Source organism: Prevotella sp. AM42-24 (genome assembly GCF_003461825.1).
GTDB lineage: Bacteria > Bacteroidota > Bacteroidia > Bacteroidales > Bacteroidaceae > Prevotella > Prevotella hominis.
Genome location: NZ_QTXV01000023.1, coordinates 1 through 48,826, shown reverse-complemented (window position 1 = coordinate 48,826; position 48,826 = coordinate 1). Strand labels below are relative to the sequence as shown.

Annotated in this window: 36 protein-coding genes, 2 tRNA genes and 2 pseudogenes; 17 read left to right on the top strand and 23 right to left on the bottom strand. The window is 45.8% G+C overall.

Annotated features, from left to right (window positions below):
* The first annotated feature begins 250 nt into the window (after positions 1-250).
* The 8 genes from DW917_RS08695 (at position 251) to DW917_RS08660 (ending at position 7,269) form a co-directional block, all read left to right on the top strand.
* Positions 251-577 (top strand): hypothetical protein, encoded by a 327-nt coding sequence (locus tag DW917_RS08695; protein WP_118117848.1) that lies wholly within the window; start codon positions 251-253, stop codon positions 575-577.
* Positions 578-1,150: 573 nt separating this feature from the next.
* The gene (locus DW917_RS08690; protein WP_118117846.1) at positions 1,151-1,687 is read left to right on the top strand and encodes a hypothetical protein; all 537 of its coding nucleotides are present in this window, start codon (positions 1,151-1,153) and stop codon (positions 1,685-1,687) included.
* Positions 1,688-1,717: 30 nt separating this feature from the next.
* Positions 1,718-2,047: a hypothetical protein gene (locus DW917_RS08685; protein WP_147344149.1), complete on the top strand. Its 330-nt coding sequence runs from the start codon at positions 1,718-1,720 to the stop codon at positions 2,045-2,047.
* Between the two features lie 24 nt (positions 2,048-2,071).
* Positions 2,072-4,243 (top strand): hypothetical protein, encoded by a 2,172-nt coding sequence (locus DW917_RS08680; RefSeq protein WP_147344148.1) that lies wholly within the window; start codon positions 2,072-2,074, stop codon positions 4,241-4,243.
* A 5-nt stretch (positions 4,244-4,248) separates the two neighbouring features.
* Complete coding sequence (locus DW917_RS08675; RefSeq protein ID WP_118117840.1) at positions 4,249-4,839, top strand: DUF4112 domain-containing protein; 591 nt, start codon at positions 4,249-4,251, stop codon at positions 4,837-4,839.
* Between the two features lie 3 nt (positions 4,840-4,842).
* Entirely contained in the window at positions 4,843-5,472 is a 630-nt protein-coding gene (locus DW917_RS08670) for a hypothetical protein (RefSeq protein ID WP_118117838.1), read from the top strand.
* 44 nt (positions 5,473-5,516) lie between these two features.
* Positions 5,517-5,990, top strand: coding sequence for a DIP1984 family protein (locus DW917_RS08665; RefSeq protein ID WP_118117836.1), 474 nt, complete (start codon positions 5,517-5,519; stop codon positions 5,988-5,990).
* Positions 5,991-6,285: 295 nt separating this feature from the next.
* On the top strand, positions 6,286-7,269 hold the full coding sequence (locus DW917_RS08660) for a YafY family protein (RefSeq protein ID WP_118117834.1): 984 nt from the start codon (positions 6,286-6,288) through the stop codon (positions 7,267-7,269).
* Between the two features lie 129 nt (positions 7,270-7,398).
* On the opposite strand, the gene DW917_RS08655 is transcribed toward DW917_RS08660, so the two are convergent.
* The 8 genes from DW917_RS08655 to DW917_RS08620 form a co-directional block, all read right to left on the bottom strand.
* Entirely contained in the window at positions 7,399-7,809 is a 411-nt protein-coding gene (locus DW917_RS08655) for an FMN-binding protein (protein WP_118117832.1), read from the bottom strand.
* A gap of 100 nt (positions 7,810-7,909) precedes the next feature.
* Positions 7,910-8,584 (bottom strand): nitroreductase family protein, encoded by a 675-nt coding sequence (locus DW917_RS08650; protein ID WP_233524682.1) that lies wholly within the window; start codon positions 8,582-8,584, stop codon positions 7,910-7,912.
* Between the two features lie 6 nt (positions 8,585-8,590).
* Positions 8,591-9,850, bottom strand: coding sequence for a DUF4374 domain-containing protein (locus DW917_RS08645; protein WP_118117830.1), 1,260 nt, complete (start codon positions 9,848-9,850; stop codon positions 8,591-8,593).
* Positions 9,851-9,889: 39 nt separating this feature from the next.
* The gene (locus DW917_RS08640; RefSeq protein ID WP_118117828.1) at positions 9,890-11,251 is read right to left on the bottom strand and encodes a DUF4374 domain-containing protein; all 1,362 of its coding nucleotides are present in this window, start codon (positions 11,249-11,251) and stop codon (positions 9,890-9,892) included.
* Between the two features lie 71 nt (positions 11,252-11,322).
* Positions 11,323-13,590, bottom strand: a complete 2,268-nt coding sequence (locus DW917_RS08635; protein WP_233524681.1) for a TonB-dependent receptor — start codon at positions 13,588-13,590, stop codon at positions 11,323-11,325.
* Between the two features lie 323 nt (positions 13,591-13,913).
* On the bottom strand, positions 13,914-15,008 hold the full coding sequence (locus DW917_RS08630) for an FMN-binding protein (RefSeq protein ID WP_118117859.1): 1,095 nt from the start codon (positions 15,006-15,008) through the stop codon (positions 13,914-13,916).
* 286 nt (positions 15,009-15,294) lie between these two features.
* Positions 15,295-17,640 carry a beta-glucosidase BglX gene (gene bglX / locus DW917_RS08625; RefSeq protein WP_118117857.1) on the bottom strand — a complete coding sequence of 782 codons (2,346 nt, stop codon included), beginning with the start codon at positions 17,638-17,640 and terminating at the stop codon, positions 15,295-15,297.
* 38 nt (positions 17,641-17,678) lie between these two features.
* Positions 17,679-19,940 carry a glycoside hydrolase family 3 C-terminal domain-containing protein gene (locus tag DW917_RS08620; RefSeq protein WP_118117824.1) on the bottom strand — a complete coding sequence of 754 codons (2,262 nt, stop codon included), beginning with the start codon at positions 19,938-19,940 and terminating at the stop codon, positions 17,679-17,681.
* Positions 19,941-20,260: 320 nt separating this feature from the next.
* Here DW917_RS08620 and DW917_RS08615 point away from each other — a divergent pair.
* Both DW917_RS08615 and DW917_RS08610 read left to right on the top strand, forming a co-directional pair.
* A pseudogene (locus DW917_RS08615) lies at positions 20,261-20,389 on the top strand (glycoside hydrolase family 97 C-terminal domain-containing protein); the annotation flags it as partial.
* Between the two features lie 67 nt (positions 20,390-20,456).
* Positions 20,457-22,184: an alpha-amylase family glycosyl hydrolase gene (locus tag DW917_RS08610; protein WP_118117854.1), complete on the top strand. Its 1,728-nt coding sequence runs from the start codon at positions 20,457-20,459 to the stop codon at positions 22,182-22,184.
* Positions 22,185-22,328: 144 nt separating this feature from the next.
* Here DW917_RS08610 and DW917_RS08605 read toward each other — a convergent pair whose 3' ends face one another.
* Together DW917_RS08605 and alaS are read right to left on the bottom strand one after the other, a co-directional pair.
* Complete coding sequence (locus tag DW917_RS08605) at positions 22,329-22,838, bottom strand: gamma carbonic anhydrase family protein (RefSeq protein ID WP_118117822.1); 510 nt, start codon at positions 22,836-22,838, stop codon at positions 22,329-22,331.
* 172 nt (positions 22,839-23,010) lie between these two features.
* Complete coding sequence (gene alaS, locus DW917_RS08600) at positions 23,011-25,674, bottom strand: alanine--tRNA ligase (protein WP_118117820.1); 2,664 nt, start codon at positions 25,672-25,674, stop codon at positions 23,011-23,013.
* Positions 25,675-25,854: 180 nt separating this feature from the next.
* On the opposite strand from alaS, the gene DW917_RS08595 reads away from it, so the two are divergent.
* Positions 25,855-26,202, top strand: coding sequence for a MerR family transcriptional regulator (locus tag DW917_RS08595; RefSeq protein WP_022110315.1), 348 nt, complete (start codon positions 25,855-25,857; stop codon positions 26,200-26,202).
* Between the two features lie 90 nt (positions 26,203-26,292).
* Here DW917_RS08595 and DW917_RS08590 read toward each other — a convergent pair whose 3' ends face one another.
* The 6 genes from DW917_RS08590 to DW917_RS08565 all read right to left on the bottom strand — a co-directional run bounded on the left by DW917_RS08590 (position 26,293) and on the right by DW917_RS08565 (position 33,597).
* Positions 26,293-27,282: a pectinesterase family protein gene (locus tag DW917_RS08590; RefSeq protein WP_022110314.1), complete on the bottom strand. Its 990-nt coding sequence runs from the start codon at positions 27,280-27,282 to the stop codon at positions 26,293-26,295.
* 24 nt (positions 27,283-27,306) lie between these two features.
* A complete protein-coding gene (locus tag DW917_RS08585; protein ID WP_118117818.1) occupies positions 27,307-29,595 on the bottom strand; it encodes a bifunctional (p)ppGpp synthetase/guanosine-3',5'-bis(diphosphate) 3'-pyrophosphohydrolase in 2,289 nt (762 codons plus the stop codon).
* Positions 29,596-29,666: 71 nt separating this feature from the next.
* Complete coding sequence (locus DW917_RS08580; protein ID WP_118117816.1) at positions 29,667-31,034, bottom strand: lytic transglycosylase domain-containing protein; 1,368 nt, start codon at positions 31,032-31,034, stop codon at positions 29,667-29,669.
* 133 nt (positions 31,035-31,167) lie between these two features.
* Positions 31,168-31,800 (bottom strand): DUF5683 domain-containing protein, encoded by a 633-nt coding sequence (locus tag DW917_RS08575; RefSeq protein WP_233524683.1) that lies wholly within the window; start codon positions 31,798-31,800, stop codon positions 31,168-31,170.
* A gap of 67 nt (positions 31,801-31,867) precedes the next feature.
* Entirely contained in the window at positions 31,868-32,785 is a 918-nt protein-coding gene (locus DW917_RS08570) for a ParB/RepB/Spo0J family partition protein (RefSeq protein ID WP_118117812.1), read from the bottom strand.
* Between the two features lie 47 nt (positions 32,786-32,832).
* Complete coding sequence (locus DW917_RS08565; protein WP_022110309.1) at positions 32,833-33,597, bottom strand: ParA family protein; 765 nt, start codon at positions 33,595-33,597, stop codon at positions 32,833-32,835.
* Positions 33,598-33,708: 111 nt separating this feature from the next.
* Here DW917_RS08565 and surE point away from each other — a divergent pair, with 111 nt between their 5' ends.
* Both surE and lpxB read left to right on the top strand, forming a co-directional pair.
* Positions 33,709-34,473: a 5'/3'-nucleotidase SurE gene (surE, locus tag DW917_RS08560; protein WP_118117810.1), complete on the top strand. Its 765-nt coding sequence runs from the start codon at positions 33,709-33,711 to the stop codon at positions 34,471-34,473.
* 40 nt (positions 34,474-34,513) lie between these two features.
* Positions 34,514-35,647 (top strand): annotated as a pseudogene (gene lpxB, locus DW917_RS08555) (lipid-A-disaccharide synthase); the annotation flags it as partial.
* A 562-nt stretch (positions 35,648-36,209) separates the two neighbouring features.
* Here lpxB and DW917_RS08550 read toward each other — a convergent pair.
* The 3 genes from DW917_RS08550 to rsfS all read right to left on the bottom strand — a co-directional run bounded on the left by DW917_RS08550 (position 36,210) and on the right by rsfS (position 39,658).
* Positions 36,210-37,085 (bottom strand): phosphatidate cytidylyltransferase, encoded by an 876-nt coding sequence (locus DW917_RS08550; RefSeq protein ID WP_118117806.1) that lies wholly within the window; start codon positions 37,083-37,085, stop codon positions 36,210-36,212.
* 11 nt (positions 37,086-37,096) lie between these two features.
* Positions 37,097-39,175, bottom strand: a complete 2,079-nt coding sequence (gene ftsH, locus DW917_RS08545) for an ATP-dependent zinc metalloprotease FtsH (RefSeq protein WP_187349099.1) — start codon at positions 39,173-39,175, stop codon at positions 37,097-37,099.
* Positions 39,176-39,298: 123 nt separating this feature from the next.
* Positions 39,299-39,658: a ribosome silencing factor gene (rsfS, locus tag DW917_RS08540; protein ID WP_022110304.1), complete on the bottom strand. Its 360-nt coding sequence runs from the start codon at positions 39,656-39,658 to the stop codon at positions 39,299-39,301.
* Between the two features lie 205 nt (positions 39,659-39,863).
* On the opposite strand from rsfS, the gene DW917_RS08535 reads away from it, so the two are divergent.
* A tRNA-Gln gene (locus tag DW917_RS08535) sits at positions 39,864-39,934 on the top strand.
* A gap of 37 nt (positions 39,935-39,971) precedes the next feature.
* Positions 39,972-40,042: transfer RNA gene (locus DW917_RS08530), tRNA-Gln, on the top strand.
* Between the two features lie 174 nt (positions 40,043-40,216).
* Here the strand turns inward: DW917_RS08530 and DW917_RS08525 are convergent.
* A complete protein-coding gene (locus tag DW917_RS08525; protein ID WP_118117804.1) occupies positions 40,217-41,944 on the bottom strand; it encodes an RluA family pseudouridine synthase in 1,728 nt (575 codons plus the stop codon).
* A 201-nt stretch (positions 41,945-42,145) separates the two neighbouring features.
* Between DW917_RS08525 and DW917_RS08520 the strand changes: the two genes are divergently transcribed.
* Complete coding sequence (locus DW917_RS08520; RefSeq protein ID WP_118117802.1) at positions 42,146-43,036, top strand: DMT family transporter; 891 nt, start codon at positions 42,146-42,148, stop codon at positions 43,034-43,036.
* Between the two features lie 28 nt (positions 43,037-43,064).
* Here DW917_RS08520 and DW917_RS08515 read toward each other — a convergent pair whose 3' ends face one another.
* Together DW917_RS08515 and ilvA are read right to left on the bottom strand one after the other, a co-directional pair.
* Positions 43,065-43,439, bottom strand: a complete 375-nt coding sequence (locus tag DW917_RS08515; protein ID WP_006848032.1) for a RidA family protein — start codon at positions 43,437-43,439, stop codon at positions 43,065-43,067.
* Between the two features lie 13 nt (positions 43,440-43,452).
* Complete coding sequence (ilvA, locus tag DW917_RS08510) at positions 43,453-44,652, bottom strand: threonine ammonia-lyase (RefSeq protein WP_118117800.1); 1,200 nt, start codon at positions 44,650-44,652, stop codon at positions 43,453-43,455.
* A gap of 254 nt (positions 44,653-44,906) precedes the next feature.
* Between ilvA and DW917_RS08505 the strand changes: the two genes are divergently transcribed.
* Positions 44,907-47,597, top strand: a complete 2,691-nt coding sequence (locus DW917_RS08505; protein ID WP_199545524.1) for a hypothetical protein — start codon at positions 44,907-44,909, stop codon at positions 47,595-47,597.
* A gap of 145 nt (positions 47,598-47,742) precedes the next feature.
* Here the strand turns inward: DW917_RS08505 and DW917_RS08500 are convergent, their stop codons facing one another.
* Complete coding sequence (locus DW917_RS08500) at positions 47,743-48,549, bottom strand: Cof-type HAD-IIB family hydrolase (RefSeq protein ID WP_118117850.1); 807 nt, start codon at positions 48,547-48,549, stop codon at positions 47,743-47,745.
* Positions 48,550-48,826 lie beyond the last annotated feature (277 nt).

The window sequence follows — 48,826 nt, the reverse complement described above, 5'->3', positions numbered from 1 at the left end:
TGTTATTTTTACCCTACTATTTTGGGGTGGGAAACTTTAGTCATAGAGAACATCCATGAGAATTCTGTAGGGTATGTTAAAGCAATGGAGTTGTTGACGAACTTTGTACGGAGTGATGGTAAACAAGTCTTTATCTTTGCTTCAAAGTTGAATAATAATAAATAACAGTCTTATGAAAAAAACTTTTATTAATCGGTCTTGTTCTTTTCACGTTCTGCTCTTGTGGTAAGATTATCCTCATATTATCTTTTTGAACAAGAATGACGCTTATTATGATCTGGGTGGTTCTTGCAAGGTAGATGAAGATGGAAATCTAGATGTAACTCTTACTGCTATGTTTACAGGTATATTGCCTGATAATTGGCAAGATTATACTGGAGAACCTGAAATATACCCAGATTTATATATTGATAGAGAGCATGAAGATTTCCTGTATAAATTAACTTTAGCTCCTAATGGTAAAATAATAAAGAAGGGGGAGACAGCCACTTGTGGTGGAGTACAAATTCCTGTAGAGGCTTTTATGGCTTGGTCTACGCTACGACTTTATATTCAAAAAATTGTGTATGGCGGATAGTCTTACGAAAGGAATCGAACCTGAGTATGGAAGTGGATTTAGTGAGCGGCTATAAACCCACATTGCAGTCACTCTCTATGTAACTCCTTGATTTCCAATATCAGGATTTTTTAAAGTCTGATTTGGGTGTAGCATGGGTGGTTTTCTTTTCCTGTGCGGTTTTGGATTAATGTAGAGCAAATCATAGGTGGCGGAGAGTTTACTCTCTGCCTGTAATCTTTAGATATAACCGTAATGGGGTTAATCTGCAGTTGGTAAATAGCAATCCAACAAGTACCCAACAAGTATTGAAACTGGTCGGAATATTAAAGGATGGAGAGTATTCTGTTAGAGAAATCGTGTCTTTTTTAATGTTGAAGGATTGGGTTTCATGAAATATCCTGATAATCCAAAGCACCCAAAGCAGAAGTATATGCTAACAGAAAAAGGACGAAAGATATTGGAAAAATAGAATGAATAGCAGTAATCTGTGTGTTTAATACTTTTTTCTTGATGTTCTGTCACCATTTGACATATCTATATAGTTATTTCGCAGCCGAAATCAAATGTATAACTATATAAGGTAATGTAACAATGGAAAAGAACATCAGAAAAAGAGTGTGTAGGTTGGCTGCGGTATTGAGTGCCGGGCTGGTAGTATTATTTGGCTATTGGTTCTTCTTGAACCCTCATGGCGATTGGCAAAAGAAGAAGGAGGCTGAGAAGAATGAATATATGGATAGGAGGATGCTTTGGCGGAAGTCGGAGAAAATGACTATGCAACAGATGTTGTCGGACATGACGCTAATGGCTAAGGGGGATTCGGTCCTGGTTTGTTGGCTAACAGGTCTCTCGCTTCCCGTTTATCGTGACTTCATTCATGGTACTGCGCAACCTACAAGGAATGCTTGGGCTGAGACGAGATATTGGTATATGTCTTCTCTCGCTAACGGCAGAGAATGGATGGAGGAACGTGCCAAAACGAGGATTCACAAGAGCCTGATCTTTGTGGAAACGAGTAGATTTCAGGTGCAGAAGGATTCCTTGAAGGATTATCGTAAAGAGAAACTTACTCCAACTGAGATTAGAAACAACAAGATGTATCTAAAAGATAATTGTCTGTATAGATGAAATCATAGCATAAATAAAGTATAACGAAAAATGAATAAAATTATAGGGCTTCTTGTAATGGCTTTCCTATTCCTGTCCTGGCAACCAATCGTTGCAATAGTGGCAGCAGTATTGTTTGTCAACATCAATGGTACGGAATTGTATGGATGGCAAGCTGGATTGGCGCATGGATTGTTCTTCCTGCCTAATCTGGTGAGGCATCTCTTTGACGGCGATGTCCTTTTCAAGGCTACCAATTGTACTACAGGTTATTATGTTGCCTGGTGGATAGCTACAGTTGGTTCGTGCATCGGTTGGCTCGTTGATGCAACCTTCTCTTTTATGAAGGCATCGGTATTTGTAGGTAGTGATAAAGAATAAATAAATATAAATACGATGAATAGTATGGCTGATAATCAAAAAGTATATCAGGCAATCAAGACGATTGCTGATGAACTCTGCAAGGAGAACAAGACGTATCTTCGTGCAGATTTGGCTTTTGAACTGAAGAAGTATGGTATAGCTTCCGATTCCTCGGAGGTGAGTAAGCTGGTATTTGACGCCTACAGATATTTCCATGATAATGGCAATATCGCCATTGCTTTTGTTTCCAATAATTCACGTACAACCCTTGTGGCTGAATACAAGTTGAATGACAGTCTGGAACAGGGCAACAAGGAGGAGGCTTTGAAGATAGCCGAGACGGAACTGGCGTTGTCTTCATCTGCTTTGGAGCAGTTGAAAGAGCAAGTGGAATTGAACCTTAACCTGGTTCTTGCTAAGGGAACGTCGAAAATGGCTGATATTGTCATGGGTACGAATGGCGTGAAAGATGTAAGAAGTAAGGCGGCTACCATGTTTGATAAATATACCAAGATGGTGGAGGCTTATCACTATGCTGAGGATAGCGTTCGTGGAAACATCGAAGATTTTACCTCCTTGCGTAGTGATATCGGGACAGTTTATCGTGACTATGCCCTGAAACTGATTGATATCTATGGCGATTCCATCAAGATGGTTTCACCTGATCTGTTCGACTTCAAGCGAATAGAGTGGCTGGATGTGGACGAGATGCTTAAGTATGTGGAGCTGGAATATAACAAGCTCACGGAAAAATGTGCAGCTCTGATTGGTGAGATTTCTGTTAGTTTCCGTACTTCCTTGCAGGGTTCTTTGCAGGCTTATAAGTCTTTGTCGAACGGCAACAAGTCCTTGGGCTTGGCGATGGCAGGATTGACTATGCTCGAACACTATATGGGAGCAAGTGAACGCGCTAATCGTTTGAAGTCTGATTTATCAGTTTTCCAGATGAGCGTGAAGCATGATGCCACTCGCATCAAGGCTGATATGGGACGATTGTTGGTAATCTGCAAAACGCTCAATGATGTGGTAATCCCGAAGGCGAATGTGTTCTTGCGTTATGGAGAAAAACTGTTGGCTTCTGACTTGAAGGCGACGCTTGATGCTTTGTATGCGGATGAGACTATTCGTCCATTGGAGGAGCAACGAAAATGTCTGCTTCAGCAGATGAAGGCGTTGGACATGGAAATGAACGACCATCTTCAGAACATCGATGTCTATACCTCGCTGATTAATGACATCACCGCTACCTTGGAGTCTAAGCAGGGATGCTATATGGAAGCGAAGGCGAAGAAGCCTTCCAAGCCTTTCTTCCTCGTCAACTGGATTACCTTTGGTATGGCCAACAAGAACTACTATCGTGACTTCGCCGAATGGAATGCGGTATGCTTCCCACTTGTAAGAGAATATGAGAGCTATCAGGTAGATTTGAAGTTGGATAAGGAGGAATTGGAATCGCATCGTGAGGAACAAACCCGCATCAAAAATGAGTATGCCAAACTCTCCAGTGAACTGGATAAGGTTTCTAAGGAAATCAGAAGCAAGATCGTTTGCTCTGATGACTTGAAGTTGAAGATGCTGAAACATCTTCGTGATATGGTCGCCATGCTGAAACTTGGACGTGAAATCATGGAGTGCAAGATAGATGAGAAGTTGGTGCATACGGTCGATATTCCGAACATCAAGGATAAAACTCAATTGCCTGCTGACGTAGAGCAGAATCTCTCGCAGTTCACAGACTTTTTGGCAGATAATCTCCATGCAAATAAGGAAATGGCACGAAATCTGCTTGATGGTGTATCTGAATATACAAAGAATCAGAAGAAGATAGAGGGAAATGCTGCACAACAAAAACCTGCTGAATATAGTGAGGAGGAGTTGATGCAGGTAACTGGTGCTATGGAACAATCCTTACAGAAAGGTATCGCCCTGTTTGACAGTTTCGCTAAGCTCAAAGCGCAGCAGCTCAGTGGTAGCTTGGCTTCGGCTGCTTACGATAAGGAGTTGAAGAAACATGCTGATGAGTTTAAGCGTGAAATGGCTAAGATAGACAACAAGAGTGCTTATCTTCGTGAGGTGTTCAAGTGTATCAATCTGGCTGGTAGTGAGGAGGAGCGTAAGCAAGCTATGGAGTTGATGAGCGACTTGAGCGGTTTTTCTCTTTCGGAACAGGAGTTCACTGAATTTATAAATGGTAAGAAACAAATAGAATTATAAGGTGTATGGAAAGTTCAAGAAGACAGCAGGCCCAGGCTGATTTGGGCATGGATTTCGCTAAGGAAGATCAAAAGCGAGAGGCGACTCTTGCCAAAGAACAGGCGAGGGCTGATAAAAAAGCTGCTAAGCGTGAGAAGATGATGAACATGCCATCATATCGTCTGATGGTAGGTACGGCGAAGTATATGGACAAGTATTTCTTGGATCCTATCCTTGGTTTCGTTCTTCCTGCCGGTGTCGGTGATGCTTTGTCGAGCGTGTTTGCATTTCCATTTATCTATTACAGTCTTTGCGTGGTTAAGTCGATTCCGCTGACTTTGGCTGTCATCTATAATATCTTGATGGATGTGCTGATAGGTGCCATACCTTTCTATATAGGTGATGTGCTGGATGTATTCAAACGTTCGTATGTAGAAAACTTGAAGCTGATTACAGGCTATATCGAGGATGATAAGGAGATTATTAATAAGGTGAATAAGAAGGCTTTCTGGACGGCTGTGTTCATTGTCGTGCTTTGCTGGTTGATTTATGTGGTAATTTCGTGGTCCATTCGCTTGGGAACCATGGCTTGGGATTGGATAGTTTCATTGTTCTAAAATATGAGTAGCAACATTTTCTTTCAGCCCTTCGTTGGCAAGGATTATGTCAACGGAGGGATATTTGGCAAGCGAATCATGATATTGGGCGAGAGTCATTATTGTGATGAGAGTTGTACGGATTGTGGCGACTGCCAGCTACATCGGGAGTGTATGAATTTTACGCAGCAGGTGCTTGATGATTATCTCAATGAGAACGAGGAACGGCAGAACTGGATGCGGACTTTCCTGAAGTTTGAGCGTTCGTTAGTGGGTGAGGAGACCAATCAAGCGATGAGGCTGAAGATTTGGAACTCGGTCATCTTCTTCAACTATCTGCAAGCAGCGATGGGTGGTCCTCGCGAGGCTGGCGCAGCCGAACAATATCACCAGGCTGGCAAGGCATTCTTTGAGGTTATCGAAAAGTACCAACCTGAGTACATCATCGTATGGGGCAAGAGGCTTTGGAATAATCTTCCTAATGTAGGCTGGCAGGATGGCGACGACATCGTAGTGGATGGTTATCCTGTTGCTACAGGTGCTTACCTTCTGAGTAATGGTAAGCAGGTGAAAGTGATGGCGGTAAATCATCCTTCCGTAGGCTATTCCTGGGACTATTGGTACAAGGTGATACAAAGATTTATTGTTTGCTAAAATAAAACAAGAAGTTTAACGTCATATATAAAAAATAGAAGATTATGAAGTTAGCAGAAGCATTAAGCATCAGAGCCGACTTGCAGAAGAGAGTGGCTCAGCTGAAAGAGCGTATCAAGGAAAGTGCCAAAGTACAGGAGGGCGATGAACCTTGCGATAACGTGGAGGAACTGTACAAGGAACTGGATGAAGCACTCGTCCAGTTGGAAGACTTGATTTATCGCATCAACATCACCAACGTTCAGATAGTTCAGGACGGAGACTCCTTGACTCGATTGATAGCCAAGAGAGACGTCTTGTCGATGCGTGTCAAGGCATTGAAAGAGGTGGTGAACTACGTAGCTGCCAACGATACTCGCTATGGTAGAAACGAACTGAAATATGTTAGAACCATAGATATAAAGGCTCTTCGTAAGGAGGCTGATACCTATGCCAAGCAGTATCGGGAACTCGACCTGAAAATTCAGAGTTTGAACTGGACTGTAGATTTGGTGGATTTGCAAGACTTGCCCCGATAATGGAGCGAGGATTGAAATTTTCATTAAATAGATTAAAACTTTCGGAGAAAAGATAGAGGCAGCAAGAGGCTGACATCAGGCAATAGGTCTGTGTTAGCATTATTAAAAATTCATGTGTTTCATGCAAAGAGACGAGTTTGTTCACAGTTCATTTCAAGCATCGGGCACAAGCGTATCGCGCATTGGTATATGACAAAAGTCAGAAACGCCAGCATTTAGCATTACCATTTTGTTGGCTATCTTTTCTCCTCTTTTTAGGCATTTCTTGTAAATATTCATTAGATATTTAGAGATTATGGACAATCGTGTAAAATTCTATAGTTGGCTGATAGGCCTCTTGGATCGTAAGCATCTTACCTTTGAGGAGATTGCTAATGAGTGGCGTGATGCCAACGCTAATCAGGATGAGGATGAGCTGGACAAACGTACCTTTCATCGTTATCGTGAAAATATCCAGTCGCAGTTTGGCATTACTGTGGAATGCAACAAGAGCGATGGCTATCGGTATTATCTGAAGCGTGACCCCGTGGAAAATGACGATGTGACGGAATGGATGCTGAGTTCCTTGCGGTTGGCTTCGTTAGGTGATATGCTGAAGTATCACAATAAGGTGATGCTCGATACACCGCCATACAACACGGAATATCTGGATGATATTCTTGCAGCGATAGATAAGCAATATCTGCTGAAGTTTAAGTATGTTTCGGGATTCGGAGCAGAGAGCGATATCGTGCTGCAACTGGCTTTCGTGAGATATTTCAAACAACGTTGGTACGTTGTGGGAGTGAAGAAACAACGTTCGGCGTCCGAAGGGAAAGCCAATTCAAGTGCTGAACAGGATGAGAAGAAGCTCGTTCGCTGTCTTCCTTTCGACCGCATCAGTTTCCTGAAGCTTATTTGCGAGAAGCATCCGTTGTCGGCAAAGATGAAGAAGTTTCTGACTCCAGAGAATTATTATGAAGATTGCTTCGGTATCTATCGGATGGAAGATGTGCCCGTGGAGAAAATCCGCATCCGTGCTTTTTATCCGGAATACAATTACATCGAGGAGGTTCCGCTGCACGAGAGTCAGCAGAAAGTAAAGGAGTCGAAAGATGGAATGTATCGGGAATATACCCTCACCGTTCGCCCCAGCCGTGATTTTCTTCAGGAACTGTTGTGGCATGGCAGAAATATCATCGTACTGAAGCCTGAGAACTTGAGGCAGGAGATGATCGGTATCTTAAAGGATATGACGAAGAGTTATGAGACGGGCGAATGCCTGAATGGGGAGAAATAAGGGCTTAGTATTTATCTCCTGGAAAATGGAAAATTCAAGGGGCTAAGCTATATTGCTAAAAATCCCGGCAAGAGAATAGCTGCATGCCATCTCCTGCCGGGATTTATTATTTTATGAATCAATCTTTCCCTACTTATGCTTCTGGTAATAAGCAATGCCACGCTTTACATTTTCCTTTACTGCTTTGCTGGAGAAAGTGGCACCCGTAACGCCATCTACCTGGACAGTAGCCGCCTTGCTGGCTTTCATGCCATTCCATTTGTTGAGCAAACCCTGTTTTACCTTATTGAAGTAGTTGGGAGTCTCCCTGTTGGCAAGCGGCTTGATTCCTACTATTTTTCCTTTCTTGATATAGATAGAAAGGGGCGTATTGCCACGAAATCCTTTTACGTCTTTACACAGCGTGGTGGTATTGATGATGTAAGTACCGTCAGCTTCCTTGGTCATTACCTCAGAGTGTGAGCTTCTGGTTGTTGCAATCATGCTATTAATCATTCCCAGACTTAGCAAGGCAGCTAAAATCAATGTTCTTTTCTTCATAATTGTATTTATTGTATCCTATAATAATATGGCACAAAATTACAAAATTATTCTGTAATAAGCAAAGCGGCATTTGAAAATCATCATTTTTAGGTATGCGCTAATTTGGTATTCCGTAGGTAATCTTCTTGGTATCCCATTTATCTTTTGGCTGCTCCGGCTCGTCAGGATAACCGATGATGATACCATTTAATGGAATCAGATTGCCAGGCAAATTCAATGTTCTGGAAATGCCATTCACTTTCTTCTGGATAGGATAGATGGTAGTCCAGCAGGCTCCCAATCCCATGGCATGGGCTGCCAGGAGAATATTCTCGGAAACTGCCGACAAATCCTGTACCCAGAGTTCCTTGCCCTGTCCCTCTGCCATACGGGTGGTATCAGCGCAGACAAAGATGAAGAGAGGTGTCTTCTTGATATCCTCTGCATGATACTTATTGGATTCTGCATATTTCTCGATATCCTGCTTGTCCTTCAGAACCACGAAGTGCCATGGTTGCAGATCATTCGCTGTAGGTGCTGCCATACCGGCACGGAGCAGGGCTTCTATCTTGGCATCCTCTACGGGCTGCTGCTTGAACTTTCTTACGCTCGTGCGGGTCATAATATTCTTCATCACAGCCTTTGCGCTTACATTTTCCTTTACTGCTTCCGGAATGCTGCCAGGAAGAGTAGTCTGTGCATTTGCTGAAGCAAAGCCCATAGCCGCCAAGGCGACTATGAGCATTTTGTTGAGTTTATACATACGATATATAAGATTTGAAAAATACATCATAATAATTTATTGTTTAAGAATTGTTATAGCCTTGAGCAAGTCGCCATTTCCGAAGGTCATGAATGGACTTGCCACACCTGTTTTTGCATCTATCTTGTAGATGGTTGGAGTAACGGAAGATCCGCTGCCAGAACCGCCACTCATGCTTGTAGGAGCAGCCACTGGCAGATAGTAGGCATCAGCATAGCCGTCGCCCCAGCCAAATGATACGGTAGAGGCATCAGGCAGTCCGGTTACCCATGTCAGGGTCTTGGCATCCATATCCACTACAGCCATCTTGCCAGAGGCATCCATGTTGCCATACTTGTTCTTGTCGAGATAGAATTCCAGCAGGAACTTGCTGCCACTGATGTGGAATGCCTTGCGGAAACGGTAACCATCTGATGCGGCAAAGATATTGAACTGATAGTTCTTGTCAAACTCTGTCTCACCCTTCTTGATGCGCAGGGCACCCACCTTGCTGTCTGTAGCGCTGGAACCTGAGAATACATAGATGTTGCCATTATCATCGGTACCGCTCTGGGTGTAACGCACAGAACGCATGGCTCCCACTGATGTGCCGATGCGATCGTCGTAAATCATCTTCTTGATATTCAGATTATAGTCGCAGATGGCAACAGCGGCAGAATCACGATTGCTGTAATTCACAACCATTGCTACCTGATTATTGCCCATATCCACGATATTGGAGATGTTAGGGTTTACTCCGTCGATGGCATACCGGGTAAGATCAACCGCAATGTTGTTGCCAGCACCAGTCTTATCCACTACCATGGCGTATGGCTGACTGATCTGTGCGGCGTAGGAATAAGTGCCAAATGTACCTGTGTTACCGAAAGCGGAAACCAGGACTGGTGAACCCATCTCTGTCATCTTGCCATTCTCTACCTGATAGCTGCGGAGACCTGCCTTCAGTCTGCCGATACCCTCAGCAGAAGCGCCACGGGCATAGATATAGCCCGTAAAAATGCCGCTGGTCTTATTGTAAGTAACCTGTGTGAAACTGTCGTAACACTTCACAGCATCTGCTGTGCCATATACATTCTCGCCATTCTTGGCTGTTGAAAGGTCATTGTAAACCTTCATATAGACACCTCCCGTAAGATCGGTTGTTGGGTCACCGGAAGTTACGATAAAGCTAACCTCTTTTGGGTCGATGTTAGACGCACCACCGCCATTCCCAGTGTTGTCATCATCTGAGCATGATGTGAATGTCATGCATGAAGCAAGCGCCATAAGTGCTGCTGAAAAGAAAAATTTCTTCATGTTTTTTTTAATTTATATTTATGTATGAATGATATGAATTTATCTGTTTAATTTTCCGAGTGTTCTTATTTCTGTCACACCCTTGATACTGATACCCTTGGTTGCCACACCCGTCTCTGGATTCACCTGATAGATGGTTGCATCCTGGCCAAACTGGGTGATAGGGAGATAGAGAATTCCGTCAGCATACATCGGAACGCCTCCGGTCTCTGTACCCGATGTGATGAGATTCTTCGTAGGGATGCCGCTGAGCCAGGTAAACTTCTTGCTCGCCATGTCAACGATGGCAAACTGATGACCGGCAGTTATGGTACTGATGTTCTTCTCGTTGTAGATTTCGAGCAGGAACTTGCTGTCTGTGATGTACCATACACGGCGGAACTTGTAGCCATCGGCAGGAGTCTGAATGTCGAAATAATAATCTTTATCAAATTCCTCTGCTCCCTTGTTGATGCGCAGAGCACCAGCCTTTCGGGTGGTTGCGGTATTGAATGCGTTGGAGAAGACATACACCGTACCATCGTTGGTCTTGAATACTTCGTGGAGTACCTGAGAGCGATACTGACCGGCAGCATAGCTGATTCGGTCGTCACGATAAACCTTCAGTACGTTCAGATCCTTATCCATCTTTGCCACCCATACACTATCGGGATATTTCACATCACCTATGCTGGATCCATCGCCGGTTCCTGTCTGGTGGAATGCAGACTGAACCATCGCTGTAAGGAAAGTTCCGTCGCCATTGTCGATGATGCTGGAGAAGGTAATCTGCTGACCGTTGCCTGTGATGTCTTCCGTCCAGATGGTCTTGGTATGATCGAGTTTCACTCCGTCTGCAGTGATGTTCCAGAAGGCGAAGGTTGCTCCGTCGTTTCGCTTGCCGTCGGCAGAAACCTGACCTCCTACACTGGTCAGCAACTGGTTGTTGAAGAAACCGTAGTTGGAGAAGCGGGTATCGATGCGGAACTCACCCAGCTTGGAAAACTGAGAATCATCCGATGTCCAGCGCAATCCATATCCCAGACCGGCAAACTGCTGCTGATAAACCATACCGATGGCATCATGGTTATTGAACACCCAGGTATATTCTGTCTGTGGCAATTCCATGATATTGTTTCTGATGTCAAGATTGCCTGCCGTCAGACTGTTGGTCTGCATGATGTATTCTGTACCATTGTCGGTCTTTACGGCAATGAAGTAAGAACCCTTGCCGTTCTTTACTTCTTCTGTAGAACCGGAACCCGAAGAGGAACCTCCTTCATTTACATCGCCTGAGCCACTATCTGTACCCGAAATATCATCGCTGCTGCTACAGCTTGTAAACCCGGGTGTGATTCCGAAAAGGCACAAGAATAGCCCTGTCACTGCCATTCTTGACAGTGATAAATAAGTCTTTTTCATTCTTTTAAACGTATGTTATTGATTAATTATAATGTATTCTGAATCAATATTTTCCTAAGATAATACCCTTACTATTGTTTGTAAAACACATAGCGGAACTTGATGCTGAAACTGCGCCCCGGCTTTTGCAAGCTATAGTTGTCGTAGAGTAGGGCATTGGTGAAGTTGTTTGCCTCTATCGATACGTTGTATCTGCCGCCTTGTATCGCATACACCAGGTTGGCATCATGGCTCCATTGCTCTGGCACATAGAGTTTAGCACCCTCGCTTGCCCATGAGCGGAAGAACCGGTGTACGTATCTCATGTTCCAGCCTATGGTAAGTCGGTTTGCCTTGCCCAACACATGCTTGAAAGTATAGCTTGCATCAGCACCGCCAAAGGTATAAGGCAAGTTAGGCACACGGTCGCCATAGGTTACCGATTCTGCCCCGATACTGTTGAGTCGTTCTCTGTCGCGGGTGTTCTGCATGGAGAAGTTTCCACCGATACTTGCCACATCCTTATAATAGTAGTGCAAGCCCAGGTCCATTCCCAGTCCCAGCACCTTGCCGTGGTTGGTGCTCACGGCTACTCCCTTCTGTCCGATGGTTCGGATGATGTAATCCGCTACGTGACGATAGTTGAAGCCTGCATCTGCACTCAGGGTATGCGCATCATTGAAAGTATGCTGATAGCCCAGGTTCAGATTTACATTGTCGCTCTTCTCCGGGCGAAGGGTGGCATTGCCATCCTCATAATCGCCATCACCAAAGAGCTCACGGTCGGTAGGCAGACGATAGGTTTGCTCATACGACAGCTTTATCTGTAAGTCTTTGTTCAGTAGAAAGTAAGTTCCTGCTGCACCATATCCCAAGGCATCGGTAGAACGTTCCTGCTCCTGATAGTCGGCACGCCCGGATGAAGCGATGTTCACAGGTCCTCTAACATGTGAGTCGTAGTACTTCAGGAAAGCTACCATGTTCCAATGCTGGTTGGGGATAAACTTGTACGACAGTCCTAAGGTGTTTTTGGCATTGATGCGGCGCATGAAGGTGGCTGCTGAACTCTGAACGCTATTGGATGCCGCATTGGTGGTGCGGCGGCGATAATGGGTATAAGTATCGTTAAGCGTAAAGAAATGCTGGTCGCCAAGATGATAGGTCAGGTTGGCAACAGTAGCCAGGGTGTAACCCTTGAATTCGGCAAGCGTTGGAACTCCCTCGCCCTGATAGGCATTTACCTTATACTCACCCGTCCAACTATAGGTGCGGCTGAGCGTATCCACATTATTGGTCTTCACCATGTCGTAGCGAGCCGACAATCGGAAGTCCAAATCTGGGATAGCAAGATTTCGCTTCTCATAGAGTATAGAGGGAGTCCATCCTTGCGCTGTGCGATATTTGCCGCCAAACACGATTTTCATCAGATTGGCGTTCTGTATCTGTGCATATTCATGGCTATAGTTCAAGCCGAAGATGAGCTTGTCGGCCCATGTCTTATCTACCACACCCAGCTGGAAGATGACAGCCTCGTTGTGGTATCTGTCGTGGAACCGGCGGAACCACGCCTCTTCGTTGCTCACCGCATTGGTCTCAAGATCAGTCCATTGCGTCTTTACCTTATAGTCGTTGTCTGAATAGTTCTGATAGGCGTTCAAGCGGAGCATAAGTCCCGATCTGCCCGTCCATCCTAAAGAGAGATTACTGCGATGGGTATTGAAAGAACCATAGCTATAGCTGGCATCAACGTATGTATGCGGAGAGTGGTCGGTCACGATATTGATGGCACCACCTAAGGCATCTCCACCGAAATCTACGGGTACGACACCCTTATATACCTCGATGCGGTTGGCAAAGCTCGCAGGTATATTGTTGATGCTGAAACTGGATGATGCACCATCCATCGGTACACCATCGATAAAGAGTTTCACGTGCTTGCCCGTAAAGCCATTCAGGTTGATGCTTGCGCCAGAGCCAAGACCTCCGTCCTCACGCACTTTCACGCCCGATACGCGGTCGAGAACATGCGCCAGGTCGAGGTTGGTATTGCGCAGGCGGCGTGTATCTACCGCCATGACATTGAATGCCGACGAGTTGACACGCTTTACCTGGTTGCCACGAACCACTACTTCGCCCAGATGCAGGGTTTGTTTTAACTTGTCACCAAGCAGATTTTTTCTATAGTTATCCTGCTGATGTGACTTACTGAAATCATTTTTGAGGGGGTCTGAATTGTGCTGTGCCCATGCTGCCATCGTCATGATGAGCATGCATAGAGCCAATACGCCCCTACGTATATAGTTGCTTCTTATCATATCAAAGTTATTTCCGTTTTGCTGGAAAATAATTTGTGGTACCATAAGGAGTAATTATACGTCGGGCCTAGCACATTCTTTAGGGATATAAATATAAGAAGGTATTTTCACCTTATTATATAATATGTAAGGAATGATATGGGCAATGACTGTTTCTCGCTTATCCGTTGCTTTTATTCCATGCTTTCCGGCTGAGGCTGGAATATATGCCATTCCTTCCTCGGTCTTGTTTGCGGGTGCAAAGGTACTGACATTTCTGGAAATATGCAATACCTAGAAATGATGATTTTATTTTTGAAAGTTCATACCAAGTAAAAACCGGCCGTCAGAATGCATCGTTTATATGCGTTCTAATGACCGGTTTATTTTTATTTCTTTTTCTTTAAAATAGAGAATTGGCTGTATTTAATGAGTGATCCCGTAGGACAGACAAAGCGACAGTATGGTCGCATAATTACCGTAGAGAGTGCCACGAAGGTTATGGCAATGGCTATGACCACCCATGATGCCGACTGGAAAACAAAGGCAGAGAAGGGTTCATAATCAATCCAGTCGAACCATATACCTGTCCACAAACACAGCATGAGTATGGTCCACAGAATCTGGCGGAGCCAATCTATGCGCTTGGCTGTCGTTGGTTTCATTCTGATTTTATATCCTACGCATTTCCCTGCAAGTTCCTGCAAAGAACCGAAGGGACACACATGCGTACAATAGTATGATTTCTTGCCGAAGAGTGGATATACGAATGCCGTGATTAGCATGATGACCGGCACTATCAATGCCACTACGTTCATGCCATTTGACATATAACTGATGATTGATGTATAGTTCAGAAAAGAACCGCACCAGAATCCAAGCACTATGACATTCAGAATTTGCTGAGCTATCCTATATCGTCTGTTCTTAATGAAAAGCGGTACGATGGCTGCCATGAGCACAACAATCAGTCCGACTATAGCCTTGGCAGAGAAATCAAACTCTGACCATATTGAAGTCTTTACAGGATTCTTGGCTGCATACTGAAGTCCTCGCTGCACGTTTCCGATGATTGCCTTCGAAGAGAACGTCGCCCCAGACACGGCGTCCACCTTCATCTTCTGAGCGTCTTCTATCGTCTTGCCATTCCATTTAGTAAGAAGGGCAGAAGCCTCAGTAAAGAAATCGGGAGACTCTGAATTGGCAAGTGCTCTGATACTCTTTACCCTGCCATCCTGCAAGGTAATCTCCAATGGCACTATGCCTCCGTAACCTACAATGTCTTTTCCAAGTTCTGTAGTATTCAATTGCACGGAACCATCCTCAAGTACAGCCATTGGCTCTGTCTTTGGCGAGAACGTCTGTTGCTGATTCACATAGCGTCCTGCCACCTTGCCATCTCTACGGATACTGACGGCCACAACCATCAGCACACATATCAGCAAACAAAGCTGTTGTTGTAGTTTTCCTGAATAATTACCCATCATTTTTTTCATCGGATTATCTCTTGTTATTCTTATTATTAATTTATATACCCAACAAGTATGACACTTAAAATGGAGTTAATTCGACACGAAAAGAGTCATGGTTTCTACCAAAACCATCATTTGGACTTCTAAAATTCGAGATGGTTTATTGTATTAACGGTATTTAACAAGTTTACCTTATTAATTATCCCGGCAAGAGAATAGCTGTATGCCATCTCTTGCCGGGATTTCCTGAAAACTTACAGTCTTGTATCTATCATTGCATGTTCATTTGCTTTTGGCACTAGTTCTTAACAGTAAGATTCTGGGTCTTTACCTCTTTACTGTTTCCTCCCACCATAATCTGGAAGTCGCCAGGTTCAATCACATGCTTTAATTCTGCGTTATAGAATTTGAGCATTTCAGGAGTGATATCGAAGCTGATTTCCCTGCTTTCTCCTGCAGCCAGATGGATTCGCTGGAAACCTTTCAATTCCTTGACAGGACGAGAGATGCTGGCAACCATATCACGGATATAGAGCTGAACTACCTCGTCGGCATCACGGCTGCCTGTATTCTTTACGTTGATGGTGGCGATAATCTTCCAGTCATCCATATTGACTTGATGGCTACTTAGCTTCAAGTCGCCATACTCAAAAGTGGTGTAACTCAGACCATAACCAAATGGATAGAGAGGACCATTGCTTACATCCATACAATTGCTGGCAAACTTGGCAAATTTCTGATTGTCATCAGGTACAGGTCTTCCCGTATTCTGATGATTGTAATAGAGAGGCTCCTGTCCAGTTGTCTTTGGCATGGAAGTGGTGAGCTTACCTGATGGGACCTTGTCGCCGAAGATGACATCGCAAAGTGCATCTCCCATCTCAGAACCACCAAACCATACGTTCATGATGGCAGGAATGTGTTCATTCTCCCATGACAAAACCGTAGGGCGACCGGCAAAATTGAGCAATACGACAGGTTTTCCCGTCTTTGCGAGTTCTGCCAGAAGTTCTTGCTGCACATCAGGCATTTCCAGATTAGTGCGGCTTGCACATTCTCCACTCATGTCGGCAGTTTCGCCCATGGCGCATACAATCACGTCTGCTTCCTTTGCTATCTGCAGCGCCTCATTCTTCATCTTTACCTTATCTCCCCAGGCGATAGACTTGCCCTGTTCGCCGTTTTTCTGAAGTTCCCTATCGCGCCAGATATTGCTGCCCTGTGCGTATAATAAGGTGGCTTTGCCATCGAGTGCCTTCTCCATCGCCTCCTTGATAGTGGTGTATTTCTCTGGAGCCTGAGCTACACTCCATGTGCCGGCTATATTGTTGCGGGTATCTGCAAGAGGACCAATCAGCGCTATCTTTCCCTGCTTCTTCAGAGGAAGAAGATTTCCTTCATTTTTCAGAAGCACGAAGGTCTCGGCTGCTACGTCGCGAGCTATTTGTCGGTTTTCGGCAGAGTAGATGTCGGTTTTGTTTCGCTTGGTATTGCAGTAGCGGTAAGGATTGCTGAATAATCCCAGTTTGTATTTTGCCTCGAGTATGCGTCGGCAGGCGATGTTGATATCTTCTTCTGTCACTTTGCCCTCAGCCACGCTTTGTGCCAGATGCTTTACGAAGGCATTGGAGCACATATCCATATCCGTACCAGCCAGGAGTGCCTGTTCTGATGCTTCTTTCAGATCCTTGGCAGTGCTGTGATTCAGAATCTCGGCGATAGATGCATAATCTGTTACGAGAAAGCCCTTGAATCCCCATTGTTTTCTCAAGACATCGGTCATCATCCAGTGGTTGGCGGTGGCAGGGGTATAATCTATCAGGTTGAACGAAGACATTACGCTTCCTACGCCAGCCTTTACCACGGCTTCGTAAGGAGGCAGGTATTGGTTCATCATGCGTATGCGACTCATATCCACGGTATTGTATTCCTTGCCACTCTCCACGGCTCCGTAGAGGGCAAAGTGTTTGAGGCACGCCATGATTCTATCGGCCCTCAATATCTCTTCCGTGCGCATATCGGCGCCCTGGTAACCCTGTGTGAGTGCAGCACCCATCACGCCGCTCAGGTAAGGATCCTCTCCGTTACCCTCGCTGATTCGTCCCCATCGGGCATCGAGTGCAATATCTACCATGGGCGAGTAAGTCCAGTTGATTCCTGCAGCACTGGCTTCCTTTGCCGATACTTCGCCTACCTTCTTCATCGCTTCTGTATCCCAGGAGCAGGAGAGGGCGAGGGGGATAGGGAACATGGTCTCGTAGCCGTGGATTACGTCCATGCCCACCAGCAGCGGAATGCCCAGACGGCTGTTCTTGATGGCGATGTCCTGGAGAGCCTTGATTTTGTCGAGTCCCTTGATGTTGAATACGCCGCCCATGTTGCCTTTTGCAATGTCGCCACCCACCTGGGTGTTCAGGGCTCCACCGGTAGTGATGTCGCCAGCTACCATCAGGTTGAGCTGACCGATTTTCTCCTGCAGAGTCATCTTTGCCATCAGCTGGTCGATATACTCCTTCATCGGCAGGATTTTACCTTTTTGAGTTGTTGTAGCAACTTTCTTCTTGCTGGCGGGTGTGTGGGCGATGGCAGGAACCATCAGCGAGCCAGCCAGCAGAAATGATAGTGATATGAATGCTGTTCTCATATTTACGCTGTTCTTGTTATGTATTAACTCCATTCATTTTATTTCAGTTCAAACGCCTTTTTGAGTTTCAGCTGATCGGAAGCATTTCCGACGAGTGCCTCAAACTTGCCTGCTTCTGCCTTCCAGGATGCAGCTGTTTCATCATAGAAGCTGAGTGCCTGCTTATTGATGGTGATGTTTACATCCTTGCTCTCTCCCGGCTGCAGGTAAACCTTCTGGAATCCCTTCAGCTCCTTGTAAGGGCGATCAACAGAAGCCTTTACATCATGGATATAGAGCTGGATGGTTTCTGCACCGGCACGTTTGCCAGTGTTCTTTACATTCACGGTAAAGGTGATAGAGTCATTCAGATTCATCAGATTCTTATCACTGCGAAGATTAGAGATGGCAAACTGAGTGTAGCTCAATCCATGTCCAAAGGCGAATGCTGGCTTGATGTTTTTCTTATCAGTCCAACGGTAACCTACGTAGATGTCTTCCTTATACTCCTCATCAATGATGTTGCCCTCAGTCTTGGCTCCACCTTCCTTGCGCCAGGTACCCGGATAGGTGTTTAATGCGTGGGCACCCACTTCCTGCAATGAGTTTACCCATGTGAATGGTAATTTGCCGCTAGGATTCTTGTCGCCGGTGAGGATAGAAGCCAGAGCTTCACCGCTTTCGCTACCGATATACCATCCCTGTACGATACCTGCTACCTTCTCTTTCCAAGGCATAGCCACTGCATTACCCGAGATATTCACATAGATGAAGTTCTTATTGGCTTTAGCCAATGCCTCTATGAGCTTGTCTTGAGCGTATGGCAATTCAAGCTGTTTGCGGTCGTGACCTTCGCAATCCTGATAATCGCTCTTGTTCAAGCCGCCAAACATCACCACGTAATCAGCATGCTTGGCCTTTTCTACGGCTTCGGCTATCAGCTCAGCCTCACTGCGTTTGTCCTCCAGATTCTGTCCGGTAGTTACGCCATTGTAATTTCCGCTTACATCGCCTACATAACCTCGGGCAAACTCCACTTCCACATTATCTTTTTCCAGTCGAGATTTTAATCCATCGAGCGGCGAAATCTCCCGCTGTACCTTGAGAGAAGAGCTGCCTCCACCCACGGTCATCATCTTCACGGCATTTTCGCCTACTACCAGGATGCGCGAAACCTTCTGGGTATTGATAGGAAGCACATGGTTCTTGTTCTGGAGCAGTACGATGCCTTCTTCGGCAATCTGTCTGGCTGCCGCATAGTGGCTGTCAGAACAGAGGAAACCGTGAGGACGGTTCGGATTCATGGTGGTGCGATAGAATAGGCGTAATACGCGGCGCACCTTTTCATTCAATTCCTTGGTGGTGTATTTTCCTTCCTGGATACCTTTTATATATGGTACGGCAAGGTAGTAATTATCGTAGGCATTGCTGGCACCCATAGTCAATCCATTCGTCCATGTGCCGAACTCTATGTCGAGCCCGTTCTTCACGGCTTGGTCGGTATCGTGTGCGCCTCCCCAGTCGCTTACCACTACGCCGTCATATTTCCAGTCGCCCTTTAGAATCTTGTTCAGAGTCCACTGGTTGTGGCAGTTGTGTTCGTTCTTGTAGAGATTGTATGCACCCATGATTCCCCAAGTCTTACCTTTCTCTACAGCAGCCTTGAAGGCTGGGAGATAGATTTCATGGAGGGCACGGTCGCTCACGATGACGTTTACCTGATGACGATATTCCTCCTCGTTATTGAGGCAGTAATGCTTTACGCAGGCTGATACTCCCTTAGACTGTAATCCTTGGATATAAGGTACAACCATGATGCTTGCCAGGTAAGGATCTTCACCCATATATTCGAAGTTGCGTCCGTTCAATGGGGTGCGATAGATGTTCACGCCAGGACCTAAGATCATGTCTTTTCCTCGATACAAAGCCTCTTCGCCTAATGATTCTCCATAGATTCTGCTCATCTGTGGGTTCCAGGATGCTGCCAGGCAGGTGAGGGCAGGGAAGGCTACGCAGGAGTCATTGGTTTGGCCAGCCTGCTCCCATTCGTCCCACAATACATCAGGGCGAACACCATGAGGACCGTCATCTGTCCAGAAGTCAGGAAATCCCAAACGGGGAACTCCTGCAGAGGAAAACTTACTCTGTGCATGAATGATGCGAATCTTCTCTTGAAGTGTCATTCGGGCAATGGCATCGTCGATGCGTTGCTCTACTGGTTTGGTGTTGTCGAGGTAGACGGGCAACTTACCAGTTTGTTGTGCGCTGGAGGTGGCTATAGCCGCCATCGATAGTGCGCAGGATAGAATAAAGTGTTTCATATTTCTTGTGAATATTATTTCTTATGAATATTAAATTGTTAGTTATGAAAATGCGTATCTGTCATTTTCGGATGCAAAGTTACTAAATAATAAGGTATAAACCGAGTGCTTGCAAAGAAAAAGTGGAAAAATATCATTGGTGATTTTTATAAGTACCTGATAAAGAGTGCTGTATGTTTATTCCATCCACTTTCAATAGTATGGAAGATTATGGAAACCTGTTGTTAATGAGGTTGTTATTGCGTTTTTTGTCGTTTTTGTTCCACTATTTTATTAATGAGGTAGGAAAACTCGAAAAAAACTATTAAATTTGCAATCGCAAAAATGCCAACTACAAGACCAATCCTCAGGCTTATGTCATCACCAAGAAGACTGTGACCAGCAAGTCTGTCTTGAAGTTGAACTCTGTTGCAGGTGGCGGATTTGCAATTAGCATTTTTGCACAATAAAATGCAGAATTTTGAGTTATTATTAGAGAGAGTTTTTCTTAATTTAATAATGATGCTTATGAAAAGAATGAATAAAATGTTGTTGGTTGCTGCTTTGGCGGCAACCACACTTTCTGCTCAGGCAGAACAGAAGAAGGGACCGGCTTGGTTGAGTGATGCACTTTTCTATCAGATTTATCCATCTTCCTATATGGATACTGATGGCAACGGTATTGGCGATCTGCCGGGTATCACTTCCAAGTTGGATTACATCAAGTCTCTGGGAGTGAACGCCCTCTGGCTCAATCCAATCTTTGAGTCGGGATGGTTTGATGGTGGCTATGATGTCATCGATTTCTACAAGGTGGATCCTCGATTCGGTACCAATACCGATTTGGTTACTTTGGTTAATGAGGCCCATAAGCGTGGCATCAAGGTTTGTCTCGACCTGGTGGCAGGACATTCCAGCACCAAGTGTTCCTGGTTTAAGGAGTCTTCCGAGAAAGATCCTAACCAGCGTTACAGCGACTATTATATCTGGATGAATGATATCCCTGAGAGTGAGAAGAAAGAAATAGAAGCCCGTCATCAGGAGGCAAGTCCGGAGTCTAGTACCCGAGGAAGATATGTGGAGGCTAATGCTCCTCGTGCTAAGTATTATGAGAAGAATTTCTTTGAGTGCCAGCCTGCCTTGAACTATGGTTTTGCTCATCCAGATCCAAATCATCCTTGGGAGCAGGGCGTAGATGCTCCAGGACCACAGGCTGTACGCAGGGAGATACGTAACATCATGGCTTTCTGGTTTGATAAGGGTGTGGATGGCTTCCGTGTAGATATGGCGTCATCGCTTATCAAGAATGACCCCGACAAGAAGGAGGTTTCCAAGCTTTGGAATGAGATGCGTGCCTGGAAGGATAAGTATTATCCAGAGACCGTCTTGATTTCAGAGTGGGCTAATCCGCAGCAAGCCATTCCTGCCGGCTTCAACATCGATTTCTACATCCATTTCGGTCTCAAGGGCTATGCCTCTCTGTTCTTCGACCGCAAGACTCCATGGGGCAAGTGGGAGCAGGGTTACCAGAACTGCTATTTCGACAAGCAGGGCAAGGGTTCGCTCAAGGAATTTAGCGAGAACTATACCAAGGCATTCAATGCCACCAAGAATCTCGGCTACATTGCTGTTCCATCTGCCAACCACGATTACCAGCGCCCTAACATCGGTACCCGCAACACGCCAGACCAGTTGAAGGTGGCGATGACCTTCTTCCTCACCATGCCTGGTATTCCATTTATTTATTATGGTGATGAGATTGGTATGAAGTTTCAGATGAATCTCCCTAACAAGGAGGGTAGCAATGAGCGTTCTGGTACCCGTACTCCGATGCAGTGGACCAAGGGCAAGAATGCCGGATTCTCTACGAGTGCACCCGATAAGCTTTACTTTCCTGTAGATACGGAAAACGGAAAGTTGACCGTTGAAGCTCAGCAGGGAGATCAGAATTCTCTGTTGTCATATACCCGTAAGTTGACCGCTTTGCGTCATTCTGCAAAGGCTCTTGACAATGAGGGAGATTGGAAGCTCCTGAACCAGAAGGGGCAGGAATATCCGATGGTATATGAGCGCACTTTGGGTGAGGAGAAGTATGTTGTTGTCGTGAATCCTGGTGCCAAGGCAGCCGCTCTCAATATCAGCTCCGTAGGTGGTAAGGCAATTTCTGTTCTTTCCACAGGAAAGGTTGTGTATAAATCAGGAAAAAAGACTGATGTAATTAAAGCTTCTGGCATAAGTGCCGCCATATTCAAGGTGGAAAGATAGAGCTTTTATAAAAACAGAAATGCGTCCGTATTGTGCGGGCGCATTTTTGTTTTACGGTCACGAATCATCTTTATCATGCAGCTTTTACTACACGTCGTTAACCTACTAATACGATGATAGTCTCCTTGCCAAGATACCTTTCTATCAATCTTCCTTCAGATACCAGTCCTTGATATATCCGGAATAATGCTTGGCAAACTCCTCGGCTTGTCCGGGAGCGCAGGTCTTCACTTTCCTGGCTGGAATACCAGCCCAAATCTCATGTGCAGGAACCTTGGTGCCATGGGTAACTACAGCACCTGCTGCAATAATAGCTCCTTCGCCAATGTCTGCCTTGTCTAGCACGGTGGCATTCATGCCGATGAGTGCGCCTTTTCTGACTGTGGCTCCGTGGACGATGGCACCATGTCCCACAGATACATCATCCTCTAGAATGCAAGGCATCGTACCGGTTTGATGGATGCAGGCGCAATCCTGTATATTTACCCTGTTTCCACATCTGATAGCATCCACGTCAGAGCGCAATACCGCACTATACCAGATGCTACAGTCATCGCCAAGAATACAATCGCCGGTCAGTACGGCATTCTCAGCGATAAAACAATTCTTTCCCCATCGGGGAGTTTTTCCCTCTACTGTCTTTATGATAGCCATATTAAAATATGTATTTAAATTTGGGTGCAAAGGTAACAAAAATATTGAAATCATACGCAGCATTTTACAGAAAAAGGGTTGCAATCCATCTTTTCGAGGATTGCAACCCTTTATACCTTATCATATATAAGAGTTAAGATAACTCTATCATATATTCATTTGTGGAAGCTTATTACAGCTGAGCCAACTCTACAACCTTATCTACTGCAGCGCTCAAGCCGTCCTTGTTCTTACCGCCAGCCTGAGCATAGTGAGGCTGACCGCCACCGCCGCCCTGAATCAACTTGGCAGCTTCGCGAATCATTTTACCTGCGTTCAAACCGTGATCCTTAACCATATCATCGCTGAACATTACGCTGAGCATAGGCTTGTCGTTATAAACAGAACCTACCACGCAAATCATGTTCTCTGGCAATGCCTCACGAACCTTGAATACCAAATCCTTGGCAGCTGCTGGCTCCATAGGCAATACGGCAGTAACAACCTTCACGCCGTTGATTTCTCTTGCATTCTCTACAAGCTTATCCTTGGCACGCTCCACAGCCTGAGCCTGGAACTTCTCAACATCCTTCTTCAAGGCATCGTGCTCGTCGATGTACTTTCTGATGACACCCTCAAGATCCTTGGCGTTGTTGAACAAGCCCTTCAAGGCTACGATGGTATCCTGCAAGCCGTAGATAGCTTCCTCGCAAGCCTTGCCTGTCAAAGCCTCGATACGGCGGATGCCGGCTGCTACGCTGCTCTCAGAGATAATCTTGAAGAAACCAATCTTACCGGTGCTCTTGGCGTGAATACCACCACAGAACTCGGCAGATGGACCGAAGCGAACGACACGAACCTTGTCGCCATACTTCTCGCCGAAGAGGGCGATAGCGCCAAGCTCCTTAGCCTCCTCGATAGGAGTATCGCGGTGCTCATCCAATGGATAGTCGGCACGGATCATCTCGTTTACCATGTGCTCTACCTTGCGGAGCTCCTCATCAGTTACCTTCTGGAAATGAGAGAAGTCGAAACGCAAGGTGTCCTTATCTACATAAGAACCCTTCTGCTCTACGTGCTCGCCCAAAACCTGCTTCAGACAGTAGTCGAGCAAGTGGGTAGCTGTATGGTTGGCAGCACTTCCCTCGCGGCTCTCGATATCTACGCAAGCCATGAAATCAGCGTTTACATCCTTTGGCAACTCCTTTACGATGTGGATGCTCTGGTTGTTCTCGCGCTTGGTGTCGATAACCTGGATGGTCTCATTCTCGCTAACGAGTACACCCTTGTCGCCAACCTGTCCACCCATCTCACCATAGAATGGAGTGTTGTCGAGTACCAGCTCATAGAAAGAGTTCTTCTTCTGAGTCACCTTGCGATAGCGGAGGATGTGGCACTCATATTCTGTATAGTCATAACCTACGAAGTTCTGGTCGCCTTCCTGCAATACCTCCCAGTCACCGTTCTCAACGGCAGCAGCATTGCGGGCACGTTCCTTCTGCTTCTTCATCTCCTCATCGAAGCCGGCTGCATCAACGGTGTAACCATTCTCACGGCAGATCAACTCTGTGAGGTCGAGAGGGAAACCGTAGGTATCGAAGAGACGGAATGCGCTCACACCGTCGAGCTGAGTCTCGCCATGAGCCTTGAGCTCGTCCATATCGCCATTGAGGAGGTTGATACCCTTCTCCAAGGTGCGGAGGAATGAATCCTCTTCCTCTTTCATCACACGGGTGATGAGCTCCTGCTGAGCTGGCAACTCTGGGAAGGCTGCACCCATCTGCTCTACCAATACATTGACGAGCTTGTACATGAATGCCTGCTTCTGGCCGAGGAATGTGTAAGCGTAACGTACGGCACGGCGCAAGATACGGCGGATTACGTAACCAGCCTTGGCGTTGCTTGGCAACTGGCCGTCGGCGATAGAGAAAGCTACTGCACGGAGGTGGTCGGCGCAAACACGCATAGCGATGTCAATCTTTTCCTGCTCATCCTTGCCCTCACCATTTTCACCGGTAGGAGTAGTAAAGCCATACTTCTTGCCAGAGATTGTCTCAATTTCCTTGATGATTGGCTGGAAGATATCTGTATCATAGTTAGAGTGCTTATCCTGCAACATGCGAACCAAGCGCTCGAAGCCCATACCTGTATCGATAACGTGCATTGGGAGTGGTTCGAGAGAACCATCAGCCTTGCGGTTGTACTGCATAAACACGATGTTCCAGATTTCGATGACCTGAGGGTTATCCTTGTTTACCAACTCACGGCCTGGCACCTGAGCCTTCTCCTCTGGAGTACGAGAATCCACGTGAATCTCTGAGCAAGGACCGCAAGGACCTGTTTCGCCCATCTCCCAGAAGTTGTCGTGCTTGTTACCGTTGATGATGTGGTCGGCTGGCACGTGCTTAGCCCAGTAACCTGCAGCCTCGTTGTCGCGTTCCAGACCTTCCTCCTTGCTACCCTCGAATACGGTAACGTAGAGATCGGCAGGGTTGAGCTTCAAAACTTCAGTAAGATACTCCCATGCCAAATCAATGGCACCCTCCTTAAAGTAGTCGCCGAAGCTCCAGTTACCGAGCATCTCGAACATGGTGTGGTGGTAAGTATCGTGACCAACCTCTTCGAGGTCGTTGTGCTTACCGCTTACACGGAGACATTTCTGAGTATCAACACGACGTACATCCTTGCCTGGATCTTTTGTACCGAGGATGATGTCTTTCCACTGGTTCATACCAGCGTTTGTAAACATCAGCGTAGGGTCATCCTTGATAACCATAGGTGCTGATGGAACAATCTTGTGGCCTTTACCTTCGAAGAATTTCTTGAAGGATTCGCGCACTTCATTAGCTGTCATCATATCTATTTTATATTTATCTTTAATTTCAATTTCCTGTTTGGAAGAGGGGATGGCGACATCCTCTCTTTGAAATATTTTTGCCCTTTAGGGCATTTTCTCCCCAAAAACTTTGCAAAGATAAGAAGAATTGTTTAATTTTGCAACTAAATTAATTATTTTTGAAATTTAAGTGGGTAAAATATGGCATTAAATACAGATAAACCGGTGAAATTATACTACTCCATCAAAGAAGTAGCTGAAATGATAGGGGTGAATGAATCTACTCTGCGTTATTGGGAGAAGGAGTTTACCTTTATCAAACCGAAGGTTACTGCCAATAAGGTGCGTCAATATACGGAGAAGGATATTGAGCAGATTAAGGTGATTTATTCGCTGATCAAAGTGAAGGGATTTAAGATTGCTGCTGCCCGAAAATATCTCCAGCAAAACCGTTCCGGTGCTGATAAATCATCGGAAGTCTTGGATACTTTGATTAGCGTGAGAGATCAGTTGAAAGACTTGAAAAAGCAAATCGATATGTTAGTTTAGGACAAACAAAAAAGAAGCTATACTTCATAAGGGAGTGAAGTATAGCTTCTTTTGCAATGAAGTACTGCTTCAATGGAGGGTGAAGCTTTATTACCAGCAATCTTCTCCGAATGCATCAAGAAGCGTTACTTTGGCAGCTTCTTTCTTGGAGAGTTGCTTGCTCCATTTTACACGATTCTTGGTTGAGGCTCCTTCGCCTTTGTTGCCATATTCCGCATAGCGGGCTGTTTCTTCGTTCTTGGCATTATTCCAGTTGTGCCATCCTTCTGGACGGATATGTTTGCCCAGTTCACAATCCATGAAAATGGTGGCTGCAAATGGACGCCAAGGACGGCCTAAATATACTTTATCCACATCCTTGTCGGCTGTCAGTCTGCACTTGTAGAAGACATAGCCGTACTTCTGACCTGCTGGGGTAGAGGCTGCTGTGATATAGCTGTTTGCCTTGCTGTGGATTTCGCAATTCTGGAACCAGGCAATACTTGGACCGAAGATGAAATCAGTTGTTCCCTCGATATAGCAGTCGTAGAAAGCTACTCTTGTGCCACCTACGCCAGTATAGACTGTATCCTGATTGCCCAATAAGCGGCAGTTTTGTACCAGGATATGGTCGCCTTCTGTATGCAGGGCTACTGCCTGTCCTAACTTGGCTGCATTATTTTCAATGGTGATATCCTTGAGCGTGATGTAGCTTCCCTGAACCTTGAGGGTATAGGTGCGGAAGGTGCCCATCGGTTTACCTTTTACGGCTGCTTCTGAATCCAGACCGCCTACAGGCATCTTGATGTTGGCATGGTCATCCCACGTAATGATGGTGTTGTCACGGTCTTCACCACAGATGGTGATGTTGGTGAGCCACGATGGGATGATGAGCTTTTCCTTATACACTCCTTTTTTTACATAGATGACCTTGGTATAGTCCATGAAGGCTCTGCAGACTTCGATGGCTTCGTCGATGGTGCGGAATTCACCTGTTCCATCTCGGGATACTACCAGGGTATCCGGGTTGTCATACTTGTTGGCGGCAAGCACTGGCCATGCCGCCAAGAATAGCATCATTGCTAATAATACCTTTTTCATTGTTTACAGTAGATTTATATAGAATTATAATATTCTCTGCACATCCTGCAAGTCCTCGATATTCTTGAGCATATCGGTAATCTTCTTAACCTCATCTCTATCGTGGACACGAAGTTCGATGGTACCGTCGAAGATACCATTGTCGCTGCTGATGGTAAGTTTGTGGATATTGACACCCAATTGGTCGCTGATAACCTTGCTTACATCAAGCAACATGCCCTTGCGGTCGATGCCCTGTATCTCGATGGTTGCATCAAAGAGCAGCTGCTTGTGCATGTCCCATTTGGCATCTACGATGCGGTTGCCATAGCTGGATTTCAACTTGGCTGCTACCTGGCAGGCACGCTTGTGTATCTCTATGCGGTTCTTGTTGTCGATGAATCCCATGATGTCATCTCCAGGGATGGCATGGCAACAGGTAGGGAAGATAAACTGGTTGATGTTTTCTTCTGTGATGATCAGCGGTTTCTTCTTATTGAAATCCTTACCCACAATGAAGAGTTCTTCCTTTTTCTCTGTGCCGATTTCCGGCTTCTTCTCCTTACTCTTACTGCCGAGGAATGGGATATAGTTGCGCCAGCTGCTGGATTGTTTTACCTTCTTGTTCTTACCCTGCAGTTCGTCGAGATCCTTTTCTCCTAAGATGATGGTATGGTTGCCTAAAGCCAGGAAGAAGTTCTCATGTTTCTGGATGTTATGGAAGTCGCAAAGTTTATCTACGATAGACGTTGTTGTCTCCATTGCATTCTTCTGGAGCCACTCGCTGAGTACTTCCTCACCTTTCTTCTGTATCTCACGGTTGTCTCGTCTCAGAATGGCCTGTATCTTGCTCTTTGCCTTGGCTGTGCTGACAAAGTTGATCCATGCTGGTTGTACATGCTGGCTCTTACTGGTCAGGATTTCCACCTGGTCGCCACTTTGCAACTTATGGCTGAGCGGAACCAGTTTATGATTGACCTTAGCACCGATACAATGGCTTCCCAAGAAGGTATGGATCTGGAAAGCGAAGTCGAGTGCAGTACAGTCGGCTGGCATGGTCTTGATTTCTCCCTTAGGCGTGAAGACGAAGATTTCTGATGCAAAGAGGTTGAGTTTGATGGCATCCAAGAAGTCCATGGCATCCGGTTGTGGATCATCCAATATTTCCTTGATGGTGCCGAGCCAGTCATTCAACTCGTTTTCATCCTCTGTATATTCGTTTTCACCCTCTTTGTATTTCCAGTGTGCGGCAAATCCCTGTTCAGCCACTTCGTCCATGCGGTCTGAGCGAATCTGTACTTCTATCCAGCGTCCCTGCTTACTCATCAGGGTGACGTGGAGCGCCTGATAGCCATTGGCTTTCGGATGGTTGAGCCAGTCGCGCAGACGGTCTGGATGACTCTTGTATATCTTGCTGATGGCTACATAGATATTGAAGCATTCGTTCACCTCGTTTGCCCTTACTTTAGGGGTAAAGATGATGCGGACTGCCAGAATATCGTAGATTTCGTCGAACGAGACATGCTTGTTCTGCATCTTGTTCCAGATGGAATAAGGGCTCTTAACACGGGCTTTGATCTTGTATTCTACGCCCAACTTATCGAGTTCTTCACGGATAGGGGCGGTAAACTGTGCAAAGAGATTGTCACGCTGTGCTTCTGTATCTGCAAGTTTATGCTCTATGTTGGCATATTCCTGCGGGTGGTCGTATTTGAAACTGAGATTCTCCAATTCCGTCTTGATCTTGTTCAGTCCCAGGCGGTTAGCTAATGGAGCGTAGATGTAGAGCGTTTCTCCGGCAATCTTGTATTGTTTGTTTGCCGGTTGGGAAGCGAGGGTACGCATGTTGTGCAGACGGTCGCAGATCTTGATGAGGATGACACGGATATCATCGCTCATGGTGAGCAGGAGTTTCTTGAAGTTTTCAGCCTGGGCAGAAGCCTTATCTCCAAAGATACCACCGCTGATCTTGGTCAGTCCATCTACAATCTGTGCTATTTTAGCACCGAAGATATTGGTGATGTCTTCTACTGTATAGTCAGTATCTTCCACCACGTCATGGAGTAGGGCTGCACAGATACTGGTAGAGCCTAATCCCATTTCTTCGCAGGCGATTTGAGCCACGGCGATAGGGTGCATGATATATGGCTCACCAGAGAGTCGTCGTACTCCTTTGTGAGCTTGTCGTGCAAAGTTGAAAGCTTTCGTTACGATATCTACTTTCTTGCGGTGGCGTGAAGCCACGTATGTGTCTATCAAATGCTGGAAAGCATCATTGATGAGCTTGTTGTCAGCCTGCTCTCTTTCCAGTTCCTTCAAGTTCTGATCGTTCATGGTTTTACCCTCCTGCTGAAATTTTTAGTTGATGAATCAGTATGTGTTGTCTGTCGGCAAATCAAGGTGTTTTACTTCACCTTGATCTTCTTGCCGGCACGTATTGTGTTACCAGAAATACCATTCAGTTTGCGAAGTTTCTTCACGGTCGTGTGATTGCGTGCCGCTATTTCTGATAAGGTGTCGCCATTCTTGATGGTTACACTCTTGCTGCGAGTTGTCTTTCTCTTTTTTGATTTCTTGCTCTTTCTGCTGTAAGAGCTTCTGCTTCTTGAACTGTAAGAAGATCTGCTACGGCTATAACTGTAGTTGCGGCCGACAGATGGTGTATCTTCCTTGACATCCACTACATCGCGCTTCAACAGCAGTTCATCGGTCTTGAAGTTGTAGATAGAGTCTTCATTGTCGATGAATGCTCCCACGAGAGATTCTGGCAGACGTACGGTCTTAGGCTTGTTGAGTCCGTTGACGATGTCGCGGCGGTATTCTGGGTTGAGGTTGCGCAGATGTTCGATATTGATATTCAATACCTGTGCAATCTGCTCTAAGTGAAGATCTCTGTTTACTACCACGGTGTCAGTCTTGGCTGGCAACTCTGTGACCATCGGACAGATATTATGCTCGCAGTAGTAGTTCATGATATAGTTGGCTGCGATGAATGCTGGTACATATCCACGGGTCTCCTTTGGGAGGTATGGATAGATGCTCCAGTAGTCAGCAGAACCTTTGGCACGGTGGATGGCCTGGTTTACCTTGCTTGGACCGCAGTTGTAGGCAGCGATTACCAATCCCCAGTCATCGAAGATCTTATAGAGATCACTCAGGTAGTGGGCTGCAGCATAAGATGCTTTCACCGGGTCGCGGCGCTCATCTACCAATGAGTTTACTTCCAGTCCATAGCGCTTGCCAGTGGCCAGCATAAACTGCCAGAGACCTGTGGCACCTACTCTTGAAACAGCCTTCGGATTGAGCGCTGATTCAATGACTGGCAGATATTTCAATTCCAAAGGCAGGTTGTATGCCTCCAAAGCCTCCTCGAAGATAGGCATGTAGAAATTGCTGGCTCCCAACATAAAGCTGACAGAGCGGCGTAACTTGCCGCTATAGCGGTCGATGAATTTCTGTACCACCTCATTGTATGGCATCTCTATGATGGTAGGGAGTCTCTTCAGGCGGTCAATATATACCTCTTTAGGGTATGTTCGGTTTTCATCCTTGTAGTTGCATGCTGTATCCAGCATCATATATGTCTGAGCATTGTAGAGATGGAGCAGGCTGTCGAGATTGTCCTCCAAACCTGTAGGAATTTCGATTTCTTCTGCTTTTCCGTCTTTGTCTGTTACGGTGATCACATCATCGTTGTCACCATTTTCGGTTTGCGCTTGCATTCCGGTAGAACAGCTAAGCAATATAGCTGCAAATATGATTACTTTCTTCATTCTGATATAATGGTCTATTTTGCTTTTTCGATTTTCTTATATATATAATAATGTATATAGTTTCTTCCCGTAATGTTTTTCCCTTTTTCGGAATGGGTATTTCCCTTTTCCTGAAGAGGCAGGAAGGTTTTCTTTAGAATGTGAGAGAACATTGCAGGCCAAGCGTAGAAGAACGCAATGGGTTGCGGGTTCTCTGATTGTTGTTGATTACCGTAGGCTCTACTCTGAGCGACAGATCGTCTGAGATGTCAAATTCAGAGAGGGAAGCATCCACGTATGCATCAATGACGGAGAAGGCATATACGCCTATCATCACAAACATACTCATGTCTCTCCATCTGCGATAGCGGTCTTTGCGTTTGCGGAAGATTTCCTTATATCGCTCTATGTTGCTGGCATCTATTTGGGCTCCCAAGTGCAAGAACTGGTTGTAGCTCTGTGTGTTGGGGTCATCGTCCATGATGTCCAGATATGCCTGTGAGTAGTCATGATACATCTGGTTGTTCCAGCTCATGGCATAGGCACATCCCACGAAGCCGCCGTAGATGATAGGCAGCTTCCAGTATTTCCTGTTGTAAATCTGTCCTGCACCCGGCAATACGAGAGCAAGCCACATGGCACGCTTGGTGTCTGGCCTCCAGGTGGCCCAGTTGCGCTTCTTTCTCAGCGCTTTAGGGGCGAGTGCTTTGCTCAGGGAGGCACTGTCGATGGTAATCGAATCCTCCAGGCTCAGGCTTTCTACGGCGAGTGAGTCCTTTTGTGCCATCGCCTGTGTTGTGCCCAGCCATAGCAGTGCCATGATGCAGATATGTGATAACTTGAAATTCACTTTCTTAATTTTTGTTTTGGTTTAATTGGTCGAAAACGCTCATGATGCGCTCCAATTCTTCCTCGTTGGCGAAAGGAATGCTGATTTTTCCTTTGCCCTTTGGTGAACAGGTGAACTGTACTTTGGTGTTGAGGAATTTAGAAAGACGGTCTTTCAGCATTGTAAACTCTTCTGGTACCTGTGACTTGGATGTGATCGTCTTCTTGCCACTCTCGATGTCCTCACCGTTTTTCAGGTGCTGCACCATTTCTTCTACCTTTCTAACTGAGTAACCGTTTTTCTGGATTTCCTTGAAGAGTTTGATTTGTAGCGACGGACTGTCAAGTGCAAGCAGTGCACGGCAGTGTCCCATGTCGATTTCCTTCTTCTGCAATGCCATCTGTACCTGGGCTGGCAGTTTCAACAGGCGGAGGTAGTTGGCAATGGCTGCTCTACTCTTGCCCACGCGCTCGGAAATCTTCTCTTGTGTCATTCCCTCGTTTTCCAGGAGATGCTCATAGGCAAGGGCGATTTCGATGGCGTTGAGGTCCTGGCGCTGGATATTCTCCACCAAAGCCATTTCCATCACGTTCTCGTCGCTGATGGTGCGGATGTAGGCAGGGATAGCCAGGAGACCAGCCAGTTGGGAAGCTCTCCATCGGCGCTCACCGGCGATAATCTGGAATCTGTTTTCCGATACCTGTCTCAGGGTGATGGGCTGGATGATACCGATAGCCTTGATGCTTTCAGCCAGTTCGTGCAAGGCTTCCTCGTCAAACTCGCGGCGAGGCTGGTTGGGGTTCGCTTCTATCTGGTCGAGCGCTATCTCATTGATGGTGCTGCTGCCCTGAGTGCGAACGCCTTCTGTTGATATCAATGCATCGAGTCCACGACCCAAGGCATTGCTTTTCGTTCCGTTATTGTATTTCTTATGTACTGCCATTATGTTGTTTTTAAGTGAAGAGTGAAGAATTCTCTTGTCTTTACTTGTTAACTATTCTTGTTGATGATCTCTTTTGCCAGTGCCAGATGGTTCTTGGCACCGTTTGACTCTGCATCGTAGAGGATGACAGGGAGACCGTGACTTGGACTTTCGCTCAACTTCACGTTGCGCTGGATGACACTCTTGAACACCAGTTCCTGGAAGTGTCGTTTTACCTCGTCATAGATCTGGTTGGCAAGGCGGAGACGGCTGTCATACATGGTGAGCAGGAATCCTTCGATTTCCAGTTTCGGATTCAGCTTACTCTTGATAATCTTGATGGTGTTGAGCAGTTTGCTGATACCTTCAAGAGCGAAATATTCGCACTGTACCGGGATGATGACGCTGTCGGCTGCGGTAAGCGAGTTGACAGTGATGAGTCCCAGTGAAGGAGAACAGTCGATGAGGATATAATCATAATCATCGCGGATAGGTTCCAGCAAGGTCTTGATTACTTTCTCACGGTTCTTAAGGTTGAGCATTTCTATTTCAGCACCCACCAGGTCGATATGGCTTGGGATAATGTCCAAACCGTCAATGTCGGTGGTATATATCGCATCGCGGACATCGGCGTGGTCGATGATACATTCGTAGAGCGAGCAGTCCACCTCCTTGATATCGACACCCAAACCGCTGGAGGCGTTTGCCTGAGGGTCAGCGTCAACAACGAGGACTGTCTTCTCCAATGTGGCCAGCGATGCAGCCAGATTGATAGTAGTTGTAGTCTTTCCTACACCACCTTTTTGATTAGCTAATGCGATAATTTTTCCCATTTTCTATATGTTATAATAGTGAAAATCGATGCAAAGATACATATTTTATGCGAGAAATACGTTACTTTATAGTTTTTTTATTACTTTTGCACCCAAAAGAAAGGAAATTTTATGGAAAATAAGAAACCTTTAGTTTTAATTTCGAATGATGATGGCTATCATGCCAATGGTATTAAAACGCTCGTCGGCTTCCTCAAAGGCTGGTGCGACGTGCTGGTTGTGGCTCCTGAAAGTGCCCGGTCGGGATATGCCTGTGCCTTTTCTGCCACAGAACCATTGCGACTGAAACGCCGCAAGAATATGGGAGAGGATGTGGAAGTATGGTCATGCAGCGGTACGCCTGTTGACTGTGTGAAGTTGGCATTAGATCAATTGCTCCCTGGACGTACTCCAGACTTGATTCTGAGTGGCATCAACCATGGTGATAATTCCAGTGTCAACAATTATTATTCCGGTACGATGGGTGTTGCCAAGGAGGGGTGCATGAAGCGTATTCCTTCTGTGGCCTTCAGTAGTTGCAATTACGATGAGAATGCCGATCTTTCTCCGTTGAAGGATGGGGCTGTCGCTATTGTGAAGAAAGTGCTTGCGGAAGGTTTGCCTATAGATACCTGTCTGAATGTGAATTTCCCTGCGAATCCGCCTTTCAAGGGCTTTAAGATGTGCCGCATGACCCGTGGTTCCTGGATTCATGAGGTGGAAAAGCGTCATCATCCGCGTGGCTACGATTACTATTGGATGGTGGGAGAATATCGCAATGATGAGCCGGAGGCTACTGATACCGACCAGTGGGCTCTGAATCATGGATATATCTCCATTACACCTACCAAGATAGATGTGACAGACTATGAATTACTGAATAGTTTCAAGATTTAAACCTTCACTCAAGGATTTTATAAACTTCTCACGCTAAGATATGAAGTATTATTTGATAGTAGGCGAGGCAAGTGGTGATTTGCATGCCAGCAGATTGATGCGCTCGTTGAAAAAAGTGGATGAATTGGCTGAGTTTCGGTTCTTCGGTGGTGACTTGATGACTGCTGAAGGTGGAACCCGTGTCAAGCATTATAAGGAACTGGCGTATATGGGCTTTGTGCCGGTTCTCCTGCATCTGCGTACCATCTTTGCCAATATGAAAAAATGCAAGCAGGATATTGTGGAATGGAAACCTGATGTGGTGATTCTTGTAGATTATCCGGGTTTTAATCTGAATATTGCTAAGTTTCTGAAAAAGAACACTTTAATACCAGCTTACTATTATATATCTCCTAAGATATGGGCATGGAAGGAATGGCGTATCCGCAGTATCAAGAGGGATATAGCCGAACTCTTTTCCATCTTGCCTTTTGAGGTTGATTTCTTTGAGAAAAAACACAAGTATCCGATTCATTATGTAGGCAATCCTACGGCACAGGAGGTGAATGAGTTCAGAGCGGATTATCATCAGACATACGCTGAGTTCTGTGTTGAGAATAATCTGGACACAAGGAAGCCTATTATAGCTCTGTTGGCTGGTAGTCGTCTGCAGGAAATCAAGGATAATTTGCCAGCCATGATAGAGGTGGCTGAGCGTTTTGAGGATTATCAGATGGTCCTGGCTGGTGCTCCTTCTGTTGATGATGAATATTATCAGAAATTCATTGAGGGAACTCCTGTCAGGTTGGTCAAGAACAAGACTTATCCGCTTTTGGCTCAAAGTAAGGTGGCATTAGTAACCAGTGGTACTGCCACATTAGAGACGGCTCTTTTTGATGTTCCGCAGGTTGTCTGCTATGAGACACCGCTTCCTAAACTGATACGTTGGGCTTTCAATCATATCCTCAAGGTGAAGTATATCTCATTGGTCAATTTGGTGGCCAATAAGGAAATCGTGAAGGAGATGTTTGCCGACCGCTTTACGGTGGATGGTATTGCCGACCAGCTCTTCCAGATTCTTCCTGGAATGTCTGGCAGAGAAAAAATGTTAGCAGGTTATCAGGAGGTTCGTGAGAAATTGGGCAATCGCATAGCTCCAGATCAGGCTGCTACCATCATGTATGACCTGATCAAGAAGCATCGAGAGGAATTGATTCGTCTGGCAAAGGAAAGGGCTGAGGCTGAGGCTAAAGCGGCTGCCGAGGCTGCTGAGCGTGCAAGAATCAAGGCAGAACAGGAGGCTGAACGTGCAAGGATTAAAGCCCAGGAAGAAGCTGAGCGTGCCCGTATTAAGGCAGAGGAACAATTGCGAATTGCTGAAGAGCAAATGAGGAAAGCTCAGGAAATGAGTGAGGAAAATTCCCATCAGAATCCTCCAGTCTCAGAATAGGTCTGACCAGTTTTTATCATATTTTATATCCTAACGGAAGTGGGGTAAGAGGTGTTTTTCAAAACATTCCCCTTACTCCACTTTTATTTTTCCCTGCCCAGGCAAGAATTTTTGCTTGCCCACGCAGAAAATCATCCCTGCCTATGCAGCAGTTTTTGCTTGCCTGGACGGGAATCGGTAGTACGATATCTTTTTACTTGTATGAAACAAAACAGGACGTACTTCTTTGCGAAGCACGTCCTGATAGTATAAAATGTTTCTTGTTTGCTGAACTTATAGGATTGACTTATCCGATGGACGGATTGTTTTATCCGAACAGTTGGAGGGTGTAGAGATAAATCACTGCGGCAGGAATTGCCATAAGTGAAGAATCGAAACGGTCGAGCATACCTCCGTGTCCCGGAAGAATATTGCCACTGTCTTTCACGCCGATGGTGCGTTTGAATAGGCTCTCTACCAAGTCGCCCCATGTGCCAAATACTGCGACTACCAAACCTAATCCCATCCACTCAGGGATGTTCAAGGTATGCAGGGTTTCTCCTGAATTGGCAAAGTAACCGACGATGGCTGCAGCAATCAGTACGAAGATACCTCCGCCGATGCTTCCTTCCCAACTCTTGGCAGGACTGATGCGAGGGAAGAGCTTGTGCTTTCCGAAGAGAGAGCCACTGCAATAGGCACCTGTATCATTGGTCCAGAGGAAGATGAATATGCTCAGTGGTAAGAGCATATCGTAATGTATCTGTCCGTCTTCTGCTGATACTTCAAATGCCAATACGTTGATGAGCGAGAATGGGAGAGCGATGTACATCTGTGAAAGCATCGTGTAAGCCCAGTCACCAACAGCATTCTTATTGCCTGTATATAACTCATAGATGAAGAGATATACAATCGTGAAGATGTATGGGATGAAGACTACGAAGTTGTAGCCTGTAACACCCGTACGGAATCCCGCTACGGCAAGGAAGAAATATACACCTGCTACGGTTGAGATGAAACGGTTGACGCAAACGTCTTCTATCTCATTGTTGACTAACCCGCAGTATTCCCAGATACTCAGGCCAGTGATCAGAGCGAAGAGGAGTACCATTGCTCTCGGTTGCAGGAAACATGAAACCATACAACCGACGAAGAGTACGCCGGTGATGGTTCTGATGATGAGGTTCTTTTGTTTGTCTGTCATGACTTTTGGTATTAATTATTATCGTCCTGCTTGTCTTCGGCACGACTATCGTCCTGCTTGTCTTCAGCATTCTTGTTGTTTTCCTCATGCTCCTTGATAGCAGCCTGTACCTCTGGAAGTTCCTTGACGGTGTCGTCAATCTTAGGCTGCTCGTCCTCCATGATTTCCTGAGAACGGCTCATCCAAGGGCGTTTGCCGAAAATCTTCTCCACGTCTTCTGCCATGATAACCTCTTTCTGTATCAGGAGTTCAGCCAGCGCATTGTGACCCTCCTTGTGTTCCATCAGGATGTTCTTGGCACGGGTATATTGCTCGTTCACCATCTTGAGTACTTCCTCGTCGATTTCTCTTGCCGTTGTCTCAGAGTATGGGCGCTGGAAAGAGTATTCGCTCTGGTTGTAATAGCAGATGTTAGGCAAAGTCTTACTCATACCGAGGTAAGCCACCATGCCGTATGCACTCTTGGTAGCACGCTCCAGGTCGTTCATTGCACCAGAAGAGATATGTCCTGTAAACAGTTCCTCTGCTGCACGTCCACCCATCAGCGAGCACATCTCGTCGAGCATCTGCTCCTTGGTGGTAATCTGTCTCTCCTCAGGCAAGTACCATGCTGCACCCAAAGCCTGTCCGCGAGGTACGATGGTAACCTTGATGAGCGGGTTGGCATACTGGCAGAACCATGAGATTGTAGCATGACCAGCCTCATGCAATGCGATGCTGCGCTTTTCATCTGCAGTCATCACCTTGGTCTTTTTCTCCAGTCCACCTACGATACGATCGACAGCATCGAGGAAGTCCTGCTTGCACACAGCCTTCTTGTCGTGGCGTGCAGCGATGAGGGCAGCCTCATTACAAACATTGGCGATATCTGCACCCGAGAATCCCGGAGTCTGACGAGCCAGGAGGTCGATATCTACTGTGTCGTCTATCTTGATTGGTTTCAGATGAACCTGGAAGATGGCCTTACGCTCGTTCAAGCCAGGCAGATCAACGTGGATTTCACGGTCGAAACGACCGGCACGGAGCAGGGCACTATCCAGCATATCAACACGGTTGGTAGCTGCAAGGATGATGACACCACTGTTGGTACCGAAGCCGTCCATCTCTGTAAGGAGGGCATTCAGGGTATTCTCACGTTCATCGTTGCCGCCCATGGCAGGGTTCTTGCTGCGGGCACGACCCACGGCATCAATCTCATCGATGAAGATAATGCTTGGCGCCTTTTCCTTAGCCTGTCTGAAGAGGTCGCGAACACGGGATGCACCGACACCCACAAACATTTCAACGAAGTCGGAACCGCTCATAGAGAAGAATGGTACACCAGCTTCACCGGCTACAGCCTTTGCCAGGAGTGTCTTACCTGTTCCCGGAGGACCCACGAGGAGTGCTCCCTTAGGAATCTTACCACCCAGGTCGGTATATTTCTGTGGGTTTTTGAGGAACTCCACGATTTCCTCCACTTCTTGTTTGGCACCTTCCTGTCCGGCCACATCCTTGAAGGTAATACCTAATGTATTTCCCTTTTCATACATGCGTGCTTTGCTCTTGCCGACATTGAAGATACCGCCGCCAGAGCCGCCCATGCCACCGCCCATTCTTCCAGATACCCACCAGATGAGGAGGAAGAAGATGATGAGTGGGGCGAAGTTAATCAGGAGGCTGATGAAGTCGTTGCCTTTCTCGTTGACATAGTTGTAAGATTTGATTTTCTTAGCCTTCACCATGTTGTCGAGATATTTGTCAACTTCGTCTATCGAACCATACTGCACTTCAACATAAGGAGCAGGTCCTACGTTCTTCGCACTGGTATGATATACATCTCTGATATGATTTGGGGCAACGTACACTTTCAGGTTGCCGTCGTTCTTATTGGCAGTAACGCTCAGTACGTATCCCTTTTCGATGTACTCCTTGAATTCAGTGTAAGTAGCCTTTTTGCTTGCACTTCCACCTAATGCATCACCACCACCATTCAGAAAGACGACTATCAAACTGATGAGGATGATGACGTAAAGCCAGCTCATGTTGAACCGAGGCATCTTTGGCGGTTTTCCGCCGCCATGATTGTTCATTCTGTTTCCTTGTTCCATATCTTCTGATATTATATGAATCCTATATCGTGTATAAAACTATACTATGGTAGTCTTACACCTTATTATATTTATACCTTAATTATATATACCAACTCCGGATAAAGGAAGTTGTTCTGCTGATTAGTCGAGGTCAGGAATCTCAGTCAGGTTGGCGTCTTCCCAGAGGTGCTCCAGATCATAGAATTGTCTAACTTCTGGTTGGAAGATATGCACAAGTACATCCACGAAGTCGATAGCAACCCACTGGTCATTTCCCAATCCCGCAACATTTGCAGGTTTTTCTCCCAGATTTTTTCTGCAGAAATCGCCTACAGATTCAGCGATAGCTTCCACCTGTGATGGAGAGTTGCCCTGACAGATGACGAAGTACTTTGCGATAGTACCATCGATGTGCGTCAGGTCGGCAATCACAATTTTACTACCTTTTTTTTCCTGTATTCCTTCTTTAATTGTCTCTACTAATTGTTTTGTTGTATTCATTGATGATTATCTATTAATTGTCTCGTTTATGTTTTTTCTTTATAAAAGCCTTGCAAAGATACGCTAAATACATGGAAAAACCCCGAAAAACGATAAAAATTGAGATTTTTTAGAAAAAAGACGCTGATTTTTTTGGTAATTCAGAAAAAAGTAGTACCTTTGCACTCGCAATTATGATTAATGCTTATAATGATTGCTAAGATATTGGGATATGGTGTAATGGTAACACTACAGATTCTGGTCCTGTCATTCCTGGTTCGAGTCCGGGTATCCCAACTTCTTCATCATTGTCATCAATCATCAACCTGCATATTGGGATATGGTGTAATGGTAACACTACAGATTCTGGTCCTGTCATTCCTGGTTCGAGTCCGGGTATCCCAACTTAATTGGTTAAACTGAATGGCATCTTCCTTATGGAGGTGCTTTTTTTATGCATTCATACGAGAAAAAATAAATCCCTTAGTGTTTCAGCAAGAAGAACACTAAGGGATTCTTTTTTTCAGGATTTTTTCTTGTATGATATAAGGCACCGTACTTCTTCCTATTTCAGATTTGTCAGAAGTCTGCTTTCCGTTCTATGAATATTTCCTTTCCTGATAAAGGATGTGTAAACCTGATAGATTCGGCATGGAGGTAGAGGCGGGGTGCCTTCTCGCAGCCATAGAGAGGGTCGCCAAGGATAGGGGCATTCAGTCCTTCCCTGTGGGCACAATGTACACGGAGTTGGTGGGTACGTCCCGTTTGGGGATAGAGAGCGAGGCGGAGATGCTGGTTGTTTCCTTCGTTTTCTTTGTTACCAAAAACATCGTTTTCTTCGTTTCCAAGAACTTTGTATTCCGTAATCGCTTCCTTTCCCTGTTCATGATTTACAATCTGGCGTGGACGGTCGAGATAGTCGGGCATCAGAGGGAGAGAGAGAATGCCTTCAGGCTGGATGCTTCCTTCTTTCGCACATACGATGGCTATGTATTTCTTCTGTATCTGATGACTTGCGAATTGTTCCTGCAGCCGATGGTAGGCAAACTCTGTTTTGGCAATCACCATGAGTCCGCTTGTAGCCATGTCCAGCCGGTGTACAATCAAAGGACCCGTAGCCTCCGGGTATTTTCTTCGCATGATGGAATAGACGGAAGTGACGCCTGGTTCTTTTCCTGGTACGGAGAGCATTCCGGCAGGTTTGCAGATAACGGCAAGTTCCCGGTCTTCATAGAGTGTCTCCAGAGTAAGTGGTTGAGATGTATGTTTGAGCATCGTGTTGACTTCCGGTAGCATCCAGCGGAGTATCGGTTTGCACTTACCATTGCAGGCTGGATAGAACTGCAGGTGGTGTCTGATTTCCTCTTTCGGACTTTCGCCCCACCAGAACATCGCCATCTGCAGGGGTTTCAGATGATGTCTGAAAGCATACTGGAGCAGTTTGGGTTCGCAGCATTCTCCGCTTCCGGCAGGAGGAACCATCTTCAGTGCAGCTCTTTTGGAGAGGAGTGACAGGTTCGGCTGGTCTTCCAATGCAGTATCTCTGAATATTTCCAACAGATCTTTTTCTTCTCCTTCGGCATTGAGCATTCTGAATTGTGCAAATAGCCATTGCTGCAGGGCATCAGAGAGTTGCTTGCGCAGTTGCTTGAGTCTGGAAATATTGTTCTGATAGTCTTCGTATTCCGTCTCTAATGTTGTCTTCTCGGCAAGTGATTTCTTGAGTCGGCGCAGTTCGGCCTTCATGAATTGGCTTTCTTTGGTCATCGCCTGTTCCTCTTCGGCAGAGAGATTGCCCTGTTTTCGTCGGAGATCCCTTTGGGCCTTCTTTTCTTTCATCTTTTCCTGAAAATCGGCTATGGTTTGTTGGCGCTGGGTGAGCAGGTCTGCGATGAGTGTCCGGGCCTTCTGCATCCGTTCATCCTTTTCCAGTCGCAGGATACTTTCGTTGATGTGGGTGATTTCCGCCTCATGGGTCTTGAAATATCCATCAGGCTGTAGGTAGTCGAAAACGGCAGGTACGAAGTCATCCCAGTCGCTTCTGCCTCCTATCTGACCGCTATAGGCGGCCAAGTATCCCAGTTGTCTGCCTTCGTGAATATCCGAAGGCTTTTCTACGATGAGTACTCCGAACATTTTTCCCCGGTCGATTTCCTCGCGCCATTCCTTCTTGTTCTCAAGATAGGTCTGCAACTCCTTGCATATCTGTATGCAAAGAGGGTGCGGTTCGTAGTCGAAAGGATTGTTCATCTTTTCGGGAAAGTCAGTTCCTATTGAGGATATATGGAAAGGATGTAGTATCATCATTTGTTATTTTAGGTGCAAAAGTACATATAATTATTTGTTCCTCCAAAATAAATATTTGAAAAAATTTGTGTACTTCATCGAAAAGCCTTACTTTTGCAGTCATAAAAAATGAACTGTCACAGAAGAACTGTCGCAAAAAGGGATAGACGTATAAGTGTACAGATATAAAAATGTGCGGCAAAAGAAAGAATAGATGTAAGTATGAATAGAAACAGCAACCTCTTTTATCATCTCGTAGCATTCCTCACCGTAGCAATATGGGGAACCACTTTTGTATCAACCAAGGTGCTGATGCTGAACGGACTTTCTCCAGCCCAGATTTTTACCATGCGCTTTTCCATCGCATACGTTCTGATGCTGGCATTCAACCACCGTCGCATCTTTGCCGACTCTTGGAAGGACGAAGCGAAGATGATGTTATTAGGCATCACGGGAGGATCACTCTATTTCTTAAGTGAGAATGAAGCGATGAATTTCACCACCACCACCAATACATCCCTTATCGTATGTTCCTGTCCGCTTTTTGCTACCCTGCTGGTAAGGTTGGTATATCGGGATTCCGCCCGCATCAACCTGATACAGATACTTGGTTCGCTTTTGGCTTTTATGGGTATGATCATCGTGGTTTTGAATGGTCGCTTTGTGCTTCATCTCTCCCCCGTAGGCGATGCCCTGGCGTTTACGGCATGTATGTGCTGGGCTATCTATTCCCTGATGATGAAATCGGTGACGGAAAAGTATAGTGCCGCCTTTATCACCCGCAAGGTATTCTTCTATGGAGTATTGACGATATTGCCTTATTATCTGATTATACCGGGATTCCCTTCTTGCGAGGTCTTTGCCAAACCTCAGGTGATAGGCAACCTGTTGTTTTTAGGTTGCTTGGCTTCCATGATCTGTTTTCTCACATGGAACTGGTGCCTTTCCAAGTTGGGTACGGTAAAGGCCACCAACTGGGTATATTTCAATCCGATCACTACCATGATCTTTGCTTCATGGATATTGGATGAGAAAATCACTCCTTATTTTCTGATAGGTGCCACTTGCATCCTGATAGGCATGTATGTGGCAGACAAAAAAACGGTAGCATAAACTCCAGGAGTTATACTACCGATTTCTTTTACTTAGCAGCCAGAACCTCTACTTCAACGAGTGCGCCCTTTGGCAACTTCTCTACTGCTACAGCAGAACGTGCTGGGTATGGCTGGCTGAAGAACTCTGCATAAACCTCGTTCATGGCAGCGAAATCATCCATGCTGTTCAGATAAACTGTAGTCTTTACTACATGAGAGAGGTCAGTACCGGCAGCCTTCAGGATGTTCTGGGCATTGGTAAGACTCTGACGGGTCTGCTCCTTGATGCCACCCTCTACGAAATTGCCTGTTGCAGGGTCGATAGGAATCTGACCTGATGCAAATACGAAACCGTTTACTTCGATAGCCTGGCTATATGGACCGATAGCTGCAGGCGCATTGTCTGTGTGAATTGCGTTCATAATCTGATAAGTTTTAAACAATATATAAATGGAATCCCTTTGATTCAAGGGCTCCCTTGATTTCTTTTACATGTTCCTCGTCGCGAGTCTCCATGGTGAGGCGGAGCACGCAGGCATTCACCTTGTTGCGGTTGGCAGAACGGTCGTGGTGGACGCCTGTGATATTACCGCCTAATCCGGCGATGACAGAGCAGACCTCTACGAGTTCGCCCGGTTTGTCATCCAGCTCCATCTCGATGGTGCAGAGACGGCCGCTCTTGGCAAGACCACGGGTGATGACACGGTTCAGGATTGTTACATCGATGTTACCGCCACTTACCACGCAGATGGTTTTCTTGCCCTTCACCGGGACCTTGTTGTACATCACGGCTGCCACGCTGGCCGCACCGGCACCTTCGGCTACCATCTTCTCGCTCTCTATGAGTTTCAGGATGGCTGCACAGATTTCGTCCTCGCTCACGGTTACGATTTCGTCTACGTAGTTGGAGCATGTTTCAAAAGTAATCTTGCCCGGTTCCTTTACGGCAATACCATCAGCAACGGTCGCTACAGAAGGCAACTTCTCCTGTTTATGATCGTGCAGACTCTGTACCATACTTGCTGCTCCTTCTGCCTGAACACCATATACCTTGACGTTAGGATTCAGCGACTTGATGGCAAAGGCTACACCAGAGATAAGTCCGCCGCCACCTACAGGAACGACGACAGCTTCTACATCTGGCAACTGGTCGAGAATCTCCAGACCGATGGTGCCCTGACCAGCGATGACATTCTCATCATCGAAAGGATGAACGAAGGTGTAGCCATGCTCGTCCTTCAGTTGCAATGCCTTCTGGTAGGCATCATCATAGACACCAGGTACCAGACAGACCTCTGCACCGAGACGCTTGGTGGCTTCCACCTTACTAATAGGAGCACCCTCTGGCAGACAGATAAGACTCTTCACTCCCATGGCGGTGGCACCGAGAGCTACACCCTGAGCATGATTGCCAGCCGAACAGGCTATCACACCCTTCGCCTTTTCTTCATCGGTGAGTTGTGAAATCTTATAGTAAGCACCACGAATCTTGAACGAACCCGTCTTCTGGAGGCACTCAGGCTTCAGATAGACATCACTCTCTGGGTTGATTCTTGGAGTGTGAACCAGCTCAGTCTTTCTGATAACTTTGCTCAGCACGAAGCGAGCCTTATAGAAATTGTCTAATTGTAACATAACTGCTGATATGCTTTTATTTGTTATGTGTGCAAAGGTACACATAATTCTATAAATAACAAGAATAATTATATCTTTTTTATTTTATAAACAAAAATAAAACGCTTCTTTTCTCTTGTATTTGAGGAAAATGTTGTATTTTTGCCACCAATTATTTGAGACGAGATGAATGAACCAATATGAAAAGTGAGGTTTTCTGCGTGTTCTGCATCTCATTTTAATGTACTTTTTGATAATAAATAGCTAAAAACAAAATGAAGAAGAAACAAACATTTTGTTCTGCCATTGTACTTTCTGCTGGTGTAGCTATGGCTGCATCTATGGGAGCCATCGTTCCTGAAATGAGAAATACTGAGGGACAGACTTCTGAGATTTCTACTGCTTTCAAGAAAAAGGTGAAAGCGGTAAGTGATCATTCCAATGAGGCGAAAGAGGTGACTCCTACTGAGGAGAGTGTGACCAGTCCTATAGAAGGGGTAATCAACAATCAGTTTGTGGATGAGGCTACCATGAAGGGTGACCTGATGAATATGTTGGCTAAATTCTCCAAGTATCTGAAAAATGATTTCCAGGATTGTGTTGCGCCAAATTCTGTGGGTGAGGTATGTGGTGCTTTCAAGTGTAATAGTACCATGCAGAATAATGAGGACGGTGTTCGCTCCAATGCCGACCTCTCTATGATTTCTGCTTTCCTCGTAAAATATGGTAAGGACAAGGTGACTCTGCCTGAGGGCGTTACTTGGGATGACCTGGAAAAGATGGCGATGAAGAGTCTGGTTTTCGCTTACTCTACCCATAAGGCAAATAAGTTGAAAACCTGTTCTGGTAATACCTACTGGGGTTCTACTTCCGGTAGCGATCATGTTTGGGAAAGTTCACTTTGGGCGATGTCCGTAGCTTATTCCGCTTATTTCCAGTGGGATAAACTCTCCGACAAACAGAAGGGATATATCGAGAAACTCCTGAAGGCTGAATGCAATTATGAGTTGAATCGCACGATACCTACCGGTTATAACGGGGATACGAAAGCTGAAGAGAATGGTTGGGAGGCTGATGTGCTGGCTGCTACATTGGGTCTGTTCCCTAATGATGAGATGGCTCCTAAGTGGTTTGAGCGCCTCCGTGAGTTTGCCATCAACAGTTATTCTCATAAGGATGATGCCCATAATACGACCGTTATCGATCCGCATTATGACAAGAAGACCGTGGCTGACCTCTATAAGGGACAGAATCTTTTTGATGACTATACGCTCCAGAACCACAACTTCTTCCATACAAGTTATCAGAACGTAGTGATGCAGGAGTTGGGCGAGGCAGCTCTGGCACTGAAACTCTTCCAGCAGAAGACCATCGGTGAGGAGAAGTGGAAGACCAATTCGCTCATGCACAATAATGACAAGGTGATGAAGGAGGTGCTCAACTGGCTGGCTCTGGCAGATGGCGAACTGGCTATGCCTAATGGTAATGACTGGAGCCTCTTCCTTTTCGACCAAATCACTTCTTACACTACCAATGCCTGTTTCCTGAACGATCCGGATGCGCTGATGCTTGAGAACTTGGCTTATAAGAATATCAAGGCACGCCAGACTACAACGTCTGACGGATCCTGGTTGTTGCGCTCAGATATCGGTGCACGCCGTATGGGTGTAGAGGCTCACCGTGTGATGATGACCTGGCTGATGCATGAGGCAATATCTACAGCAGATGTAACCCCTACAGATTGGGATGCGTTCAACCAGCGTTATGCTGCCGCCCGGATATTCCCTTGCCAGAATATTGTCCGTGCTTCTACTGCCGACCGTTTCACCTGTTTCTCATGGAGTGCAGGTAAGGGCAGTTATACCGGATACATTGCAGCCAACAGTGCGGATAAGAACAAGATGATCGTACCTTACCGTGAGAACAATACCGGTAACTTCCTCGGTAGTTATCAGGTAAGTGGTAAGAATACAAACGCCACACCTGTAGTCAGCGGTATCTACAATCTCCGTGGCAACAGCTATACGATGAACGGAGAACTGAATATGAACGACGGAACCCTCAACAATCGTTTCGCCATCTATTCTACTCCAGGTAATGCTGTCATCTATACCGATTATGTGCGTGCCAATGCAGCTGCCACCATTACCAAGGATCAGGGAGGTCTGATGGCTATCAGTACCGACGAAATGACGCGAACCAAGCGTACGCTCTATTTCGACAATGCCAAGAATCAGGAGACGGGTATGACCCACAAGCAGAGTGATGGTTCTCAATTCCTCACCCTGAATACCAACTGGGTGAATATCGATAATGCTCTGGGTATTGTCAACGTAGATGGTAAGACCATGGGCTTTGGAAACCGTGCCAACAACAATTCCGTGAATACTTCCAAACTCTATGCTTCTTACAGCGACAAGAGTAAGGATGTGAAGGCTGGCGACATTGTAGATAAGCGCAATATCATCTATTATAGTAATGTGAATGCTGAAAGTACCCGCAAGCTGATGCAGAAGACTATCAGTTTGAAGAAGATGGTAGCTGAGGGATGGAATGGTGTTATCGCCACAGACCCTGATGGTGCTTCCTACATGCTCCTGTCCAACTTCTGCGGGGAACCCCGATGCCAGTTGAAGAATGTGCAACTCAATGGTGCTGCGCCTGTATTTACGGTAGAAACCAATATTGTGGATTCCAAGGCAGATGCCACCTTCCTCTTGGACGTCAATCATTCCAAGGGCGAAATCTTAGGCTTCACGGTCAAGGGCTCCGGTTTGCAGGCTATTCAGGATGCAGAGGATTCTACCAAGGTTTATCTCAAGAACCTGCAGGCATCAAGTATCAAGGTGACTTTGAATTATAAGGCTAAGAATGTAGAGAAGTCCATCACTCCTACTTTAAAAGCCAACCAGGTAATAGCCGTTTATTATAATGATAAGACCGGTGAACTGGTAGTTACATTGTGAATGTGAAGAAAGTCGTTCAGAGATAACCAGAAATCGTTGGACAATCATCAAAAAAGTTGGTTTCATCCAGTGTGAAACCAACTTTTTTCTCCTTCTTTCTTCACTTCTCACTTCTCATTTCTCATTTCTCATTTTATAGTCTTTCTCATTTCCAGAAATGGTTCAGCGCAGCAGCCACACCATCTTCTTCATTGGAAAGAGTAACGTAGTCAGCTTCCGCTCTTACCTCAGGAGCAGCATTAGCCATAGCCACACCGACACCGGCAAGTTTGAGCATACTGAGGTCATTATATCCATCACCGAAGGCTATCATGTCTGCAGGAGTGAGATTGATTTTACCCAATAATCTCTGCAAAGACTGTGCTTTGTCGATGCCGTTAGGAACCAGTTCCAGGAAGAAAGGAGCCGAGCGGAAAACAGACATTTTATCGCCTACAATGTCAGAGAGTCCTTCTTCTGCCTTCTGCATGTCGGTAGGGTCGCCAGTCATCAGGAGTTTGGTAGGATGAGGCTCCAGCGCATCAAGCAGATTCTCTACTTTTCTGACGTTCATCTTGTTGATGCGGGATTCTTCCTTCACATACTGGTCGTCTGGCATTTCGGTGATGATCTCATTGCCGGCATATCCTAAGAGCGCATAGTTCTTTTCCTTGGCATACTGATATAATAAAGGTATCACGCTATCTGGCAGATATTGTGAGAAATATTCCTCACCGGTTTTGGCATCCACAATCTTTCCGCCATTATAGGAAAGAATGAATCCTCCTCGTTTTTCCAGTTCAAGACATTCTGCTACTGGTTGGATACCGTATGTAGGGCGCCCGGAAGCTAAAATGATGATGGCACCATTGTCTTGAGCTTTCAGGAGAGCCTGACGGGTGCGAGGTGTCACCACTTTCTCGTGGTTGGTCAGCGTGCCGTCAAGGTCGAGAGCGATGGCACGATAAGGAATCTTCTGTTCTTTTTCCATTATGTATTTTCTTTTGTGATTTTATTTTCTTTGATGAAGTTATTTCTATGATGGATAGTGCGACTGCTATAGATGATAGAGACTGCAAAGTTAAGATAAAAAAAGGAGTTTGGGAAACTTTTTTGTGAAAATCTATTCATTTCTCATTAAATAGTTGTACTTTTGCAGCAACTTTTCTATTTTTTTATTTAGATAATCATGACATCAATATTTATATTACTAAAGTTTCCCACCCCAAAATAGTAGGGTAAAAATAACA

Excerpts from the sequence above, each read along its gene's own strand:
- DW917_RS08635 (WP_233524681.1), bottom strand. The coding sequence starts at position 13,590 with ATGGTACCACAAATTATTTTCCAGCAAAACGGAAATAACTTTGATATG.
- DW917_RS08685 (WP_147344149.1), top strand. The coding sequence starts at position 1,718 with ATGAATAAAATTATAGGGCTTCTTGTAATGGCTTTCCTATTCCTGTCC.
- DW917_RS08605 (WP_118117822.1), bottom strand. The coding sequence starts at position 22,838 with ATGGCTATCATAAAGACAGTAGAGGGAAAAACTCCCCGATGGGGAAAG.
- DW917_RS08515 (WP_006848032.1), bottom strand. The coding sequence starts at position 43,439 with ATGAACGCAATTCACACAGACAATGCGCCTGCAGCTATCGGTCCATAT.
- DW917_RS08590 (WP_022110314.1), bottom strand. The coding sequence starts at position 27,282 with ATGAAAAAGGTATTATTAGCAATGATGCTATTCTTGGCGGCATGGCCA.
- DW917_RS08650 (WP_233524682.1), bottom strand. The coding sequence starts at position 8,584 with ATGATGTATTTTTCAAATCTTATATATCGTATGTATAAACTCAACAAA.
- ilvA (WP_118117800.1), bottom strand. The coding sequence starts at position 44,652 with ATGTTACAATTAGACAATTTCTATAAGGCTCGCTTCGTGCTGAGCAAA.
- rsfS (WP_022110304.1), bottom strand. The coding sequence starts at position 39,658 with ATGAATACAACAAAACAATTAGTAGAGACAATTAAAGAAGGAATACAG.
- bglX (WP_118117857.1), bottom strand. The coding sequence starts at position 17,640 with ATGAGAACAGCATTCATATCACTATCATTTCTGCTGGCTGGCTCGCTG.
- DW917_RS08690 (WP_118117846.1), top strand. The coding sequence starts at position 1,151 with ATGGAAAAGAACATCAGAAAAAGAGTGTGTAGGTTGGCTGCGGTATTG.
- DW917_RS08670 (WP_118117838.1), top strand. The coding sequence starts at position 4,843 with ATGAGTAGCAACATTTTCTTTCAGCCCTTCGTTGGCAAGGATTATGTC.
- DW917_RS08680 (WP_147344148.1), top strand. The coding sequence starts at position 2,072 with ATGGCTGATAATCAAAAAGTATATCAGGCAATCAAGACGATTGCTGAT.
- DW917_RS08675 (WP_118117840.1), top strand. The coding sequence starts at position 4,249 with ATGGAAAGTTCAAGAAGACAGCAGGCCCAGGCTGATTTGGGCATGGAT.
- DW917_RS08505 (WP_199545524.1), top strand. The coding sequence starts at position 44,907 with ATGAAGAAGAAACAAACATTTTGTTCTGCCATTGTACTTTCTGCTGGT.
- DW917_RS08580 (WP_118117816.1), bottom strand. The coding sequence starts at position 31,034 with ATGAAGAAAGTAATCATATTTGCAGCTATATTGCTTAGCTGTTCTACC.
- DW917_RS08520 (WP_118117802.1), top strand. The coding sequence starts at position 42,146 with ATGAATAGAAACAGCAACCTCTTTTATCATCTCGTAGCATTCCTCACC.
- DW917_RS08570 (WP_118117812.1), bottom strand. The coding sequence starts at position 32,785 with ATGGCAGTACATAAGAAATACAATAACGGAACGAAAAGCAATGCCTTG.
- DW917_RS08550 (WP_118117806.1), bottom strand. The coding sequence starts at position 37,085 with ATGACAGACAAACAAAAGAACCTCATCATCAGAACCATCACCGGCGTA.
- DW917_RS08575 (WP_233524683.1), bottom strand. The coding sequence starts at position 31,800 with ATGGCACAAAAGGACTCACTCGCCGTAGAAAGCCTGAGCCTGGAGGAT.
- DW917_RS08660 (WP_118117834.1), top strand. The coding sequence starts at position 6,286 with ATGGACAATCGTGTAAAATTCTATAGTTGGCTGATAGGCCTCTTGGAT.
- DW917_RS08645 (WP_118117830.1), bottom strand. The coding sequence starts at position 9,850 with ATGAAGAAATTTTTCTTTTCAGCAGCACTTATGGCGCTTGCTTCATGC.
- DW917_RS08640 (WP_118117828.1), bottom strand. The coding sequence starts at position 11,251 with ATGAAAAAGACTTATTTATCACTGTCAAGAATGGCAGTGACAGGGCTA.
- DW917_RS08665 (WP_118117836.1), top strand. The coding sequence starts at position 5,517 with ATGAAGTTAGCAGAAGCATTAAGCATCAGAGCCGACTTGCAGAAGAGA.
- surE (WP_118117810.1), top strand. The coding sequence starts at position 33,709 with ATGGAAAATAAGAAACCTTTAGTTTTAATTTCGAATGATGATGGCTAT.
- DW917_RS08610 (WP_118117854.1), top strand. The coding sequence starts at position 20,457 with ATGAATAAAATGTTGTTGGTTGCTGCTTTGGCGGCAACCACACTTTCT.
- ftsH (WP_187349099.1), bottom strand. The coding sequence starts at position 39,175 with ATGGAACAAGGAAACAGAATGAACAATCATGGCGGCGGAAAACCGCCA.
- DW917_RS08525 (WP_118117804.1), bottom strand. The coding sequence starts at position 41,944 with ATGATGATACTACATCCTTTCCATATATCCTCAATAGGAACTGACTTT.
- DW917_RS08585 (WP_118117818.1), bottom strand. The coding sequence starts at position 29,595 with ATGAACGATCAGAACTTGAAGGAACTGGAAAGAGAGCAGGCTGACAAC.
- DW917_RS08630 (WP_118117859.1), bottom strand. The coding sequence starts at position 15,008 with ATGGGTAATTATTCAGGAAAACTACAACAACAGCTTTGTTTGCTGATA.
- DW917_RS08620 (WP_118117824.1), bottom strand. The coding sequence starts at position 19,940 with ATGAAACACTTTATTCTATCCTGCGCACTATCGATGGCGGCTATAGCC.
- DW917_RS08565 (WP_022110309.1), bottom strand. The coding sequence starts at position 33,597 with ATGGGAAAAATTATCGCATTAGCTAATCAAAAAGGTGGTGTAGGAAAG.
- alaS (WP_118117820.1), bottom strand. The coding sequence starts at position 25,674 with ATGATGACAGCTAATGAAGTGCGCGAATCCTTCAAGAAATTCTTCGAA.
- DW917_RS08595 (WP_022110315.1), top strand. The coding sequence starts at position 25,855 with ATGGCATTAAATACAGATAAACCGGTGAAATTATACTACTCCATCAAA.
- DW917_RS08655 (WP_118117832.1), bottom strand. The coding sequence starts at position 7,809 with ATGAAGAAAAGAACATTGATTTTAGCTGCCTTGCTAAGTCTGGGAATG.